Genomic DNA, 48,449 nt, shown 5'->3' on the forward strand with positions numbered 1-48,449 from the left:
GCTCCCCCGCCCCCGCCCCCCCCCCCCGCGCGCGCGGCGCCCCCGGGCCCCTCCGGGCGGCCCCGCGGCGCGCCTGCCCCCTCCCGGGGCCGTCAGTGCCCGTTCCAGCCGGGGACGGTCGGCAGGACCTGCTCCGCGACCCGCACCAGGGCCGTGTCGTCCGGCAGTACGTCGTCCTGGCGCCAGAGCGCCACCTCGAACGTGCCCTCGCCGTCGTCCTTGCCGTGCTTGGAGACCAGGAGGCAGCGCGCGGTGCCGCCGGGGCCCGTGCTCGCCTTGCCGCCACCGAGGTTGAAGCCGATGGAGATGGTCGGGCTGGAGTAGAGGACGGCGGGGTGTCCGAGGACGGTCGTCCTGCGGGCGTCGCCCATCAGGTCGCCCACCGTGGACACGGTCATGTGGTCGTACGACGCCGTCAGCTTCACCGAGTACGTCTCCAGGCTCACCGTCGCCTCGGGTTCGGCGATCTTCGTGCCGCCGGCGAGCGTCAGCCACTCCCCGCTGCCGTGGGCGGTCTCGGCCTGCTCCTGCGGAGTCCCCAACAGGGCAGGCAGGTTCGGTCGGTTGAGCGCCTTGCACAGCCGGTCGCCGGAGACGTAGCGGGCCGGCAGACGGTCGTCCGGCTTCGAGCAGGCCGCCGGTTCGCTCACCGCGGTTTGCGGGTGGACGAACTCCTTCTGCGCCCACAGAGCGCCCACCACGACCGCGAACAAGGCCACCGCCGCGATCGCCTGAAGCCCCGGTCTGCCGTCCTTTTCGGGCTCGGCGAAGCCCTCGGTCATGTCCCCCACCCCCGCTGTGCGTCCCCTGTGCGCGCTGGAGCCTAACTGATGTTCACGGGGAAGGCACGCGCCGCACATGCCCCCTGGGTGGCAGGGGATTCCTCCGGGAGTGTTTGATGGCGGGAGCACGTTGCGGGCCGGAGGAAGCAGGGGGACGGGGTGACCGACGGACGGGTCGTCGAGGCGAGCGGGAGCGCGCTGGTGGTGCGTCGCAGGCCACGGGAACGGACCCGCGCCGCGGTGCTCGTGCTGCACGGCGGGCAGGAGCACGGACACCGCCCGGCGCACGCCTGGCAGCCGGCCGCACTGCGCATGCGGCCGTTCCTCAGCGCCGCCGCCTCCGTCTCCTCGCCCCGCGACGTGCTGATCGGCCAGGTGCGCTACCGCTACCAGGGCTGGAACGACGCCGCCGACCCGCTCCAGGACACCCTGCGCGCCCTCGACGAGCTGCGGGGCCTGGCCGGTGACGCGTCCGTGGTGCTGGTCGGCCACTCCATGGGCGGCCGGGCGGCACTGCGCGCGGCGGCCGACCCCTCGGTGCGCGGGGTGCTCGCACTGGCCCCCTGGTGCCCGCCCGGCGACCCCGTGGACGACCTCGCCGGGACGCGGATCCTCGTCCTGCACGGGGACCGTGACCGGACCACCGCTCCCGCCGACTCGGCCGCGTACGTGCGGCGGGCCCGTGGCGCCGGTGCACAGGCGGGGATGGTGCTGCTCAGGGGCGGGGAGCACGCGATGCTCCGCCGCAGCCGCGACTGGCACCGCGCCTCCGCCGCCGCCATCAGGCGGTTGCTGCGCCCCGAACGCACCCTCGAAGGATGGACGGCCGAGGCCTGCGCGTCGGACGAGCCGCTTCTGCGCTGATCCGCGCCCTGGTAGGGTGCCTCGCCCCCATGGGCCATCCACCCGCACGGGACATCCACCCAGAGGACTGCCGATGCCGATCGCACGATCGTTCCGGATTGTCACGTACCTGACAGTCACGTTCCTGGTTCTCACCCTGTTCGGCACCGCCCCGGCCACCGCCGGTCCGCAGTCCGCGCCGTCCGCCGCGCAGGCACCGGCCGCGTCGGCCACCGGCACCTGGCAGCCCCCGCTGTCGACCCGGGGCCGCTACATCGTCGACGCCGACGGCAACCGCTTCCGGCTCAAGTCCGCCAACTGGGACGGCGCACAGGGCTCGTGGACCGGCAGCGGCAGCATCGACGATCCCGCCAACCACCACGCAGGCCAGGACTCCTACGGCATCCCCCTCGGCCTGGACCGCGCACCCCTGTCCCAGCTCGTCGCGGACTTCCAGGCACTCGGGATCAACAGCATCCGGCTGCCGTTCTCGAACGAGATGATCCACACCACGACCGCGGTGCCGGACGCCGCGGTCACCGCCAACCCGCAACTGCGCGGCAGCACCCCGCTGGAGGTCTACGACGCCGTCGTGACCGCCCTCACCGGCGCGGGCCTCGCCGTCATCCTCAACAACCACACGAACACCTCCCGTTGGTGCTGCGGAGTCGACGGCAACGAGCGCTGGAACAGCGGCCAGTCGACCCAGCAGTGGGCCGACGACTGGCTCTTCATGGCCCGCCGCTACGCCGCGAACCCCCGTGTCGTGGGCGCCGACCTCTACAACGAGGTACGCCGGGACGTGCTGGACGACCCCAACTGGGGCCTGGGCGACGCCCACGACTGGTACGCGGCGGCCCAGCTCGCCGGCGACCGCATCCTCACCGAGGCGAACCCGAACCTCCTCATCGTCATCGAGGGCATCAACTGGACCGGCCTGCCGGTCGACGGGTTCCCGCACGGCCGCCCGATGCTCACCCCCGTCCGCACCCTCTCCAACACCCTCGTCGACGCCCACAAGCTGGTCTACTCGGCCCACTTCTACGGCTACACAGGACCGCACCACAGCGGCGCCACCGGCATCGGCGAGACCAGTGACCCCCGCTACCAGGACCTGTCCCGCGACGACCTCTACCAGGCCCTCGCCGACGAGGCGTTCTTCGTCACCACCGAGGGCAAGCACTACACCGCACCGGTGTGGATCAGCGAGTTCGGCATAGGCGCGAACGAGACGGGCACGGCCGCCCGTACCTGGTTCGGCAACATCACCGACTACTTCGCCGACCACGACGCCGACTTCGCCTACTGGCCGCTGGTCGGCTGGGCGGGCCACGACGACTGGGCGCTGCTGAGCTACGACACCGCCGGGCACCGCTCCGGCATCCTGGACGGAGGCGACTGGCGGGCCACGGCGTGGAACCACCTGATGAACTCCGCGGGCCGCACCGGGTACGTGGCACCGGGGACGACCTGGCGCATGCTGTCCACGGACCACGGCGACCAGGTCGAGTCCCTGCGCGTGCGGACGAACGGCGACTGGGACTCGGGCGCCTACAAGGCGGTCTGCCCGGACGGGCTGCGGCTGATCGGTCTCGCCCATTCCGGGGGACGCGGTCTGTGCACCGACGCGACCGCCGGTGACCTGCGTGCCACGGGCAGCTCCCAGACGGTGGTCACGGACGAACGGTACGTCCCCGCGGGCGGTGACTGGGCGTCCGGGTACACCAAGTTCCAGTGCCCGGCGGGTCAGTTCGCCATCGGCTACAGCCGTCGCGGCGAGCGGGTGTCGGCGGTGCTGTGCGCACCCGCGAACGCCGCGTCGAGCGCGAGCGGCCGGACGGTGTGGTTCGACCGGTCCGACAACCGGCCCGCCGACGGGGCGGGCGACGACTTCGCGTACGGCGCCTACAAGGGCCAGTGCGCCGCCGGCGAGTACGTCGCGGGCGTCGCCTTCACCACCCGCGTGGGCAGCGCGCAGGGGCCCGCCGCCATGCTGTGTGTCCCGCTGCCCTCCTGAGCGGATCCGGTCACCGGGCCGCCGCTCCGGTCACCACTTCGGACAGGGCCCGGACGCTCACCGCGTCCGGGCTCAGGCGGGTGGCGCCGGGCAGCGGACGGTCGCCGACCACCACGAACCGCACCTTGGGCAGGGGCCGTTGGGTGAGGCGCGCCGCCACGGCCGAGCGGGCCGCGTCGTCCACGCTGACGACGGTGGAACAGCCCAGCCACTTCCACAGGTGCCCGAGATCGGCGCCGAGGGAGCCGGGTGGCCGCGTAGGCGGCGTCACACTCCTGGGCCCAGAACGACACCCCACACACGCCACCGCACCAGCGGGCGCACGCCACCCACCGACTTTCCCCATGCACGACAACCGGACGGAAGCAGCCGATGCGTCAGGGCCTAGCCGTGTTCATGCAGGCTGTGGCAGCAAGTTGTCAGTGCACTGCGAACGGACGAACGAGAGCATGTGGAGGTTCAGAGCGCGCGGGCAAGTCCCCCGCCCGGCGCCGGTGCGGTCAGGTCGTCGTGGTGCGGCGGGGTGCCGGGGATGTCGGCGGTGGCCGTGAGGATGGACTGCTGGAGGCGGCGCAGGCGTGGCGACGGCTCCAGTCCGAGGTCCCGGACGAGGAGGGTGCGCAGCTGCTGGTAGACGAGGAGGGCCTCGCCGCGCCGGCCGGAGCGGTGGAGGGCGAGCATGAACTGGGCGTGCAGGTTCTCGTGGGAGGGGTAGCGGCTGGTCAGGACGGTGAGTTCGGCGAGCAGTTCGCGGTGCCGGCCGAGCCGGAGGTCGGCCTCGATGCGCTGGTCCAGGGCGCACAGCCGGCTCTCCTCCAGACGTCGCGCCTCCACGGCCAGGTGGGTCCCGGTGGATACGTCGGCGAAGGGCGGACCGGTCCACAGGTCCAGCGCCCGGCGCAGGGTGCCCGAGGCGCCGGCGAGGTTCCCGTCGTCCATGGCGCGACAGCCCTGTGCGCACAGCCGCTCGAACTCCCGGACGTCGCTGTCTCCGCCTCCGGTGGCGAGCAGGTAGCCGCCCGGCAGGGTCGTCAGCACGTCCTTCGCGGACCGGGCGGCCATGCCCTCGGGATCCGCACCCCGGCGCAGCGCCGCCGCGATGAGTTCCCTGAGCTGGAGCACATAGGTCTGCAGGGTGGTGCGGGCGCTGCGCGGCGGAGTGCCCGCCCAGAGTTCCTCGATCAGGGTCGGGACGGGCACCACCTGGTCGGCGCGGAGCGCCAGCAGAGCCAGCAGCCGGCGGGGCTTCGGCGCGGTCGGGACGACGGAGACCCCGCTCTCGCGCACGTCCAGTGCTCCCAGCAGCCCGATGTCCACACGCGTCTCCCTGGCCTTCTCGTCTGACACTTCGCCAGTAGAAAACAGCATGGACGGTCTGTCAACAGACTCCCGGCCGGGCCGCTTCCGGCGAACCGCCCACGAACCGTCGGGACTTCACCACACCCCCACCGGTCGGTGAAATAGCAGCGTAGTGCCGCTATTTCGACGACCGGCGGAGCTGTTCGCGGGTGGGCCGATCACTCGAACCGGGCACGGAATCAGACGGAATCTCGACCCCACGGAGAGCGAGAAAAAGACCCTCCGGTCGGTTAATTGACGCCTACGGGTCAGGTCAGGCGCCCCGCCCACCGCTGCCCGCGGGGAGGGCGAGCAGCACGATGCCGAGTGCCAGGACCGCCAGTCCGCACCAGGAGACGGCCGGCAGGCGCTCGCCCAGGACCGTGACTCCCAGCACCGCGGCGACGGCCGGCTCGGCCAGCGTCATGGTCGTCGCGACCTGAGGGGTGGTGTGGCCGAGGCCGTGTCCGAACAGGCGGTAGCAGAGGAAGGTGGTGATCACCCCCAGGTACAGGACGACGCCCGCTCCCCGCTCCGTCAGCAGCCCGCCGCCCCCGCCCCGGAGCACCACCGGCAGCACGAGGAGCGCCGCTCCCCCGAACATCACCCCCATCACGGCGCCGGAGGCATGTCCGCGGGCGATGAGCTGACCGCCGACCAGCGCGTACACCGCGTACGACAGGCCGGCGAGGCCCGCCAGCAGGACGCCGAGGGCGTCCACCGGGGCGCCGTCACCGGCGAGTTCCGGGCCGAGGACCAGCACCGTGCAGCCGAGGACGGCCGCCGCGGTCGCGGCGGCCCAGCGGGCCGAGGGCCGGGACCGGCGGGTGAGCCAGGCGAGGAGTCCGGCCAGGACGGGGGCGCCGCCGAGCGCGATCACCGTGGCCGCGGCCACGCCGGTACGCGCCACGGCGGGATAGAAGGTGAGCGGGTAACCGGCCACCGCGAGGGTGCCCAGGACGAGCAGCCGGCGTTCACCGCCGTCGCAGACCCTGAGCAGGGAGCGGCCGGCGGGAGCCGTCAGGAACAGGAGCAGGCCGCCGAGGGCCAGACCGGCGGCGCCGACGGCCGCGGCCGGGACTCCGGCGGGGGCGAGGGAACTGGCGGTCCCGGTGGTGCCCCACAGCACGGCGGCCGTGAGGATCGGGAGCGGCCCGGCGAACGGGCCGGTACGGCGGGGACGCGGGCGCGCGGCGGCGTCGCCCTGCGCACACGAGGAGCGGGAAGAGCGGGATGAGGTGTCGTGGGGCACAGTCGTGAACTTCCGTCGTCGAATACCGTCTGCGGACTGGTTTCGATACGGGCGCACGACACCGGCTCCGGGCCGCCTCGAAGGCAGGGCCGGGAACTCGGGTTCGATCCGTCGGTGTGTGCGCCCGTCAGGCGCAGAGCGGCGGGAGAACGACGTGCCAGTAGGTGTTCACGGGGCGATCGTACAGGGGCGGCCGACGCGCCGATCGTTCCTGTCGCTCTGGTGATCAACGACATCCGCCCGTCGCGCACCGATGATCCGACTAGTACCACTTGTCGTATGGTTCGACCAAGTTTTGGCCAACGTGCGCCGATATCGTTTCCCGGCGCCTGCCCGTGGGAGAGACTCACCCGCGGAGGGGGGACGAGCACGTCCGATTCACGCCGGACGTGCCATCCCGCAGTGTCGCGCCGCCCAGGGGAGGGCGGCGAGCAGACCAGCGGAGGGAATGCATGACGCAGTCGCTTCCGGGGCAGCGCCCTGCCCAGGAGCAGACGGCCACCGGACACGGGCGGCCACCCGTCGTCGTGATCGGCGCCGGACCGTACGGGCTGTCGGTGGCGGCCCACTTGCGGGCGACGGGGGCGCCGGTGCGCGTCTTCGGTGACGTGATGGGCAGTTGGCGGCACGCCATGGCCACCGGGATGTACCTGAAATCGACGCCGGACGCGACCGACCTGTCGGCGCCGGAGCCCGGCGGCCGGCTGGCGGACTTCCGGCGCGCGCAGAGCGAGCCGGAACTGACCGAGCTGACACCGATCCCGTGCGACGTCTTCGTACGGTACGGGCAGTGGTTCCAGAAGCGGTACGTCGGCGAGGTCGAGCCGGCCCGGGTGACGGGGGTCGAGCGGCCGGCGGACGGCCCCGGCTTCGTCGTCGGGCTGGACGACGGGAAGGAGATGGCGGCCTCGGCCGTCGTGGTGGCGACCGGACTGAACGGTCTCGCCCATGTCCCGGACGAGTTGCGGCAGCTGGCGCCCGAGGGGCCGGGTCCGCGGGCCCGTGTGTCGCACACCAGCCACCACACGGATCTGTCCGTGTACGCGGGACGGCGGGTGGCCGTCATCGGCGGTGGTCAGTCCGCGCTGGAGAGCGCCGCGCTGCTGCACGAGGCGGGCGCCGAGACGCAGGTCCTGGTGCGCGAGCGGACGGTGCTGTGGGGCATGACGCCCGAGCTGACCCGGCCCTGGACGCAGCGGGTGGCCAAACCGGCCTCGCCGCTCGGCACGGGCTGGATCCTGGCCGGCGTCTGCGCGTCACCCGGTGGTGTGCGGTGGCTGCCGGCGGCGGCCCGGCTGCTGCTGTTCCGGCGGGCGCTCGGCCCGTCGGGCGGCTGGTGGCTGCGGGACCGGGTGGAGGGTGTCGTACCGGTGCGCACCTCGCGCCGGGTCACGGGCGCCGTGCTCCACGGGCCGGAGGTGCGCCTGGACGTCGCGGGGCCCGGGGGTGAGCGGGAGTCCGTCACGGTCGACCATGTGCTGGCGGCCACCGGTTACCGGCTGGACCTGGACGCCCTGCCGTTCCTGTCGCCCTCGGTACGGCGCGCGGTGGCGTGCGTGCCGGGTTCGAAGGCGCCCGCGTTGCGCGGGACGTTCGAGTCCTCGGTGCCCGGCCTGTACTTCACCGGTTCGCTCGCGGCCCCGATGTTCGGGCCGATGATGCGGTTCGTGGCGGGCACGGAGTTCGCCGCCGTCCGCATCGCCCGGCACGTCGCGGGCGCCTGAGGAACGCGCCGGCGGTTTCGGACGGGCCCGTCAGCCGATCCTGGCGAGCGGGCCCGCCGTACCGGAGCCGGGCACAAGAAAAAACGGCACGGTCGGTTTGTCAGCCCGAACTCCGGCCGGTCGGCGCGCTGTCGGCCCGGGGCCGGGAGCCTGGAAGCGTGGCGCTCGCGAACTGGTCGCCGTGCGCCGCGAGTTGGGGCAGCACCAGGGACCAGAACTGCTCGACGTACCGGGGTGGGATCCGGTCCCGGTCCGCCGCACCGAGCACCTCGAAGCCGAGCGTCGCGGCGGCTATCACCGCGGCCACCCGCTCGGGCGACACCCCGTCGGCCAGCTCTCCCGCGTGCTGCGCCCGCAGGAGCTCCTCGCACACCCAGGCACGCCACCAGCATCCGAAGCCCATGCCGTTCTTGCGGGAGGGATCGACGCTCAGCCTGAATCCGGCGCGGACGACGACGTCGGCGGCGACCGCGGCCAGGACCTCCCGGGTGACCAGGACCAGCAGGTGCAGCGCGGAGGCGGCCGACGGGCGCCGGTCGGCGACCAGTTGCTCGACGGCCCGCCGGGCCGCGCTCTCCACCTCGGTCGCGAGGGCTTCCTTGCTGGGAAAGTGGAAGTGCAGCGCTCCGGCGCTCACCCCGGCCCGCCGGCTGATCGTGGGCAGCGAGGAGAGTGCGTACCCGTCGGCGGCGAAGATCTCGGCGGCGGCGAGCACGAGTGCCTGCCGGGTCCGGGCCGCCCGTAGCTGCTTGACCATCGCGTCCCCCTGTCGTTCCGGGGGAATGCGGAATTGGACGGTCCGATTCCCCCTGGGCCTGCAGCATTGCGATTCGAAAACGTTGAAAACAGCATGATCGGTAGGTTTGTCGGCACCCGCGTGACGCACGGGACTCGGCCGGACGCCTGTGACGGTACTCCGCCCGCCGCCGTACGCGTCGGTCGAGGACAGAACAAACCAGGCGGGTGGTTTGGTCCGAGGCTGGTCAGGCCTCGGTGGGTACGGGTGATTCCTGGCGGTGGCGCTCGACTTCCTCGACGACCCGGGCGCCCCGGTCGGGAGCGGTGTCCAGCCGGATCAGGGCCGCGGGAGTGGCTATGGCCGGCAGTACGTGGTTGTAGAGGACGGAGATCCGGTCGTTCAGATCGGTCCAGTCGGAGACCACCTCGGACATGAACTGGGTCCCGATCCAGGCCCCGAGGAAGCACTCGGCGGTCTCGCGCGGATCGACGTGCGGCAGCACCTCACCGCGCGCCTTGGCCTCCACGAGCTTGTCCGTCACCAGCTCGGTCCAGGCGGGCCAGGCGCTGCCGAACAGGGAGCGCCCCTGGAGGTCGACGGAGAGCCGTATGCCGGCGAGGAGGATGACCTCCTTGGGGATCCGGTGGGCGAGGGTCATGCCGATGTCCACCCACTCCTGGAGCTTCAGCTCGCGCGGCACCCAGTAGTCGTCGCTGATCTGGGCGTTGATCACGCCGCGCGCGAGAGCTTCCTTCGAGTCGAAGTGGAAGTACAGGGCGCCCTTGGTCACTCCGGCCCGCTCGAGGATCTCGGAGATCGTGGCGGCCGTGTATCCGCGCTCCGCGAAGACCGCGGCGGCGGCCTCGACAACCGCGCGCCGGGTCCGAATCGCACGCTCCTGACGCGCCATGGGGACCCCTCCTCGGTCAAAACAAAACCGGACGTGACGTACCTTACCCCAAACGGGGGTCGGTATTTCGGCCGCGCAGAACCGATTCCCGGCCGGTCCCGCTTCGACTCCGCCCCCGTTGCGCCCCGGTCGCGCGCCGGTCGCGCGCCGGAGCCCGGGTGTCGGCGCGGGACCTTCAGGGCAGTTCACCAGGCGATGCGTCCGCCGTCCACGCCAAGTGTGCACCCGTGACCAAGCTCGCCCCGTCACCGCCCCGCCGGACGCCGGCCCGCCGTGGCCTACGCCGGGCCGGCGTCCTGCCACACGGTGCCGAGCCCGGCCTCGCGATCGAGGGTGCGCAGGCGTTCCTCGTCGATCTCGGCGAGGCCGCCGACCAGGTGCCGGACGCCGAGTTCACGCATCAGCCCGGGCTGGAAGCCGTGTTCGAAGGTGCTGGGACGGCCGACGAAGGGCACGCCCAGCTGCTTCGCGTGGCCGGCGAAGCGGGCGACGTCGTCGATGAAGAGGGCCTGGTGGTAGTCGAGGCCGAAGCGGTCCCGGACGATCTCCCGGATGCCGGGCCGGATGTCGTCGGTGCAGATGTAGTGCGGCACGGTGAACAGGTGCTCCCAGGCGCCGAGATGACGGCGGAAGTGGGACTCGTCGAGGCCGCCGTAGCAGATGACGTCCAGCCCCAGGCCGCGCAGCCGGTGCAGGAGTTCCTCGGCGCCGTCGAGGGTGCGGACGGGGTGGTCGCGCAGGTAGTGCTCGCGCTCGGCGAAGTAGTCGGCGATGGCCTCCTGCTCGCTCACCGCGGCGCCGGTCTCCTCCAGCAGCACCTTCGCGGCCACGAGCCGCGACTGCGAGAAGAGCCGCTGCTCCAGCTCCCGGGTGTACGCGCCGCCGTACTTGAGGACGAGCCGGTACAGGACGGGGCTGAAACTGTCGTCGAGCAGGACGCCGTCGATGTTGACGGCGGCGAGGCGCAGGGTGCGCAGTGGTTCCATCGGGTCTCCCTCTCGCAGGCCGTTCGACCATCATGCAGGGGCTGCCGGGGCGGGGCGGGTTCCGGGTGCCGCGACGAGTGCCGCGGTGGACGGGTCAACTCCCCGGATCGTGGCCAAAAGAAACCGTGGGTCAGGTTTCCGTGAAGGCTGTACTAACCCCGGCTCCATCGACAACAAGCCGTCGACATCTGCCAGTTAGTCCGTTTATCGCCGTGCCTTCAGCGTGGTTGAGCGCAAAAATACTTGGCCAAACCACCACTGAGCGGAGTCATGCATGGATCGAGTCGAACCACGCTTGGTGAATCCTTTACCTAGTGGCCGACCCGAGAAAACCGGTAGGTCCGTATCTTATAGGCGTCGAACAGAGCTTCCATCCAACGAAGAGCTTTCCGGCGGGGGGTCGTCGATGAGTCTGTCCGCGAGCGGGATCGGAATCGGTCTGCCCGTATTGCCCCGGCTGACCACCACGGTCCCCAAGGAGTACGTCCACCGCGCGTCCCTCGCCGAGGTGTTCCTCACCGGGTGTACCGCCCAGGACGACGGGCAGCGGTTCTCCCTCACCGGGCAGTGGCCCCGCGCCCACACGTTCTTCAACAGCGCCGACGGTTCGAGCCATGACCCGCTCCAGGCCGCCGAGACCTTTCGGCAGGCCGGCATGTTCGTGACGCACGCGGAACACGGCGTGCCGCTCGGCCACCACTTCGTGCTGTGGTCGCTCAGCTGCCACACCGACCTGGAGCGGCTGCGCATCGCCTCCCGCCCCACCGACTTCCAACTCGACGTGGCCTGCCCGGACTCCGCGCCGGGCGGCCGGACGTCCGCGCGCCGGATGGGCATCGGGTTCACCCTGCGCCGGGACGGCGTGCCCGTGGCCCACGGGGAGGGGCGGTACTCCATCGTCACGCCGCCCGTCTACGCCCGGCTGCGCGCCGGCCAGGGGAAGAAGAAGGCGGTTCCGGTCGGCCCGGCCGTCGCGGCGGAGCCGATGCGACCCGCGGCCGTGGGCCGTACCTCCCCCGCCGACGTGGTGCTGACGGCCACGGACGCGCCGGACCGCTGGCTGCTCACCCCGGACCTGGACCACCCGATCCTGTTCGACCACGGTGGCGACCACCTGCCGGGCATGGTCCTGATGGAGGGCGCCCGGCAGGCCGCCTGCGCGATGCTGGCGCCCCGCGCCCTGATCCCGGCGAGCACGTCCACGTCGTTCAACCGCTACGTCGAACTCGACAGCCCCTGCTGGGTCGACGTCACGGGGATGACCGCCAGGGGCGACGGCACCGCGACCGTCGACGTCGTCGGCGTGCAGGACGGCGAGGTCGTCTTCACCTCCACGGTGAGCGGGCCGGTCGTCCAGGCCTGACACGGGCACCGCCGTGACACACGTCCGCCGCCCGGCACCCTCGCGGGTGCCGGGCGGCGGACGTCCCTCGGGTCAGCGACGGTGGCTGAAGGCGTGCCGGTCGTTCACGGCCGGGCGGGCGAAGCCGGGGCGGTCCTCCGCGGGGTGGTGGGCGAAGGCGTGGCGGCCCTCCGCGGGGCGGTGGGGGAACGCGTGCCGCTCGTCCGCGTCACGGCGGTGGTGCAGGCTCCAGGAGGCCGAGTCGACGTAGCGCCCGTGGTCGTTGCGCAGGGTGGCGGTGTCGGCGTCGCGGTTCCACACCGAGGAGCGGCGGTCCTGGTACAGGTCGGTGCGGGTGTCCCGGCCCTCGCCGGTGTGGACGCGGACCGTGGCCCCGCCGTCCAGCCGGTAGTGGCGGAAGGTGTAGGTGTTGCCCGAGGCGTCCGACAGCGACCAGCCGCTGAGGTTCACGTCCCGGCGCGAGGTGTTGGTGACGTCCACCCACTCCCGGTTCAGGGCGCGGCCGGAGAAGACCGCGCGGCCCTGCAGGTCGTGCTGCACGGCGCTGATGACGACCGCGTCGCGGTGCGGCATCCCGGGGCGGGCGGCGGTCGCCGCGGCCGGCAGGGCCGTGACGCCCACCAGGGCAGCCGCCACGGCGGCGGCGGAGCCGAGACGGCGCGCGGTCGCGGAAACGGAAACGGACACGTGGTCCCCCTTCACGGGGTCGAGCACACCCCTGCCGCGTGCGGCACGAAGCCGCAGGCCGCACGGGGTGCGTGGGGCGAGATGGCGACCGGACGGCCGCGCAGCCACACCCTGCGCCCCGGCCGGGCGCGGACCCCGCGGCACACGGCGCCCATTACGGATCCTTCGCTTTCCTATGACTCTCGGATGTAACGTCCATTTATTAGTTGAATGGGCGGAATTGACACCTCTTCACCCCCTTCCGCCCCGCAGGCAACGGCCTCGACCGTCCCGAACCCGCGGGCGATCAGCGCCCGGCTCACCCGAAAGTGAGTAACAGTCAGCGGCCGATCGGCCCACGGAGAGGAGCCGATCTTCCGGGCGTCACGAGGAGTTTCCAAACTGGTTAGTAACAAGGGGGGTTCGGGAGAAAGCGGTTGCCGCTACCTTTGGCGTGCCTCATTGGCATGCCCACACCTCTCAGCGCACACCCTCCCCGTAGGAGACACCCCCATGCGCAGACTCGTTGCCTGTCTGGCGGCCGCGGTCGCCGCTCTCGGCGGGCTCACGGCGACGGCCACCCCGGCCGCGGCGGCCGGCTCGGGCACGTTCAGCGTGCTCACGTACAACGTCGCCGGGCTCCCCGAAGGCCTGTCGAGCGCGCCCACCCCGCGCGACACCAGCAGCACGGAGATCGGCAAGCGCATCGCGCCGTACGACATCGTCAACGCCCAGGAGGACTTCAACTACCACGCATACTGGTACGCGACCGACACCCACCCCTACCGCACCGCCACCAGCGGCGGCGCGGGCATCGGCAGCGGCCTCAACACGGTCTCCAACTACGACTGGGACGAGGACGACTTCGAGCGCGTCGGCTGGAACTCCTGCCAGATCGACTCGGGCGACTGCCTCACGCCGAAGGGCTTCACCTTCATGCGCGAGCGGCTCGCCGAGGGCGTCTACGTCGACTTCTACAACCTGCACACCAACGCGGGCACGAACGACGGCGACGAGGCCTCCCGGGCGGACAACCTCAGCCAGCTGACGTCCTTCATCAGCACCCACTCGGCGGGCAACGCCGTCGTGGTGATGGGTGACACCAACACCCGTTACACCCGCTCCGCCGACACGATCGCGGAGTTCGCCTCGAACAACGGGCTCACCGACGCCTGGGTGCAGCTGATCCGCGGCGGCAGCGCGCCGGCCAAGGGCAGCGACGCGCTGGTCTGCGACCAGACCGGGGCGACCGTGCCCAACACCTGCGAGGTCGTGGACAAGGTCCTCTACCGCAGCAGCAAGCTGGTGAACCTGAACGCGACCTCGTACAACAACGAGCACGCCAAGTTCCTGACGAGCGACGGTCTGATGCTCTCCGACCACGACCCGATCACGGTCGGCTTCTCCTGGTCCGAGAACGCGAACTTCCAGCTGAGCGACCAGTTCGGCGGTCCGCACGGCGACTACTACCAGGACATCGACAAGGTGGCCGCCGGCGCCCGCGCCACCACCCTCTCGCTGCGCTCCGGCTCCCGCGTCGACCAGGTCGGCATCACCCTCGCCGACGGCACGACGCTCACCCACGGCGGCACCGGCGGCACGGCGTCCTCGCTGACGCTGGGCAGCAGCGAGTACGTCACGAGCGCGTACCTGTGCGAGGGCAAGTACAACAACACCACCCGCATCTTCTACGCGAAGTTCACCACCAACCTGGGCCGCACCCTCGCCGGTGGTGCGACGACCTCGGACTGCGTGACCCGCACCGCCCCGTCGGGCTGGCAGATCGCCGGCTTCCACGGCCGCTCCGGTGACGAGCTGGACAAGGTCGGCTTCATCTACACCAAGCGCTGACCGCGCCCGGCCGGCGGACCGTCCCCGACGTCCGCCGGCCGACCGGTGCGGCCGGTGCGAGCGGCACATCGGCGATGATGGCCGCATGGCCGCCATGGACCTCCGCATCGACGCCACCGACCTGCCGGGCCGCTCCTGCCCGGCACCCGCAGACAGCGGTTTCACCGAGTACGCCGGCATCCATGTCGCCGTACAGCGCCGCAACCGCCCCGCCGAGCTGCTCGGCCCGCAGCCCGGCGACGCCCTCTCCGCGACCTGGACCCTGCCGTGCACCACGGCGGTCACCGCCACCGGCGTCGACATCACGGGCCCCTGTGTCCAGGGCGGTCCCGGCGGCCGGTTCGTCTACCTGTCCTGGGGGACCGTGGACCCCGGGGGCGCCTTCACGATGTTCCGCCGGGCCAAGCTGATGCTCGGCGCCGTCCCCGGCGCGGTGGCCGAGGCTGCGGTGCGGGACGGGCTGCTGGTCGGACGGCTCGGGCTGACCGACGGCCGGGGCATGCCGCTGTGCGCACGGGTCGTACCACCGGCCGTCGTCTGGAGTGCCGGGAGCGGTCCCCAGCCGGATGCCTCGCGGTAGGCGGCGAGTGCGGTCTCGGTGTCCGTCAGAGGGAAGCGGGCACCGAGGTGGCCTTCGGTACCTCCATGGTCGCCCCGGCTCGGGCCGGGGCCGCGGACGGCAGACCACAGGTCGCGGACCCTGGCGGCGGAGGACTCAGGCGTGGCCGTAGCTGCGCAGCTTGCGGTAGAGCGTCGCGCGGCCGATGCCCAGGGCGGCGGCCGTCCGGGCCTTGTTGCCGCCGTGGCGGCGCAGGGCCACCAGGATCGCCGTGCGTTCCGCGTCCTCCATGGGGGTCAGCGGGCGGCCGGCGGGTCCCTCGCGCACGGGGTCGGGCAGTTCGGTGCGCCGGACCGGCCCCACCGTCCGCCGACGGCGCGCCAACGACCGTACGACGTGGGCGAGTTCGGTGACGTTCCCGGGCCACGGGTACCGCTCGAGGGCGCGCCGGGCGTCGAGTGTCCAGGTGAGCGGGGGCTGCCCGGGCTCCGGCGCCGGGGCCACCGCGGCGAGCAACTCCTTTATGTCCTCCGGGCGTTCGCGGAGGGCGGGCAGGACGACCGAGCGGGCGGCCAGGGTGTCCAGGAGCCGCTGCAGGCAGGGGCCGGGGGGTGCTCCCGGGGTGTAGGTGACCAACAGGGGTGCGGTGGGCCGGGCTTCGAGCAGCGCGACGATCGCGGCCACGTCATGCTGTGCCAGGCGTTCGGCGTGGCGCAGCACGAGGCTGCCGCGGGGGTCGGCGGGCAGTGTCTCGTGCAGGTCGCCTTCGGCGGCGTCGACGACGAGCGGCTCGGTTCCGCCGAGCAACTCGCGGGCCAGGGTGGTCTTTCCGGTACCGCGTTCACCGACGAGCAGCAACGGGGCATGGGCGGTGGCCAGTTCGGCGGCACGTTCGGCGGCGTGGCGCCACGGAACCGAGTGCCCGGCCAGTGCGGTGGGCGGGCGCCCCGCGGGGGTGACCGGGGCGCCGCCGGGCGCCGGTTCCAGTACGGCGACGGCGCCGACGGTCTCGCCGTGGTGTCGGACGATCTCGACCGTGGCGCCGCCCGGAAGCCGGGGAGCGGGCGCGTCCTCGCGCAGCGCCTCGTGCACCGCGCGTTCCAGGTCCTCGACGTCCCGCGCCGACAGCAGCCTGGCCGCCGCCTCGCTCACCAGCCTGCTGTGCCCGGCGAAGGCCGCCACCGGCCGGTCCTGGCCCGCGCACGCCGTGAGGTAGGCGTCCAGCAGGGCCCGCTCCGGCGGACGGGTGTAGGCCCGCAGCTCCGCCTCCACCACCGCGGCCGTCGCCTCGGCCAGGGCCGCCTGCGGATGCGGTGCGCAGCCGCCGCACAGGGCCGAGGCGACGGTGACCGTGCCGACCGGCCTGCTGTCGCCGGGGGTCCGCAGCGGCACGCTCACCGCGGAGACCTCCTGCCACATGTCGAGGATGTGCTCGGGTCCGTGCACCTCGGCGCGGTGGCCGGTGCGCAGGGCCAGGGCCGCGCTGTTGGGGCCGACGCTCTGCTCGGAGAGGTCGGGGCGGAGGGTGTCGCGCGGGGCGTGCCCGGCGGACCACAGCACGCGGAGCCGGGCATCGGTGAGGAGGAGGGTGGCGCGCTCGTGGCCGAGCACCGGAGCGAGCCGCTCCAGCACCGGCCGGGCCGCCTGGAGAAGTGCGGGGTCGGGCGCCTGCGGGGTGGCACGGCCCGCGAAGTCGGCCGTGGAACCGGTCGCGGCGTCCGCAGCGGTGTCGGCACCGGTGTCGGGTCGTACGCCGTAGAAACGGGCGCGTCGCCAGGCAGCCGCCACTTCGTCCGGTACGTCCGCCGGCGGCGGGTGCCCGGCGAGGAAGCGGGCGCGGGCCCGGCGCAGTTGGCCGAGCGAGGTGCGGGGCGGGGACTGCAGGCCGGCCGTGGGGGGATGCTCTGCGGTGGTCATGGCGCCCCTCACCGTACCGGGAACAGTTGAAGGAGCAACGACCGGCGGGTCCCGCCGGGTTCCGCCGTGCACCGGGTGTCTCGGATTGAGACACCCGCGGACGTCCGCTCCGCTTCATGATCTTGAACGGTCGGTTTCCGTCCCTTCCCCCCGGAGTTCCCCGTGCACACCGATGTCGTGACCGACGTCCTGATCGTCGGCAGCGGCCCCGCCGGCGCCTCGGCCGCCCTGGCCCTGAGCACCTACGGCGTACCGAACATGGTCGTCACCCGCTACGCGTCGCTCGCCGACACACCGCGCGCCCACATCACCAACCAGCGCACCATGGAGGTCCTGCGCGACCTCGGGGTCGAGCAGGAGGCCCTGGCTCGGGCCACCCCGCAACACCTGATGGGGAACACCACCTTCTGCACCAGCCTGGCCGGCGAGGAGCTGGGGCGGGTGCGGTCCTGGGGGAACGAGCCCCTCGTGCAGGCGGCGCACGAGCTGGCGAGCCCGACGGTGATGTGTGACATTCCACAGCACCTCATGGAGCCGGTCCTGGTCGACGCAGCCGTCGCCCGCGGCACCGTCCTCCGCTACAGCACCGTCTACAGGTCGTTCACGCAGGACGCGGACGGGGTGACCGTCACCGTCGAGGACCGGGTACGCGGCGACGCGTACACGATCCGCGCCAAGTACCTCATCGGCGCTGACGGCGGCCGTTCGAAGGTGGCCGAGGACGCGGGGCTGCCGATGGGCGGCCAGATGGGCGTGGCCGGCAGCATCAACATCGTCTTCGACGCCGACCTGAGCAGGTACACCGCGCACCGCCCGTCCACCCTGTACTGGGTGCTGGCCCCGGGCGCGACCGTCGGCGGCATCGGCGCGGGCCTGGTGCGCTGCGTCCGGCCGTGGACGGAGTGGCTGATCGTGTGGGGGTACGACGTCACGGCGGGCGCCCCCGACCTGACCACCGAGTACGCGGAGTCCGTCGTCCGCCAGTTGATCGGCGACGACGAGATACCGGTGACCATCAGGTCGTCCTCGGCGTGGACGGTGAACGAGATGCACGCCGAGACCTACTCGAACGGCCGGGTCTTCTGCGCCGGTGACGCCGTGCACCGGCACCCGCCGTCCAACGGGCTCGGCTCGAACACCTCCATCCAGGACTCGTACAACCTGGCCTGGAAGCTGAAGCTGGTCCTCGACGGCACCGCGGACCCGGGCCTCCTCGACACCTACACCGCCGAACGCGCGCCCGTGGGGCGGCAGATCGTCACCCGCGCCAACAAGTCGATCGGCGAGACCGCGCCGATCTTCGAGGCGCTCGACGGTCTCACCCCGCAGACTCCCGAGCAGCTCTGGGCCAACATCGCCGCGCGCAAGGAGTCCACCGAGGCGGCCGGGAAGCAGCGGGCCCGGCTGCGGGACGCGATCGCCCACAAGGTGTACGAGTTCAACGCGCACGGCGTCGACCTCAACCAGCGCTACACCTCGGACGCGATCGTCCCCGACGGCACCCCCGACCCCGGCTTCGCCCGCGACCCCGAGCTGCACCACCAGCCCAGCTCCCGGCCGGGCGCCAAACTCCCGCACGCCTGGCTCACGTCGGGCACCCGCACCCTGTCCACCCTGGACACCGTCGGCGGGGGCCGGTTCACCCTGCTCACCGGTATCGGCGGCGAGGGCTGGGTCCGGGCGGCGGCGGCCCAGGATCTCGACATCGCCACGGTGGTCGTCGGCCCCGGCCAGGAGTACGAGGACCCGTACGGCGACTGGGCGCGGCTGAGCGAGGTGTCCGACTCGGGCGTCCTGCTGGTGCGGCCGGACGGATACGTGGCCTTCCGGCACCCGGCCGCCGCCGCGAACGCCGAGGAGCTGCTGGGCGAGGCGCTGCGGCGGATCCTGGGCCGCGCCCGATGACTCCCTCTCCCCCCCTCTCCCCTATCTCTCCCATGTACGCGACACGAAAGGTGAACAGCATGGCCCTCGGGCTGCTCAGGCGCCGTTGGTCCAGGAACACCCCGGCCCGTTCGGCGGGGCTCACCCTGCCCCTGCCGCCCGGTGCGGGCGGGGTCGCCCGGACCGTCCTGGACCCCGTGGACCAGCCGCTCGGCGGCGCCGACGTCACGGTCACCGCGCTGGACACCCACCAGGTGACGGCCCGGGGCACGACCGATCCCTTCGGCTTCTTCATGGCCGCCCTGCCGCCGGGGCGCTACAGCGTGCTGATCGTCGCCGAGGGGCTGGACCCGCACCGGGAGACCGTCGACGTCGTCGCCGACAGCTGCCCGGCGCCCGCCCTCATCCGGCTGCTGCCGGCCCGGCAGCTGCCGCTGCCGCCGACCGGGGGCTGGGTCTTCGATCCGCCGCACACCGCGATCCGGTTCATCGCCAAGCATGTCGGCATGGCCCATGTGCACGGCCGGTTCGAGCGTTTCGACGGTTCGGTCAGCGTCGCCCCGGACATGAGCCAGACGACGGTCCGGGTGCGCATCGACGCGTCGAGCATCAACACCGGGAACACGACCCGGGACAACCATCTGCGCTCCGCGGACTTCCTGGACGTCGAGCGGTATCCGTACATCGACTTCGCCGGCACGCGCTTCGCCTACCGGGGCGGCAGCAAGTGGACCCTCCTCGGCACCCTGACGATGCACGGCGTCAGCCGTTCGGTCTCGCTCGACACCACCTACCTGGGCACGGTCAACGGCGGCTACGGCGAGGAACTGCGCTGCGCCGCGCTCGCCACGGCCGAGCTGCACCGGGAGGACTACACCCTCAACTGGCGGTCCATGCTGGCCCGTGGCATCGCGGTGGTGGGTCCGACGGTGCAGCTGGAACTCGACGTACAGACGATGTACCGCTCGCCGGACACGCCGACGCCCCCGGAGTGACCGGGGCGGATCCGCAGGACCGGCGGGCAAGCGCTGCCTGTTCAGTCGGCCGAACAGCTGACGGGCACAGACCGGCCACTGCGTGGTCCGTGCGTTGACCATCGATGGTTTTGATTGAGCTTTGTACCATTTCGGAGAAACCGCTTCACTCAAACACCGCTCGATTCCGGTCGCAGGGTGTTAAAACTTGGCCACAGAACGTCGGGCTGCGCTCAGCCCTGCACGCCATCCCTGTTGTGAAGTGGGACGATCTTGTCCAAGTCCAGACCCCTGACCGGCAATTGGCGCGTCGCAAGACGCCTCCAGGCCATTCTTCTCATCCCCGTGCTCGTCGCGCTCGCCCTCGGCGGCATCCGGGTGAAGAACTCGGTCGACACGTTGCAGGACGCCAACGACGCCGTCCGCGTGGCCGAGTTGGTGCAGGCGGCGAACGCCTACGCCAGTGACGCGATCAACGAGCGCGACGTGTCGGTCATCCCGCTCCTGGAGGGCAAACGGAACGCGCCCGCCGTGCTGGCGGCCCGCAAGGTCACCGACGCCGACGCGCAGGCGTTCGACGCGGCGGTGGCCCGGGCGCCGAAGACGGCGGGCCTCCTCCGGCGGATCGAGCTGGTGCGGGCGGGCGAGAAGCAGCTGGCGACGGTGCGGGCCGACGCGTTCACGGCCAAGTCGACGGGGGTGCAGACGGAGGAGAGCTACCACGCCGTGCAGCACCCGCTGATGGAGCTCTCGAACGAACTGGGCTTCGGCAGCAACAACCAGGCGAGCTTCGGGCGCACCCTGTACGCCATCTCCCTGACCCAGGCGGCCGAGTCCCTGGTGCGGGCCATCGGCACGCACCTGCTGGTGGAGGACCGCGACACGCTCGGCGAGGGCGAACTGCAGACCCAGCTCGGCTCGTTCAGCTCCTACGCCTACCTGGAACAGGTGGGCCTTCAGGAGTACGCGGGCGCCGGTACCGCCGGGGACATGACCCGGTTGCGGACGGCACTGGCGGACGCGCAGAAGAAAGGGGCGGAGCAGACCGCCAAGGCCGCCGAGGAGGCCAAGGCGGCCGGGCAGCCGTTCGTGACACCGCCGGCCCTGACGAAGATGATCAGCGAGATCGCGGCCGGGACCCCGACCGGGCAGCTGGCCGCCCAGGGCATCACGCCCGAGTCGTTCTTCGCCGCCTCCGCGCTCGCCTTCGACGCCTACCGCGGAATCGAGGTCCAGCTCACCGACACCGCCCTCGCCAACGCACGGAGCATCGCCGCCGACGCCAGACGCGACGCGATCACCAACGGCTCGGCCGCGCTCGGCGCCGTGCTGGCGGCCGTGCTGCTCGCCGCGTGGGTGGCCCGCTCGATGAGCCGGGGCATGCGCAGGCTCAGCATCTCGGCGATGGAGATCGCCGAACAGCGGCTTCCCGCGGTGATCACCCAGTTGTCGCAGGCCGTGCCCGGTCAGGTGGACACCCGGGTCGCGCCGATCCCGATCACCACCACCGACGAGATAGGCGAGGTCGCCCGGGCCTTCGACCATGTGCACCGAGAGGCGGTCCGGCTGGCCGCCGAGCAGGCCCTGCTGCGCGGCAACGTCAACACGATCTTCACCAACCTGTCCCGCCGCAACCAGTCGCTGATCGAGCGCCAGCTCGCCCTGATCACCGACCTGGAGGAGCGCGAGGCCGACCCCGAACAGCTGGCGAACCTGTTCAAGCTGGACCACCTGGCCACCCGGGTGCGCCGCAACGGCGAGAACCTGCTGGTGCTGGGCGGCGAACGGCCCACCCAGCAGTGGGACCACCCGCTTCCCCTGGTCGACGTCGTCCGGGCGGCGGCCTCCGAGGTGGAGCAGTACGAGCGGATCGAGCTGGCGGGCATCCCGGAGGCCGAGATCCACGGCCGCGCCGTCACCGACCTGGTGCATCTGCTCGCCGAGCTGCTGGAGAACGCCACCTCGTTCTCCTCGCCGCGCTCGACGGTCCGGGTCACGGCGACCCGGCTGCCGGACACCCGGATCATGGTGGAGATCCACGACCAGGGCATCGGCCTCGTGCCCGAGGACTTCGCGCTGATCAACCACAAGCTGGCGAACCCGCCGACCGCGGACGCCGACGTCTACCAGTACATGGGCCTGTTCGTGGTGGGCAGGCTGGCAGACCGGCACGGCATCCGGGTCCAGCTGCGGCCGTCCTCCGGGCAGTCCGGCACGACCTCGCTGGTCATGCTCCCGGGCACCGTCACCTGGAGCAGCGGCGCCGGGTCCGACGAGGACACGCTGGCGCTCGCGACCGTCAAGGCGCGCGCCACGCCCGACCTGGCGGCCCTGCTCGCGGACGGGCCTGCCGATCCGTTCCGCGCGACCGATCCGTTCGGCGCGCACGAGGCGTGGGACGACGGCATCCCGGCACCCCGCTCCGCGACGCCGTCCGGCACCCCCGCCGCCACCGCTCCCGCTCGCTCCGTGGCCGGAACCCCCGGCACCACCGTCGGCCCCGCTTCCGCCGGCCGCCGGCCCGCCGCCCCGGAGACCGCCGCGCCGGAGCCCGCCGGACCGGAGACCGCCGGACGCTCCGAGCCGTCCACCCGGAGCCGTCGCGCGTCGAAGCGCGGCCGTCGCCCCGCCCAGGACGGCTGAGCCCCCGGCGCCGGGGTCAGGGCGGCGGTGCAGGGCGCAGGGCCCGCACCACCGCCCAGACGACGGAGACGAACGGCACGGCCACGACGGCGCCGATCACCCCCGCGACGATGCTGCCGGCGATGACCGACACGGCGACGACGAGGGGGTGCAGCCGCACCGCCCAGCTCATCACCAGCGGATGCAGCACATGCCCCTCCAGCTGGCCGATGACGACGATGAGCACGAGGACCGCGGCGGCGGTGAGCGGGCCGCGCCCGGCCAGCGCCACCACCGTGGCCACGCTCAGCGCGACCGGTGAGCCGACCAGCGGGACGAACGCGGCGAAGAACTCCAGCAGGGTGAGCGGCAGCGCGAGCGGCACCCGGAGCACGACCAGGGCGACACCGACGAGGACGGCGTTGGCGGCGGCCACGATGATGATGCCGCGGGTGTATCCGGCGAACGTCCGCCAGGCCGCGCGCCCCGCCCGGTCCCAGGCGTCGCGGGCGCCGGCCGGCAGCAGTTCGCTGCTCGTCCAGGCCCACAGCCGTTCACCGGAGTGGATGAAGAAGACCGAGGTGAAGAGTGCGAGCGCGCCTCCGGTGACCAGTTCGACGAGGGTGCCGAAGCCGCTGAGCGCCCGGCTCACCAGGTTGGAGCGGTGGGACTGGACGTAGTCGACGATCTGCTGCTGGAGACGGGCGAGGGCGCCCGGGCCGAGCCGGAAGGGCGGGCGCTGCAGCCAGACCTCGATGCGGTGGATGCCGCCGCGGAACTCGTCGGCCAGGGTCGCCGACTCCTGCGCGACCGCGTTGCCCACCAGGGCCAGCAGACCGAAGAACAGGCAGATGCTGCCGACCAGGCTCACCGCCACGGACAGCGGCCTGGGCAGCCACCGGGCCAGCAGGTCGGCGAGCGGGCGCAGCACCGAGGTGACGACGAGGGCCAGGAACACGGCGACGGCGATCAGCTGGAAGCGGCCGAGGACGACGAAGACGCCGTAGACGACGATGCCGACCACGATGAGCCGCCAGGCGTAGGCGGCGGCGATCCGCAGGGCGGGGACGACGACCGCGCCGGCCGGGGCCGGGTCGCGCGGGTCACGGGCCCGTCCCGGGATGCGGACGGTGCGTGCGGTCCGGCTCTCCGGACGGGCGCCGTGGGCCCGGCGCGCGCGGCCCCGTCCGGCCGCCGGCCCGCCCGCACCCGCCACCGCGCCTCCCGTTGCCGGCCTCCGTCACCTCTCCTGCACGTTAGGTGCATTTCGGGCGGCGGGCGGGCTGCGGTGGGCCAAGGGGGTCAGCGGAGCCGGAGAAGTCGGAGGAGTCAGTGCGCGGCGGTCTCCGAGACGGCGGTGCGGACGGCTCGTTCCACCAGGTTCACGCCGTCCGGCATGGACGCGTTGCCGTTGGAGAGGACCGCGACGAGGTAGTGGTGCCCGCCGGCCGTGATCCGTCCGATGCTGTTGATGTCCCACAGGCCGGTGGTGGTGCGCATGAGCCAGCCGTTCTTCAGCGCCCACCCAGCGTCGGCGGCGGCCGAGACACCCCAGGACTGGTCGGCGGCGATCTCCGTCATCAGGGTGCCGATGCGGTTCCGGGAGGCCGCGTCGAGGGGCGTGGTCCCGGTGCCGAAGACCGCGCGCAGCAGTCGTATCTGATCGGCCGCGGTGGTCCGGGTGAGCCCCCACAGGCCGCCGGGGCCGCCCTGGGTCGAGGTGAGTCCGAGCCGCTTGTTGGCCGAGGCCAGGCCGGGGGCCTCGCCGATGGCCCGCCACAGGGCGGTGGCCGCGGTGTTGTCGCTGTCGCGGATCATCACCTGCGCCTCGGCGCTCTCCCGGGCGGTGAGGGCGCGCCGGTGGTCCCGCGCGTGCAGCAGCATGGCGGCGAGGATGTCGACCTTGACGATGCTCGCCGTGTCGTACGGCGTGTCGTCGCCGTAGACGACGGGCTCCTGGCGCGTGCCGTCCAGGTCGAGGACGGCGGCGGTCACCCGGGCCGAGCCCTGCGCCTCGACGGCGGTGCGGAAGGTGGCAGAGCCGGAGCCGGCGTCGGCCGCCATGGCCGCCGGCGCGGCTCCGGCGAGCAGGGTCACCACCGTGGCCACGACGGACAGGGTTCGGTTGAGCATGGCGGGAGCCTTCGCAGATCGAGGGGACACAGACCTGCGAACGTAGACAAAATGTCCGTCCTGCGACATGACGGCCGCCACGACGGGACCGGTTCGGGGCCGAATGTGAGCAGGGCAACAGGGCTGGTGGTGAGCAGGACGACAGTGCCGCACGCGAGGTGTGCCTTCCGTTGTACGGAACGTGAATTCCGCATGCCTCATCGGGCTGCGTCCGGGGGAAGAATGAGGTCAGAGCGACGGACCGGCCCCTGGGAGGTGCCATGAGCACATCGGCGGAACCGCGGGTGAGCGGTCTGGAGGTCCGGTCCATCGACTACGTGCCGCTGGACGAGCGGCACGGCAAGCTGTGGCACCTGGGTCCGCTGTGGTTCATGTCCAACGCGCAGATCGCCACCCTGGCCGTGGGGCTGATCAGCATCACGGAGGGCGGCAACCTGATCTGGTCGCTGCTGGCGATCGTCGCGGGCACGCTGATCGGCACGTTCTTCATGGCGTTCCACTCGGCCCAGGGGCCGCAGCTGGGACTGCCGCAGATGATCCAGTCCCGCCCGCAGTTCGGCTATGTCGGGGCGCTGCTGGTGTGGCTGTTCGCGTACGTGCAGTACGCGGGCTTCAACGTGTTCAACACCGTGCTGGCCGGCCAGGCCCTGGACACCACGATCCACGGCGGCGTGAAGCTCTGGGTGATCGTCGTCACGGTGGTCGGGCTGGTCGTGGCGCTGGTGGGGTACGACATCATCCACAAGGCCGAGCGGTTCCTGACCTACACGTTCCTGGTGGTCTTCGGGATCTTCACCGTCGGGATCCTGGTCACCCTGCACTACCCGGCGGGCTCGTTCGACCTCGGCGCCTTCAGGACCACGCCGTTCCTGGCGCAGTTCGGCGTGGTCGCCGGCTACCAGATCAGCTGGGCCATCTACGTCTCGGACTACTCGCGCTACCTGCCGCCGGACGTCACCGTCCGCAAGACGTTCTACTGGACCTACTTCGGCTCGGCGCTCGGCGGCATCTGGCTGATGGTGCTCGGCACGCTGCTGGCCGCCTGGGCGGGCGCCGGTTTCGACACGATCCCGTCGATCAACGCCGCCGGCGACAAGGTCTTCGACGGCTTCGGCGCGATCGTGCTGCTGTTCTCCGCGCTGGGCCTGATCTCCGTGACCGCGCTGAACATGTACGGCGGTTCCCTGACGCTGATCAGCGCCATCGACTCGTTCAGACGTGTGCGGCCGACCCTGGGCGTCCGCCTGGTCACGCTCGTGGTGACCGCCGCGCTCTCACTGGTCGGCGCGCTGGCGGCGACGTCCAACTTCCTGACGAACTTCAACAACTTCCTGTTGCTGGTGCTCTACCTGTTCATCCCGTGGACGTCCGTGAACCTGATGGACTACTACGTGGTGCGCCGGGGCCACTACGCGATCGCCGAGATCTTCAAGCCGAACGGCATCTACGGCCGCTGGGGCTGGCAGGGGATCATCTCGTACCTGGTCGGCTTCGCCGTCATGATCCCGTTCTTCTCGGTCGGCACCCTCTATGTCGGGCCCGCCGCCGAGGCCCTCGACGGCGCCGACATCTCCCTGTTCATCGGGCTGCCGGTGTCGGCGCTGCTGTACTGGCTGCTGACCCGCTCGATCGATGTCGAGGCGGAGACCCGCATCGCCGAGGCGGAGGCCGCGGCCCTGGAGCAGGCCTCGCACGAGCACCGCGAGCCGTAGGGGCCGGCTGCCCGCCGGACTCGGTCCCGAGTCCGGGGCGGGCCGCTGCTCGGCCCGCTCGACATCCGTGCTCCGGTCAGTACGCGGAGTTGACGTTGTCGATGGAGCCGTACCGGTGGGCGGCGTAGTTGGCCGCGGCGGTGATGTTGGCGACCGGGTCGGTGACGCTGCCGGAGGTGCCGGCGACGTGGTACGCGTTGAAGGTGGGGTCGATGACCTGGAGCAGACCCTTGGAGGGGGTGCCCTTCTGCGCGTTGACGTCCCAGTTGTTCTGGGCGCTCGGGTTGCCGCCGGACTCGCGCATGATGTTGCGCTTCAGGCCGTCGTAGCTGCCCGGGATGCCCTTGGACTTCATGATCTGCAGGGACTGCTTGATCCAGCCGTCCAGGTTGTTGCCGTAGCCGGCCTTGTGGGAGGCGGTGCGGCTGCTGTCGCCGGAGGAGGCCGTGACCGCGGTCGAGGTGTGCGCCTGCGTCATCTCGGCGGCCTGTGCGTTCGCCGGCATCAGGGTGAGGGCGGCGGCAGCGGCACCCGTGGTGACGAGGCCGGTGAGGCCGAGGGTGCGCAGGCGGGCGATGCGGGTGCGGTTGATCGTGGTCATGTGAAAGCAACTCTCCGGTGGGGGACGGCGTCGGCGCCGGCCGCGGTGCGCGGCGGCGGTGGGCGGAGCCCGTACTACCGGCGGGAGGGGGCGGGTCCGGCGGGTGTCCGCTCGGCCCGTCGCCCGTCTCCCGGCGACGACAGCAATGGTTAGCGGGAGCCGCGGCGGGCCGCAATGATGTGACGTACTACCCGACTTAGGAACCAATGACCGAATTGCCCGCTTATATATGCCTTACAGGCAGTTCAGGGCGTTCCATTCCTACGAAGCTGCATAGGATGTGATCTGGCTCCTATGGGGGGTGTCACGCGTTCGGGGCCCTTTCGTGGGGTCCGCGGCACCCCGTCGACGGCCTCCACAGGTCACGTACAGGCCGTCGCGAGAGCATCCGCCCATGTCTGACACCCCCACACCGGCCCCGGGCGAGATCCGGGTGCTGATCGTCGACGACGAGCCGGAGCTGACCGAACTGCTCTCGGTCGCCGTCAGCGCGGCGGGCTGGCAGCCGCTCGTGGCGCGCGACGGGTACGGCGCACTGCGCGCCGCCCGTGCCCGCGGACCGCACGCCGTCGTGCTGGACGGCATGCTGCCGGACCTGGACGGCATCCAGGTGCTGCGCCGGCTGCGGTACGAGAACGCCAGGCTGCCCGTGCTGATGCTGACCGCCCGGGACGCCGTGGAACACCGGCTGGACGGGCTCGCCACCGGCGCCGACGACTACGTGACCAAGCCCTTCTCCCTGGAGGAGGTGATGCTCCGGCTGCGCGCGCTGCTGCGCCGCTCCGGGGCCGGCGGGTCCGCCGCGGCGGAGGAGGGGGTACGGGTCCTCGGCGACCTGGTGCTGGCCGAGCGGACCCGCGAAGTACGCCGGGGCGGCATGCCGGTCACGCTCACCGCGAAGGAGTTCGACCTCCTGCTGTTCCTGATGGACCACCCCCGCCAGGTGCTCAGCAAGACGCGGATCCTCGACCACGTGTGGAACAGCTCGTTCGACGGCGGCGGGAACCTGGTGGAGGTGTACGTCTCCGGTCTGCGCGCGAAGATCGACAAGGAGCGCCGGCCGATGATCCACACCGTGCGCGGCTCCGGGTACGTCATCAGAGCGGCGGACGACGAGGGATGACGGCTCTCGGGCGGGCCCTCACCCGGCTGCGCGGGCGCTCGCTGCGGGTGCGGATGGTCCTCGTCCACTCCCTCACCCTGGCCGCCGTGTGCACGGCGATGGCCGTGGCCACCGTGCTGGTCCAGCGCTACTACCTGATCCGGGACCTGGACCAGCGGGTCACCGACGCCGCCGAGCACAGCCAGGGCGGCCGGGAGCACGCGCCGCCCGGCGCGAGCCTCGGCTTCCTCAACGAGCGCGGCCAGCACACCGGCACCCTGGCCGCGCTCATGACCGGCGAGAAGATCGCCACGGCCGAGGTGGTGACCGACCAGGGCCCGCGCTCCCTGACCGCGGCCCAGCGCGCCGCCCTGGGCGGCATCCCGGCGGACGGCACCCTGCACACCCGGACGGTTCCGGGCCTCGGCACCTACCGGCTGACCGCCGTCACCGAGAGCGGCACCGCCATGCTGGCCGGGCTGCCCGTGGACGGCGTCCAGCACATGATCGACTCCCTGGTCGTGATCGAGGCCTGCATCGCCGGGGTCGGGCTGGTCCTCGCGGGTTCCGTGTCGGCCGTGGCGGTCCGGCGGCAGCTACGGCCGCTGCGGCGGGTCGCCGCCACCGCCGTCGAGGTCTCGCACGTACCGCTCGACCGGGGCGAGGTGAGCGGGCTCACCCGGGTGCCGGCGGCGGACACCGATCCGGGCACCGAGGCCGGTCAGGTCGGCGTCGCGCTGAACCGGCTGATCGACCACGTGGAGTGGTCCCTGTCCGAACGGCAGCGGGCCGAGGAACACATGCGGCGCTTCCTCGCCGACGCCGGCCACGAGCTGCGCACCCCGCTCGCCTCGATCGCCGGGTACGCCGAGTTGATGCTGATGGGCGTGGACTCCCGGAAGATCGAGCCGGAGCTGGCCTGGCGCCGGGTCTCCGACCAGTCGGCACGGATGACGGGCCTGGTCGAGGACCTGCTGCTGCTCGCCCGGCTGGAGGAGGGCAGGCCGCTGGAGGCCGTGGAGGTGAACCTGGCGACCCTGGTCGGGGACGCGGTGTGGGACGCCCGGGCCGCGGGGGCGGGCCACCACTGGCAGCTGGTGCTGTGCCTGGACGCACCCGCCACGGTGACCGGCGACCCGTCCCGGCTGCACCAGGTGGTCGCCAACCTGCTGGCCAACGCCCGGACGCACACCCCCGCCGGGACGCGGATCACCGTCACGGTGGAGACGGCGGACGGGCACTGCGCGATCCGCGTGCACGACGACGGCCCGGGCATCCCCGGCGACCTCCTGCCGACCGTCTTCGACCGCTTCACCCGGGGCGACGCCTCCCGCTCCCGCACCCCGGGCGCCGCGGGCGGGGCCGGGCTGGGACTGGCCATCGCCGCCGCGATCACCCAGGCGCACCATGGCCGGATCGAGGTGGAGAGCGCCCCCGGCGACACCCGGTTCACCGTCACCCTGCCGCTCACCGCGGCGCGGAGCCGGGACTCGGGCACCGCCTGACCCGCCGGTCCTCACCGCACCGCCGGCAGCCCCTCGCCCGCGGGCTTCCAGCGCAGATGGACGCTCTCCCCCGCCTGCCCGGCCCGCAGCAGCGACAGGCGGGGACGTACGGCGTCGGTGCGCGCGGTCGGCGGCCTGCGGCGGCCGGCCCGGAACGGGGCGGGCCACTCGGCGGCGGCCCCCGCGTACTCCTGCTCGGCCGCCGCGTGCAGGGTCCAGTGCGGGTCGTACAGATGGGTACGGCCCAGGGCGCACAGGTCGGCGCGGCCGGCCAGAAGGATGGAGTTGACGTCGTCGTAGGAGGCGATGGCGCCGACGGCGATGACCGCCGCGCCGGTGGCGGCGGCGACCTCGTGCCGGATGCGGTCGGCGAAGGGGGTCTGGTAGGAGCGGCCGTAGGCGGGCCTCTCGTCCTTGGTGACCTGGCCGGTGGAGACGTCGACGCCGGCCGCGCCGTGGGCGACGAAGGCGCGGGCGATCTCGACGGCGTCGTGCTCGGTGTTGCCGTCCGGCATCCAGTCGGTGGCGGAGATCCGCACGATCATGGGGCGGTCGGCGGGCCAGGCGGCGCGGACCGCGTCGAAGACCTCCAGCGGGAAGCGGAGCCGGTTCTCCAGCGGACCGCCGTACGCGTCGGTGCGGTGGTTGGCGATCGGCGAGAGGAACGAGGAGAGCAGGTAGCCGTGGGCGCAGTGGAGTTCGAGGAGGTCGAAGCCGGCGTCCGCGCCGCGCCGGGCCGCCGAGACGAACTCGGCCCTGATCCGGTCCAGGTCGGTGCGGGTGAGTTCGCGCGGCGCGGGTGAGCCGGGGCCGTAGGGCAGCGGGGAGGGGCCGACGGTCTCCCAGTTGCCGTCCGGGAGCGGTTCGTCCATGCCCTCCCACATCAGGCGGGTCGAGCCCTTGCGGCCGGAGTGGCCGAGCTGGAGGCCGATGCGGGCGGTGCTGTTGGCGTGCACGAAGTCCACGACGCGGGTCCAGGAGTCGCGTTGCGCGTCGTTCCACAGGCCGGTGCAGCCGGGGGTGATCCGGCCCTCGGGCGAGACGCAGACCATCTCGGTCATCACCAGGCCCGCCCCGCCCATGGCCTTCGAGCCGAGGTGGACGAGGTGGAAGTCCCCGGGGACCCCGTCGACGGCGGAGTACATGTCCATCGGGGAGACGATCACCCGGTTCTTCAGCTCAAGACCGCCGATGCGGAACGGCTGGAACATGGCGGGGGCCCGGCCGCTCAGCCCCTGTGCCGCGGCGAAGGCGGTGTCGACGCGTTCGGCGAACTCGGCGTCGCGGGTGCGCAGGTTGTCGTAGGTGATGCGGCGGGAGCGGGTGAGGAGGTTGAAGCAGAACTGGGTGGGCTCCTGGCGGGCGTACATGCCGATGTTCTCGAACCACTCCAGTGAGGCCTGCGCGGCCCGCTGGGTGGACTCCACCACCGGCCGCCGCTCGCTCTCGTAGGCGGTCAACGCGCTCTCGGCGTCCGGGTGTTCGTGCAGGCAGGCGGCGAGGGCGAGGGCGTCCTCCATGGCCAGTTTGGTGCCGGAGCCGATGGAGAAGTGGGCGGTGTGGGCGGCGTCGCCGATCAGGACCAGGTTCCCGTGGTGCCACCGCTCGTTGCGCACGGTCGTGAAGTTCAGCCACTTGGAGTTGTTCGCGAACACCCGGTGTCCGTCGAGTTCGGCGGCGAACAGCTCACGGATCCGCGCCACGGCCTGCTCGTCGGAGGCGCCCGGCGCGAACACCGTGTCCTCGGTGGCGTCGAAGCCCGCCCGGCGCCAGACGTCCTCGTGCATCTCCACGATGAACGTCGAGCCGGCGTCCGAGTACGGGTAGCCGTGCACCTGCACCACCCCCCACTCCGTCTCCTTGACGAAGAACTGGAAGGCCTCGAAGACCCGGTCCGTGCCCAGCCACATGTACTTGCTGTGGCGCCGGTCGAGCGAGGGGCCGAAGGCGTCCGCGTGGGCCGTGCGCACGGCGGAGTTGACACCGTCCGCGCCGACCACGAGGTCGTGGGCGGCGCGCAGTCCGGCCGCCTCGGGCGCGGGGGTGCAGAAGTGCAGGGTGACGCCCAGGTCGCGGCAGCGCCGCTGGAGCAGGCGCAGGAGGTCCTTGCGGCTCATGGCGGCGAAGCCCTGGCCGCCGACGGTGTGGCTCTCGCCCCGGTAGTGGATGTCGATGTCCGTCCAGCGGGCGAAGCGGCGGGCCATGGCCTCGGCGAAGACGGTGTCGGCGTTCTCGATGCCGCCGAGCGTCTCGTCGGAGAAGACCACGCCGAAGCCGAACGTGTCGTCGGGGGCGTTGCGTTCCCACACGGTGATCTCGTGGGCGGGGTCCAGCTGCTTCATCAGGGCCGCGAGGTAGAGCCCGCCCGGGCCACCGCCGATGATCGCGATTTTCACCGGAGTTCCTCTCACTGCTCGGCGACCGGGTCGGCGACCGGCTCGGCGAGGGCCTCGGCGGCCTGTTCCTGTTCGATGATCCTGCGCAGCGCGAACCGCTGGAGCTTTCCGCTGGTGTTGCGCGGCAGGGAGTCGCGAAAGCGCACGTCCCGTGGGTACTTGTAGGGCGCCAGGACCTGTTTGACGTGGTCCTGGATCTCCTTGGCCTTCTCCGCGTCCCCGGTGACGCCCTCGCGCAGTACGACGAAGGCGCAGACGACCGAGCCGCGCTCCGGGTCGGGCCGGGCCACGACCGCCGACTCGACGACGTCCGGGTGGGTGTCGACGGCGGCCTCCACCTCGGGACCGCCGATGTTGTACCCGGAGGAGACGATCATGTTGTCGCTGCGGGCGTGGTAGTGGAAGTAGCCGTCCTCGTCCCGGTGGAAGATGTCGCCCGTGACGTTCCAGCCGCCCACGACGTAGTCCTGCTGCCGTTTGTCGTCGAGATAGCGGCAGCCCACCGGGCCGATGACGCCGAGCCGCCCCGGCTCCCCCGGGCCGAGCTCCTCGCCGCCCGGGCCGAGGATCGTGGCCCGGTAACCGGGCACCGGACGGCCGGTGGCACCGGGCCTGATGTCGTCTCCGGCGGCCGAGATGAAGATGTGGAGCAGCTCGGTCGCGCCGATGCCGTCGATCACCTTCAGGCCGATGCGGTCGCGCAGTTCCGTCCAGACGGTGAGCGGTATGTGCTCGCCGGCCGACACCCCGGTCCGCAGACTGCCCAGCCGGCGTTCCATGCGGGCGCGGACGATCGCCTTGTAGGCGGTGGGCGCGGTGGCGAGGACGGTGACGCCGTGGTCCTCGACGAGACCGGCGAGCTGGGGCGGGGTCGCCGTCTCCGCGAGAAGGGCGCAGGCGCCGGCCCGCAGCGGGAAGACGACGAGCATGCCGAGGCCGAAGGTGAAGGCGAACGGCGCGGTGCAGGCGACCAGGTCGTCCGGGCGCAGCCGCAGGACGTGCCGGCCGAAGGTGTTGTCGATGGACAGGATGTCCCGGTGGAAGTGCATGGTGATCTTCGGGACGCCCGTGCTGCCCGAGGTCGGGCCGAGCAGTGCCACGTCGTCGGCGGCGGTGTCGACGTTGGTGAACTCGCCGGACTTCGCGGCGCAGCGGGCCACCAGGTCGCCGTCGCCGGTCCCGCCGTACGCGACCACCGTCAGGCCGGGCAGTGCGGTGCGGACCTCGTCGGTGAAGCGGTGGTCCACGAGGGCGAGCGCCGGGCGGGTGTGTTCGGCGATCGGGACGATCTCGCGGGCACGGAGCGCGGCCATCGTGGTGACCACCACCCCGCCGGCCTTCAGGACCCCGAGCCAGCAGGCCACCGTCCAGGGGGTGTTGGGCGCGCGCAGCAGCACGCGCTGCCCCGGCACCAGGTCCAGGTCCGCGGTCAGCACCTGGGCCACCTGGTTGGCGCGGGTGAGCAGTTCGCCGTACGTCCACAGTTCCCCGGCCGGGGTGCGCAGGGCGGGGCGGGCGGGGCCGTACCGTTCGACGGCCGCGTCGATGAGCTCGCCGGCCGCGTTGAGGCGTTCCGGGTAGGCCAGTTCGGGGGTGGTGAACTCGAGGGTGGGCCACTGTCCGGCGGGCGGGAGGTGGTCCCGGGCGAAGGTGTCCAGGTGCGAGGTGGGTGAGAGCGGAAGAGCCAACGCGGGGTTCCTTCCGGGAGCCCGCCGGTGGTGTGCGGCGGGCGGCTCAGGCGGGACGGATCATGCCCTCCTGGACCACGGTGGCCAGGTGGCGGTGGTCGCGGGTGAAGAAGCGACCGCTGCCCAGTCCGCGACCCGCGTCGGCGGCCACCGCTTCCTGGGCGTAGAGCAGCCAGTCGCCGACCGGTGCGGGACGGTGGAACCACATGGCGTGGTCGAGGCTGGCGGTGACCAGGCCGGGGTCGGCCCAGGCCAGGCCGAGGACGCGCAGGACGGGTTCGAGGACGGTGTAGTCGCAGACGTAGGCGAGGGCGGCGAGGTCGCGCTGGGCGTCGGTGAGGCCCTCGACGGGACGGAGCGCGTCGAACGGCCTTACCCAGACGGCCTGGTGGGGCAGGCGCTCGCCGTCGACGGTGAGGTAGACGGGGCCGGGCACGTGCCGCATGTCGAAGCCGCGGCCCGCGCTCCAGTAGGCCTTGGACCCGGTGGTCATGGTGCCGCCGGTGCGCTCGGCGAGGTAGGCGGCCGAGGCGGGCAGGGTCTCGGGGCCGGGCACGTCACCGGCGAACTCGGTGTGGAAGGACGAACCCGGCTCCCCCGCCGCGAAGTTGGCGAGGCAGACGTACAGGACCTTGCCGTTCTGGTAGCCGCGCACCTGGCGGGTGCTGTAGCCGCGGCCGTCGCGCAGCACCTCGACCTCGTAGCGGACCTCCGCGCCGATGTCGGCCGGGCGCAGGAAGTAGCTGTGCGTGGAGTGCAGCGTCTTGCCGTCGGTCACCGAGCGCATCGCCGCGGCGGCGGCCTGGGCGACGAGGTCGCCGCCGTAGGCCTTGGGCCAGGGGCACGGCTGGGTGGTGGCGGTGAAGGCGAGGTCGAAGTGCTCGGGCGGGGCGGGCTTGAGGGTGAGGGCGGCGGTGACGATCGCGGAGGTCGGGGCGGTCCCGTCGGACGAGTCGGCGGGGACGGTGGTGCCGGTCGGACCGGCGGGGCCGGCGGATCCGGTCGGAGCGGCGGTCACCGGTTCAGCCAGTCGCGCAGGTCGGCGTCGGCCACGTCGGGGAGGTTCACCACGATGTTCCCCGGGGTCCGGGTGGTCATCCACACCAGGGGCCTGGACCGGGACAGGTTGCACTCGACGTGCGGCATGAAGGGCGGGACGAAGACCCAGTCGCCCTCTTCCATGTCGAGGTAGTCCTCGAACTTCTCGCCGAAGTAGATCCGCGCCCGGCCGGACAGGACGTAGCCGCCGGTCTCGGCCTCGCCGTGGTGGTGGGAGACCGAGCGGTAGCCCGGCTCGTTGCTGACCTTGCCGTACCACAGGCGGCGCGCCGGGGTCTGCCCGGCGCTGACGCCCGACACGCGGACGGCGCCGCCCGAGTCGGCGGTGTTGACGTCCTCCCGGCCGGCCCGGGTCACGACCGGGGCGACGATGCCGCTGGCCGGCCGGTACATCGCGTTGTCGCCCTCAAGCCGGTACTTGCCGAGGTCAGGCTCCATGGAATCGACTCCGTTTCCGTGGGCTCGCGGGGGTCCGGATCCGGACCGCGCGCTCTATCTCGTATTTTTCACGGCCGTCATTTATTGTCAATACGACCGGCCGTGCGGCCGGCGCCAAACCCGACCGAACCGGAGGCCTGATGACTCCCGTCGCCGTGAACCCGCCCGACCTGCCCGCGCCGAGCGGCTACTCGCACGGAACGCTCGCCGGGAACACGCTGTACCTGGGCGGTCAGACCGCGTTGGACGCCGACATGAAGATCGTTCCGGGCGGGATCGTCGAGCAGTTCCGGCAGGCGTTCGGCAACGTGCTGACCACGCTGCGGGCGGCCGGGGGCGAGCCCGCGGACCTGGTGAGCGTGACGATCTACCTCACCGACATCCCCGGCTACCAGGCCCACGGCAAGGAGATCGGCAAGGTGTGGCGGGAGCTGGCGGGGCCGGTGTACCCGGCGATGGCCGGCATCGGCTGCACCGCGCTCTGGCAGCCGGAGGCGCTGATCGAGATCCTCGGCGTGGCGGTGATCCCGGAGGAACGGCTGGTCAGGCCGTAGGCCCGGGACGGGTGCCGGATGCAGGGTGCCGGATGCAGGGTGCCGGGGACCGGGTGCAAGGTGCCGGGCCCGGGTGTCCTAACCCGTGTGTATGACCGCCAGGGCGTGCGCGCGGGCGGGCTCCCGGAGGGTCCTGTCCAGCTCCTCGAAGAGCGCGCCTGCGGTGTCGCCGCTCCAGCCCGGCGGCAGCAGGGACAGCGGCAGTCCGGGGTCGCGGTACGGGAGCCGGCGCCATTCGGTGAGCATCGGCAGATAGATCCCGAACGCCTCCCGGGCCGGGACCGCACCCGCCGCCGCGCGCTCGCGCACCGGCCGGTACCGCTCCAGGAAGTCCGCGTAGAGCGCGGCGAGCTCGTCGAGGTCCCACCACTCGCGGACCTTCGCCGACAGGTCACCGAAGGCGAAGTGGTCGCCGGTGAAGATGTCGACGTACGGCGTCAGCCCGAGGCGCTGGAGGGTGCGGCGGGTCTCGTCGGCCAGGATGCCGGGCGCCACCCACACGCCCGGGGCGGCGGTGCCGAAGCCGAGGCGGGTGAGGGCCGTGCGCAGGGCGTGCCGCTTGTCGCGCTCGGACTCGGGCACGGAGAACACCACGACGAGCCAGCCGTCGCCGGCCCCTGCCCGGTTCCGTTCGAAGATGCGCACGTCTCCGTCCTCCAGCACCTCCAGCGTGTCCTCGGAGACGGCGTACCCGGCGGCGCCCTCGTGGCGCTCCCCGCGCAGTACCCCGCGCCGCTTCAGCCGGGAGACCGCAGAACGCACGGCCTGCCCCTCCACGCCGAGGTCGGCCATCAGGCGTATCACGGAGGCGACGGAGAGCCAGTTGTGCTCGCGGCGCGCGTACAGCGCGAAGAGGGTGATGATCAGCGGGCCCAGCCGGCTGTCCCGGCCGCCCGCGCCGACGGCGGCCGACGGCTCGGCGTGCGCGGTCATGCCCATCCACCTCCGGCCGACGTCACCCTGCTGATCGCGCAGCAGCCTATCGCGCGTCCGGGAGCCGCACCGGCGGCGCGGACCGGCGCCCGGGGCCCGGCGCGCGCACGTCGTGCTGCGGGGCGCCCGCCGACGGCACATGGTGGTGGTACGGCACGGGCGGCGGCGTCCGACCGGGCATCGAATCCGCCGGCGCCGTCGTTGTCCCTGACACCATTGCGTACCTCTGGTACCTGTAGTGCTTCAGATACCTCTGATGCCCTCGTCGTCTCTGTTGGGGAGTCCGTCATGACCACACCCCGGGACCTGTTCCTCGTCACCGTGTACGACGCCGCCGCGCGGCCCGTCGAGCAGGGTGACCTCTCGCTGGCGCTCGCGGGAGCCGAGCTGGTCGACCTCATCGACGCCGGGGCGGTCACGCTCGACGACGAGCTCGTCGTGCCCGCTCCGGCGGGCGGGACGGACGACCGGCTGCTCGACGAGGCGGTGGCGGCGCTGCGGCGTGAGACGCCGTACGAGTCGGTCGAGGACTGGCTGTGGCGGCGGGGGCGCGGCCTGGGCGGCGTCTATCTGGAGGCGCTGGAGGCGGACGGGACCGTCGCCCAGCAGCGGCGGCGCTGGCTGTCGCTGCCGACCGGTCGGACGGAGGCCGCGGACTCGCCCGAGCGGGCACGGGCGCACGAGCGCTGGGCGTCGGGCGAGCCGGTGCTCGCCGCCCTCGCCGCCGCGGTCGGGATCCGGGACGAGGCGGCGAAGGACCTCGCGAGTGCGGTCTCCGACGCGATCGTGACGGTGGTGGCCGCGGTGGACGACGCCGTGACGGAACTGGCCGCCGTACGCCAGCGGAGGGAGATCGAGGACGCGGCGTTCGACAACGTCTGGCGCGGCCTGTGACGGTGGGCGCCGTGCGGCGCCGCCCGGCTCACGCGTGACCGGCGCCGCCCGCCGCCCCACCCGGGCGGCCCACCGCCGCTCCGGCACCGTCCGGCGGCTCGCCGTGTCGCCTTCGCCCGCGGCCGTCCGGCCGCCCGCGGGATGCCCTCACTTGAGGCCGCTGAGCATGACGCCCCTGATGTAGTACTTCTGGAGCAGCAGGAAGAGGACGAGCACCGGGAGGACGCTCAGGACCAGTCCGGCCATGACGATGGGCAGGGTGCGGGTCGGGTCGACGTAGTCCTGGAGGAGTTGGATGCCGACGGGCAGGGTCATCACGTCCGGGTCGGCGGTGGAGACGAGCAGGGCCCAGATGTACTCGTTCCAGGCGTCGACGAAGGTGAGCAGGCCGAGGGTGACCAGGACCGGCTTGGTCTGCGGGACGACGATCCGCCACCACACGGCGAACTCGCCGGCGCCGTCGATGCGCGCGGCCTCCAGGACCTCGTCCGGGATGGAGACCATGAACTGGCGGGTCAGGAAGATCCCGAAGCTGCTGACGAGGAACGGCATGGCGAGCGCCACGATGCTGACGGTCAGTCCCGCGCCGCCGCGCCCGAGCAGGTCGTTGCCGCCGGCCAGCGGCCAGTGCACCAGGATCAGGAAGTGCGGGACGAAGAAGAGGAACGGCGGGAACATCATCGTCGACAGCACGAGCCGGAAGACGAAGTCCCGTCCGGGGAAGCGGAGTTTGGCGAGCGCGTAGCCCGCGAGCGACGACGTGAGCAGCACCGAGCCGGTGATCGTGGCGGTGGCGACGACGCTGTTGCGGAAGAGCACCGGCAGGTCGAGCTGGTGGATCGCCGCCCGGTAGTTGGACAGGTCGAACGCCTTCGGCAGGAACCGGTACGGCAGTGTGCCCGCCTCGTCGGGTCCCTTGAAGGACGTCATCAGCATGTCGGCGAACGGCACCACCGTGAGCACCGCGCCGGTGACCACCAGCAGATACGACAGCCACGGGAAACGGCGGCGGATCACGCGTCCTCCCCCTTGCGCCGGAAGAGCCACAACTGCACGAGCGTGACCGCGAGGACCACCGCGAACAGCACGAAGGCGGCGGCGCTCGCGGTGCCCCAGTCGCCGTAGGAGAAGGCCTGCCGGTACATCTCCAGGGCGGCCACGTCGGTGGCGTCCCCGGGTCCGCCCTTGGTCATCACGATGATCAGGGCGAAGGACTGGAGGCCGGTGAGGAACTGGGTGACGCACACGAACAGCAGGGACGGCCGCAGCAGGGGCACGGTGATCCGCCAGAAGACGGTCGCGGGCCCGGCGCCGTCGAGGGCGGCGGCCTCGTAGTACGACTCGGGGATGGACTTCAGCCCGGCGGTCAGGACCAGGATCGCCGAGCCGACGGAGGCCCAGGCCTGGACGACCACCACGGCGGGCAGTGCGGTGTCCGGGTCCTGGAGGAAGGCCACCGAGCCGAGGCCGACGGCGTTGAGGACGCCGTTGACGAGGCCGCCCGGCTGGTACATGTACTTCCAGACGTTGCCGACGGCGACGACGGTGGTGACGATCGGCAGGAAGTACAGGGTGCGCCACAGCCCCTGGAACCGCAGTTTGTCGATGCAGGTGGCGACGAGCACCGAGCCGGCGAGCGCGAGGGCGACGGTGCCCAGGGCGAAGAGCAGCGTGTTGGTGAGGACCGGCACCAGGAACGTGGAGCCGTCGGCGAAGAGGCCGGCGAAGTTGTCCAGGCCGACGGGGTCGATGTCGCCGAGGTCGAACCCGGCCCAGCGGGACGTCGACAGGAGCACCGCGAAGCCGAGGGGCAGGGCGAGGAAGACGGAGTAGAACAGCAGGGTCGGCGCCAGGAAGAGGTAGGCGACGGCGGCCTGGCGGCGCCGGTGCCGGGCGCGGACACGGACTCCGAGGGCGGTGGACCCGTCGCGCGCCGCCCGTTTCGTGGGCTGCGGTGCCAGGGTGGCGTTCACCATGAGCGCGCCACCTCCTGGTCGACCTGGCGGCGGGTGGCGCGCAGGGCCTCGTCGACCGTCTGCTGACCGGTCCACAGGGCCTCGATGTTCTTGCGCAGCAGCGACTTGGCCTGCTGGGCGCCGGGCACGTTCGGTTCGGGTACGGCGTAGGCCAGCGCGTCCAGGAACGCGTGCAGGTTCGGGTCGCCGCCGGTGCCGAGGAGCCTGCGCATGTCGTCGGCTCGGCCGGTCAGGGAGCCGACCGATGCCTGCAGGGCGCTCATCCGGGTGGTGCCTTGCACTTTCTCGGTGTTGAGCCAGTGCAGGAACTCCCAGGCCTCGTGAGGGTGTTCGCTGGCGGTGTTGACGCCGAGCATGAAGCCGGTGGAGAGCGTGGCGCGTCTGCCGCCGGACTCGGGGAGGGGCACGGGGGCGACGCCGACGTCGCGGTAGGCGGGGCCCATCAGTGCCTTCAGGTTCGCCGTCCACCAGCCGGCGCTGATCACCATGGCAACCTGTCCGGAGGCGAACGCCTGGTAGACGTTGACGCCGGGGGCGCTGGCGCCCCTGTCGACGAGGCGGCGCTCCAGGTCGAACACGGCGCGGCCGGTCGGCGAGTCGATGGCGGTGCGTCTGCCGTCGGCGGAGACGAACCGCCCGCCGGCGGCGTTGAGCAGGGCGAGGGTCTGGCCGACGGTCGTGGAGTCGTCGAAGGTCGACAGGCCGAATCCCTGGACCAGCGTGTTGCCGTACCGGTCCCGCCGGGCGGTCCGGTAGGCGGCCTCCTCCAGCTCCGGCCAGGTGCGCGGCGGGCCGTCGACGCCGGCCGCGCGCAGCAGCCGCCGGTTGTAGTAGAGGGCGTACGTCTGCATCTCGGTGGGGTAGCCGTAGACCCTGCCCTCGACCGAGGCGGAGCCGACCGCGGCGGTGCCGTAACCGCGGCTGATCTCCGCGGCGTGCTCGGGCGGTGCGGGCCGCAGCACCCCGGCGCGGACGAGCTGGCCGTTCCACAGGCAGTACGGGTGCAGGATGTCCGTGCCCTGTCCCGCGGCCTGCCGGACCATGACGGTGGTCAGCAGGTCGGTGAACTCGACGGCCTTCGTCCGTACCTTGACCCGGTCGTGCAGGGCGTTCCACTCGTCCACCGGCTCCTGGAGGGCCTTCTTGAGCTCCCCGCTCGCGTAGTGGGAGAGCAGGGTGAGGACGACCGGGTCGCCGGGCCGCCCGGTCCCCCGGTGCGGGGCGGCGCAGCCGGAGGCGAGGAGCGCGGCGGGCAGGCCGAGCGCGAAGTGACGACGGCTCAGTGACGGTGTCACCGGGCGGCCTCCCTGCGCATCACCCTGAAGACCCGGGTCGTGGTGAAGCCGCTCTTGCGGTAGAGGTGGCCCGCCGGGGACTGGGCGCCGGTCCACAGGAACCAGGCGGAGTGCGCGCGCAGCGCCCGCATCCGCTCCAGGACCAGGTGGAGCAGGACTTCGCCGAGTCCGGTGCCGCGCAGCTCCTCCAGCACGCCGATCGGCCCGAACCGTTCGTCCACCGAGTCGAACGCCCCGTGCATGGCCCAGCCGACCGTCCGGCCCCCGGGGTCGCGGGCCACGACGATCCGGTCGAGCGGGGTGCCCGCGGTCAGGCAGGCCCGGATCGTGCAGGCCCAGTCCGGCCCGAAGTGGTCACCGGCGAGGGCCAGCAGGTCCACCAGGTCGTCGTCGGCCGGGGTGGCGAACCGGTAGCCGCGCGCGGTCAGTTCGGCGATGCGCAGCGCGATCTCGTCCGGGAGGCGGTAGCCGACCAGGACGCGGTCCATCGCCGCCGCCTCGTACAGGGTGCGGAAACCCAGGGAGTCCAGCAGCCCCGCCGCCTCCGGATAGGCCTCGGCGTCCAGGCCGGGGAAGACGTAGTTCGGGGTGTACGAGGAGAAGTCCACCCGCGTCCGGCCGTGGCCGTCCAGCCAGTCGAGGGCCTCGGTGAGCAGCCGGCGGCCGAGACCGCGCCCGCGGGCGTCCGGGGCGACGAAGAAGAACGGGATCCAGCCCTGCTCCGGCTCCAGGTCGGTGCCGGCCATGGGGGTCAGCCGGCGCACCGCGTAGGCGGCGCCGACGACCCGGTCGCCGTCGACGGCGACCCGCAGCCCCGCCGGGTCGAAGTTGGGGTCGAGCAGTACCAGGGAACGGAACCGGTCGGCGGTGATCGGGTCGGCCGGCGCGCTCCGGCGCCACGCCGCCACCACCCGCGGTCCGTCCCCGGCGCGGAAGCCGCGGATCCCGGCCTGGGTCGGCGTCGGGAGAGTCGTGAGATCCGTCATCGACGGGGTGTCCTTCCGGGCGGGGCGGCAGGCTGTCGCGGAGGGAACAGCCGGTCTCAGGGGTAGAGCAGGACGTCGTCGCCGGCCCAGCGGGCGGGCGGGGCCGGCGGGTCGCACAGCGGCAGCGGGTCGTCGCCCCCGTCGACGGCGCGCCGCAGCCGGTCGGATCCCCACAGCAGGTCGACGAAGTGCCGGTGCCCGGTCCCCTCGGCGCCCTCGTCCGTGGTGTGCCAGGCGAAGTCGTCCGGGTACAGCCGCCGGAGCACGGCGAGCATCGCGACGGCGGTGCGGACGGGGGCGAACGCCGCGCGGTCGGTGATGTGCAGCTGGACCCCGCGCAGCTGCCGTCCGGCGTGCTTGTGGAAGGCCGGCACGAACCGCAGGTCGCGGAAGTGCACGCCGGGCAGGCCGATTTCGGCGAGCGCGGGCGCGAACCGGGCGTCGACGTAGGGGGCGCCGACGATCTCGAAGGGCTGGGTGGTGCCCCGGCCCTCCGAGAGGTTCGTGCCCTCGAAGAGGCTGGTGCCGGGGTACACGGCGGCGGTGGCGGGCGTCGGGATGTTCGGCGAGGGGGCGATCCAGGGCAGGCCGGTGCCGGTGGCGTCCAGGGCGCGCCGCCAGCCGAGGGCCTCGATCACCGTCAGGTCGGCCGGGCGGCCCGCCGCCCGGGGTACGGCCGAGGCGTTGAGAAACCGGGCGAGTTCGCCGCAGGTGAGGCCGTGCCGGACGGGGACCGGGGCGCGCCCGACGAAGCTCGCCCATCCCGGGTCGAGCAGCGGGCCCTCGCTGAGGAGTCCGCCGAGCGGATTGGGCCGGTCGGCGACCACGAACCGGATGCCGGTGCGGGCCGCCGAGACCATCAGGTCGAACATGGTCCACACGTAGGTGTAGCAGCGGGTCCCGATGTCCTGGAGGTCGTGGACCAGGGCGTCGACGCCGCTGTCGATCAGCAGCTTGTCGAGCCGTTCGCCGTCGCGGCGGTAGGTGTCGTGGACCGGCAGGCCGGTGCCGGGGTCGGTCCGGGCCGTCTCGCTCTCGCCGGCCTGGCCGGTCCCGTGCAGTCCGTGTTCGGGACCGAACAGGGCGACCAGGGGCGCGCCGGCCGCGAGCAGGGCGGGGGCGGCCGGGCGCAGGTCCGGCAGGACACCGGTGTGGTTGGTGACCAGCCCGAAGCGGCCGGGTCCGGCGAGTGCGGGCGCCGCGTGCAGTCGTGCGATCCCGGTCGTCACCGTGCCGCGGTCGTCCGTGCTCATCCCTTGCCCCGTCCGCCGGTGAGATCTCCCTCAAGCAATGGTCAGGAATGTACTCTTTTATCCCGTAATTCCGGCAGGGAATCGCGGGGAACCGGATTGCCCCGATGGTGTGACGACGCCGGTCCCGCCGACTCCCGTGCGCGTCGCGGACGTTGGTACGGGCATGGGCCTCAGCGACACCCCTTCCTTCGCCCAACTGTCCGACGCCTACTGGCTGGACAGTCCCCACCTGGGCGAGGACGTCCCCGCCCCGGCTCCCCCGGTCCCGCCGCCGCCCTTCGCCTGGCGGACGGCGATGGTCGGGCTCTCGGCACTCACGGTCGCGGTCGCCCTGGTCGTGGCGTTCGTGTGAGCCTCCGTCCGGCCGGACCGGGCGTCACGACACGCCGACGCGCGTCCCCCGGACGTGGGACGTCTCCGTGTCGCTCGGGCATCCGGATGCGGTGACGGTGTGTGCTGGCACCGCGGATCCCGGTGTGCCCGGGGTCCCGTCGGTCACCGCTTTCACCGTTCACGAAGGACTTCACGATGCGCCTCCTCCGCCCGCTCGCCGTCACTCTCGGCGGGCTCGCCCTCACCGTCATCACCATGGGACCGGCGGCAGCCGCCGACGGGACGTTCGTCTGGGTGGGGCCGAAGGGCAAGGCGTACGCCATCCAGAACCCGCCGGACCGCAAGTGCCTGGAAATGGCACAGGAGGCGCGCGGGCCGCAGAACGCCACGAAGAAGGCGCTCGTCGTCTACAGCAAGGCGAAGTGCAAGGGCACCGCCCGCCGCGTCGCCCCCGGGCACTCGGCGCCCAGCACCGCCCGTTTCGCCAGCGTCGTGTTCAACCCCCGCTAGGCCGTCGGCGGTCCAGATGCCCGGTGGCGCCGGTCCCGACGCGGTGACCGGCGCCACTGTTCTGTCCCGGGCCGGTCAGACTCCTCCGGCCACCGCGATGCCCAGCCCGCACAGCACCACGCCGGTGACGATGTTCAGCCCGCGCCGTACCTCGGGCCGGGACACCAGGGCCCGGCCGCGGCCGACGGCCCAGGTGAAGAGCACGTACCAGGAGACGTTGACGAGGGCCCACAGGACGCCCAGGGCGATGCTGCTCAGGAGGACGGGACCGTCCGTCGTGACGAACTGGGGAAGCACCGAGACCGCGAAGACACCGGCCTTCGGATTGCCCAGCGCCGTGCCCAGTCCGGCGCCGTACGCACCCCGCAGTCCGGTGGGACCAGCCGTCGCGGCGCCCGGGGCGTCGGGGGCATCGGGGGCGGTGTGCTTCACCGCCGCCCTGAGAGTGTTGAACCCCAGCAGGAGCAGCACCGCCCCGCCCGCGAGCCGGACCAGCAGATAGGCGTGCGGGTTGGCGAGGAGCACCGCCGAGAGGCCCACCGCGGCGGCGGTCGACCAGACGAGCAGTCCGGTGGCGTTGCCCGCGATGGTGGCCCGGGCCGGGCGCGGGCCCAGTTCCAGGACCTGGCGGACCATGAGGGCCTGGCCGGCGCCGGGGAGCATGGCCAGCAGCCAGGTGGTGATCACGAACAGGGGCAGATGGGTGGGCACGGTGTCGCCGCCTTCTTCCTGGTGCGGGGCGGATGATCCGTCACCAGGCTGGCGCGGGGCGTGCGTGAAGAGAAGTAATGTCTCTGGGGGTCAGCTTTAAGATGTCTGAATGCTGATGCCCTCGGATCCTGGTCAGCTGCGCCTGCTCGCCCTGATCGGCCGGCATGGCTCGCTCACCGGCGCCGCCCATGCCCTCGGTGTGACCCCGGCCGCGGTGACCCAGCAGGTCGCCCGGGCCGAACGGGACTGGAACGCGCCGCTGGTGCTGCGCGGGCCGCGCGGCGCTTCGCTCACGGCGGCCGGGGCGCTGCTCGCAGAGCACGGGCGGGTCGTCGACGAGCAGACGGAACTGGCCGGGGAGCGGCTCGCCGCGCTCCTCGGCCGCCTGTCGCTGCGCCTGCGGGTGGGCACTTTCCTGGCCGCGGGGCTGCACCTGCTCCCACCCGCCCTGACCGCGCTGCGCCACCGGTATCCGGAGGCCGACGTGTCGGTGGAGGACCTGCTGTCGAACCGTGGGGTCGAAAAGGTCGAGGCGGGAGAGTTCGACGTCGGGGTGATCGCCTCCTGGGCCACTCCCCCGCAGCCGCCCCCGCACATCACCGTGCGCACGCTGCTGCGGGACCCCATGGTGGTCGTCCTGCCCGACGACCACCCGCTGGTCGCCCACTCCCCCGACGGCACTCCTCTGCGCCTGGAGCAGCTCCGGGACGAGTCGTGGGTCACCATCCTGGCCGGGCACGCCGCCCACGAACAGCTCCACCGCGCGGCGGGCGACGCCGGGTTCACGCCCAGGATCCGCTTCCAGACGGCGTCGTACGACCTCGCCCAGGCGCTGGTCGGCACCGGCATCGGCGTGGCCCTCGTCTCCCGGATGGCCCTCACCCCCGTGCCGGGCACCACACACCGGCCCCTCGCCGACCCCGCGCTCCACCGGGACGTGCACACCGTGACCCGCTCCGACACCACCCTCACCCCGCTGGCGGACGTCTTCCGGGCCCTGCTCCTCGACGTGGCCGCCGACCTGCGGGGCACCTGGACGTCACAGGGGTGACCTGGCGACCGCCACCGCATACGCGCCGAAAAGCAGCGAGACCGCCGCGAGCGCGCCGACGAGGAGGACGGCCTGGGCCGGCCGGACGCGCCGGGTCCTGACCAGGGCACGGGCCATCGGGATCAGGAGCGGGAAGGCCGGCAGCAGGAAGCGGGGCTTGGAGGAGAAGGAGCCCGAGCCGCCCACGACCAGCAGGACCAGGAGGCCCGCGAAGACCACCAGGGCGAGCGGGGCCCGGTCCAGGCAGAGCAGGCAGAACAGCAGCAGCCCCGCAGCGACGATCACCAGGTCCGCCGCGTAGACGAAGCCGCCGCCGTGCAGCAGCAGGCCCTTGAGGAAGCGCAGGGAGCCCGCGCCGAAGTCGAAGCGGGAGCTCCAGGCGCGCTGCACCTCGAAGTAGCCGTGCAGGAGGTTGCCGGTGCGCCGGCCGACCCACAGGACGTAGGCGAGCCAGCCGAGCGGGGCGAGCAGGCACCCGGCCCACAGGGCGAGGGGAACGCGGCCCCGCCGCCGTACCGCTTCGTACGCCCCGGCGGCCAGGACGGCGGCGGCGACCGCGAAGCCGCTGGGGCGGGAGAGACCGGCGAGCGCGGCCAGGCAGCCGGCCCACAGCCAGCGGTCCCTGAGGAGCCAGTACAGGGACCATGCGGCGAGGGCCGAGAAGAGGGACTCGGTGTAGGCGATGGTGAGTTCGACGGACTGGGGCAGTACGGCCCACAGGACGACGAGCGCGGTGGCGACGGCCCGCCCGTACAGGTGGTCGCCGATCCGGTACACGCCCCACGCGGCGACGACCGCGGCGGTCCAGGCGACGGCCAGCGCGGCCTCCCCGGGGGTGAGGGGCAGGACCGTCGTCACGGCGCGGATGAGCCCCGGGTACAGCGGGAAGAACGCCCAGTCGGTCTGCACGGCTCCCTTGCGGGTGATCTCGATGAGGTCGCCGTAGCCGTGGGCTGCGATGTGCAGGTACCAGCGGGCGTCCCAGGCGTGGGCCAGGTCCCTGACCAGGGGGCGCCGCAGCGCGTGGTTCGCCGCGGCGACGGCGGCGACTCCGGCGAGCCGCACGGCCGCGAACAGGAGCAGGGCGGGCAGCGGGCCGGTGAGGGTGCGGCCGACGGGTGCGGGACGGGCGGGACCGGTCTGCGCGGCGGACCCGGACCGCGGGACGGAGGACGTGCTCACGCTCCGACCTTCGGCAGCGGCCCGCGGCGCCGCAACACGGCACGGAGGTTTCTTACGGTCTTCCGCCCGGGTTCAGAACTTCGCGACCCGCGTCACACCCGGACCCCCTTGATCGATCATTCACCGGTCGGTTTAGCATATGAGCGCTACCCAGCTCGATCGAGAGATTCAGGTCTGTGACTGTCAACGACGACTCGTTCACCAACTGGAAGAACCGCGAGGAGATCGCGGAGTCGATGATCCCGCTCATCGGGAAGCTGCACCGGGAGCGGGACGTGACGGTCCTCCTCCACAGCCGCTCCCTGGTGAACAAGTCGGTGGTCAGCATCCTCAAGACCCACCGCTTCGCCCGCCAGATCGACGGTGCCGAGCTGTCGGTCACCGAGACGATGCCGTTCCTGCGGGCGCTCACCGCGCTCGACCTCGGCCCCTCCCAGATCGACATCGGCATGCTCGCCGCGACCCACAAGGCCGACGAGCGCGGCCTGAGCGTCGAGGCGTTCACCGCGGAGGCGGTCGCCGGGGCCACCGGCGCCAACAAGATCGAGCAGCGCGAGCCGCGGGACGTCGTCCTGTACGGCTTCGGCCGCATCGGCCGCCTGGTCGCCCGGCTGCTCATCGAGAAGGCCGGCTCGGGCAACGGCCTCAGGCTGCGGGCCATCGTGGTGCGCGGCACGGGCGGCGAGGACATCGTCAAGCGCGCCTCGCTGCTGCGCCGCGACTCCATCCACGGCCAGTTCCAGGGCACCATCACCGTGGACGAGGAGAACAGCACGATCCTCGCCAACGGCAACGAGATCAAGGTGATCTACGCCGACGACCCGAGCGCCGTGGACTACACCGAGTACGGCATCCGGGACGCCATCCTCATCGACAACACGGGCAAGTGGCGCGACCGCGAGGGTCTGTCGAACCACCTGCGCCCGGGCATCGAGAAGGTCGTGCTGACCGCGCCGGGCAAGGGCGACGTCCCGAACATCGTGCACGGCGTCAACCACGACACCGTCAAGCCGGACGAGCAGATCCTGTCCTGCGCCTCCTGCACGACCAACGCGATCGTGCCGCCGCTGAAGGCCATGGCCGACGAGTACGGGGTGCTGCGCGGGCACGTGGAGACCGTGCACTCGTTCACCAACGACCAGAACCTCCTGGACAACTACCACAAGTCCGAGCGCCGCGGCCGGTCCGCGCCGCTCAACATGGTGATCACCGAGACGGGTGCCGCCTCCGCCGTCGCCAAGGCGCTGCCCGACCTGAAGGCCCGGATCACCGGCAGCTCGATCCGGGTCCCGGTCCCGGACGTGTCGATCGCCATCCTCAACCTCCAGCTGGCCCGCGAGGCCTCCCGCGAGGAGGTGCTCGACTACCTCCGCGAGGTGTCGCTGACCTCGCCGCTGAAGCGCCAGATCGACTTCATCACCGCCCCGGACGCGGTCTCCAGCGACTTCATCGGCTCGCGCCACGCGTCGATCGTCGACGCCGGCGCGCTGAAGGTGGAGGGCGACAACGCGATCCTCTACCTCTGGTACGACAACGAGTTCGGCTACTCCTGCCAGGTGGTCCGGGTCGTCCAGCACGTCTCGGGCGTGGAGTACCCGACGTTCCCGTCCCCGGCGGTCTGACGCGCTACCCCTCCGGCGGCCCGGCTCCCTCTCCTGCTGCCGGCCTGCTGTGACGAACCGGAACTCTGTAGGCCGAATGAGTCCGCCG

The 48,449-nt window shown here is 72.4% G+C and carries 42 protein-coding genes; 18 read left to right on the forward strand and 24 right to left on the reverse strand.

Annotation, left to right across the window (positions count from 1 at the left end; translation table 11 throughout):
* Nucleotides 1-92 precede the first annotated feature (92 nt).
* Nucleotides 93-782, reverse strand: a complete 690-nt coding sequence (locus tag AB0D74_RS47660) for a DUF6215 domain-containing protein (protein WP_362601910.1) — start codon at nucleotides 780-782, stop codon at nucleotides 93-95.
* Between the two features lie 159 nt (nucleotides 783-941).
* On the opposite strand from AB0D74_RS47660, the gene AB0D74_RS47665 reads away from it, so the two are divergent.
* Nucleotides 942-1,646, forward strand: a complete 705-nt coding sequence (locus tag AB0D74_RS47665; RefSeq protein WP_362601913.1) for an alpha/beta fold hydrolase — start codon at nucleotides 942-944, stop codon at nucleotides 1,644-1,646.
* A gap of 73 nt (nucleotides 1,647-1,719) precedes the next feature.
* Complete coding sequence (locus AB0D74_RS47670; protein ID WP_362601916.1) at nucleotides 1,720-3,642, forward strand: cellulase family glycosylhydrolase; 1,923 nt, start codon at nucleotides 1,720-1,722, stop codon at nucleotides 3,640-3,642.
* 10 nt (nucleotides 3,643-3,652) lie between these two features.
* Here the strand turns inward: AB0D74_RS47670 and AB0D74_RS47675 are convergent, their stop codons facing one another.
* The 3 genes from AB0D74_RS47675 to AB0D74_RS47685 form a co-directional block, all read right to left on the reverse strand.
* Complete coding sequence (locus tag AB0D74_RS47675; RefSeq protein ID WP_362601919.1) at nucleotides 3,653-3,913, reverse strand: hypothetical protein; 261 nt, start codon at nucleotides 3,911-3,913, stop codon at nucleotides 3,653-3,655.
* Between the two features lie 188 nt (nucleotides 3,914-4,101).
* A complete protein-coding gene (locus AB0D74_RS47680) occupies nucleotides 4,102-4,959 on the reverse strand; it encodes an AfsR/SARP family transcriptional regulator (protein WP_362602025.1) in 858 nt (285 codons plus the stop codon).
* 295 nt (nucleotides 4,960-5,254) lie between these two features.
* Nucleotides 5,255-6,232, reverse strand: a complete 978-nt coding sequence (locus AB0D74_RS47685) for an EamA family transporter (RefSeq protein WP_362601922.1) — start codon at nucleotides 6,230-6,232, stop codon at nucleotides 5,255-5,257.
* A 452-nt stretch (nucleotides 6,233-6,684) separates the two neighbouring features.
* Here AB0D74_RS47685 and AB0D74_RS47690 point away from each other — a divergent pair, with 452 nt between their 5' ends.
* A complete protein-coding gene (locus tag AB0D74_RS47690; protein ID WP_362601925.1) occupies nucleotides 6,685-7,956 on the forward strand; it encodes an FAD-dependent oxidoreductase in 1,272 nt (423 codons plus the stop codon).
* A gap of 100 nt (nucleotides 7,957-8,056) precedes the next feature.
* Here AB0D74_RS47690 and AB0D74_RS47695 read toward each other — a convergent pair whose 3' ends face one another.
* The 3 genes from AB0D74_RS47695 to AB0D74_RS47705 all read right to left on the reverse strand — a co-directional run bounded on the left by AB0D74_RS47695 (nucleotide 8,057) and on the right by AB0D74_RS47705 (nucleotide 10,591).
* A complete protein-coding gene (locus tag AB0D74_RS47695) occupies nucleotides 8,057-8,713 on the reverse strand; it encodes a ScbR family autoregulator-binding transcription factor (RefSeq protein ID WP_362601928.1) in 657 nt (218 codons plus the stop codon).
* A gap of 226 nt (nucleotides 8,714-8,939) precedes the next feature.
* The gene (locus tag AB0D74_RS47700; protein ID WP_362601931.1) at nucleotides 8,940-9,605 is read right to left on the reverse strand and encodes a ScbR family autoregulator-binding transcription factor; all 666 of its coding nucleotides are present in this window, start codon (nucleotides 9,603-9,605) and stop codon (nucleotides 8,940-8,942) included.
* A 278-nt stretch (nucleotides 9,606-9,883) separates the two neighbouring features.
* Nucleotides 9,884-10,591 (reverse strand): HAD family phosphatase, encoded by a 708-nt coding sequence (locus AB0D74_RS47705; protein WP_362601934.1) that lies wholly within the window; start codon nucleotides 10,589-10,591, stop codon nucleotides 9,884-9,886.
* 406 nt (nucleotides 10,592-10,997) lie between these two features.
* Here AB0D74_RS47705 and AB0D74_RS47710 point away from each other — a divergent pair, with 406 nt between their 5' ends.
* A complete protein-coding gene (locus AB0D74_RS47710) occupies nucleotides 10,998-11,954 on the forward strand; it encodes a ScbA/BarX family gamma-butyrolactone biosynthesis protein (RefSeq protein ID WP_362601937.1) in 957 nt (318 codons plus the stop codon).
* 72 nt (nucleotides 11,955-12,026) lie between these two features.
* Here the strand turns inward: AB0D74_RS47710 and AB0D74_RS47715 are convergent, their stop codons facing one another.
* A complete protein-coding gene (locus AB0D74_RS47715; RefSeq protein ID WP_362601940.1) occupies nucleotides 12,027-12,641 on the reverse strand; it encodes a lamin tail domain-containing protein in 615 nt (204 codons plus the stop codon).
* A 492-nt stretch (nucleotides 12,642-13,133) separates the two neighbouring features.
* Here AB0D74_RS47715 and AB0D74_RS47720 point away from each other — a divergent pair, with 492 nt between their 5' ends.
* Both AB0D74_RS47720 and AB0D74_RS47725 read left to right on the forward strand, forming a co-directional pair.
* A complete protein-coding gene (locus AB0D74_RS47720) occupies nucleotides 13,134-14,471 on the forward strand; it encodes a jacalin-like lectin (RefSeq protein WP_362601943.1) in 1,338 nt (445 codons plus the stop codon).
* A 94-nt stretch (nucleotides 14,472-14,565) separates the two neighbouring features.
* Entirely contained in the window at nucleotides 14,566-15,051 is a 486-nt protein-coding gene (locus AB0D74_RS47725; RefSeq protein ID WP_362602028.1) for a DUF5990 family protein, read from the forward strand.
* Between the two features lie 135 nt (nucleotides 15,052-15,186).
* Here AB0D74_RS47725 and AB0D74_RS47730 read toward each other — a convergent pair whose 3' ends face one another.
* Entirely contained in the window at nucleotides 15,187-16,947 is a 1,761-nt protein-coding gene (locus AB0D74_RS47730; protein ID WP_362601946.1) for a helix-turn-helix domain-containing protein, read from the reverse strand.
* Nucleotides 16,948-17,109: 162 nt separating this feature from the next.
* Here AB0D74_RS47730 and AB0D74_RS47735 point away from each other — a divergent pair, with 162 nt between their 5' ends.
* The 3 genes from AB0D74_RS47735 to AB0D74_RS47745 all read left to right on the forward strand — a co-directional run bounded on the left by AB0D74_RS47735 (nucleotide 17,110) and on the right by AB0D74_RS47745 (nucleotide 22,448).
* On the forward strand, nucleotides 17,110-18,852 hold the full coding sequence (locus AB0D74_RS47735) for an FAD-dependent monooxygenase (RefSeq protein ID WP_362601948.1): 1,743 nt from the start codon (nucleotides 17,110-17,112) through the stop codon (nucleotides 18,850-18,852).
* A 59-nt stretch (nucleotides 18,853-18,911) separates the two neighbouring features.
* The gene (locus tag AB0D74_RS47740; protein ID WP_362602031.1) at nucleotides 18,912-19,826 is read left to right on the forward strand and encodes a YceI family protein; all 915 of its coding nucleotides are present in this window, start codon (nucleotides 18,912-18,914) and stop codon (nucleotides 19,824-19,826) included.
* Between the two features lie 324 nt (nucleotides 19,827-20,150).
* Nucleotides 20,151-22,448 carry a nitrate- and nitrite sensing domain-containing protein gene (locus AB0D74_RS47745; protein ID WP_362601951.1) on the forward strand — a complete coding sequence of 766 codons (2,298 nt, stop codon included), beginning with the start codon at nucleotides 20,151-20,153 and terminating at the stop codon, nucleotides 22,446-22,448.
* A 16-nt stretch (nucleotides 22,449-22,464) separates the two neighbouring features.
* Here AB0D74_RS47745 and AB0D74_RS47750 read toward each other — a convergent pair whose 3' ends face one another.
* Nucleotides 22,465-23,643 (reverse strand): AI-2E family transporter, encoded by a 1,179-nt coding sequence (locus AB0D74_RS47750; RefSeq protein ID WP_362601954.1) that lies wholly within the window; start codon nucleotides 23,641-23,643, stop codon nucleotides 22,465-22,467.
* A gap of 113 nt (nucleotides 23,644-23,756) precedes the next feature.
* On the reverse strand, nucleotides 23,757-24,560 hold the full coding sequence (locus AB0D74_RS47755) for a serine hydrolase (RefSeq protein WP_362601957.1): 804 nt from the start codon (nucleotides 24,558-24,560) through the stop codon (nucleotides 23,757-23,759).
* 260 nt (nucleotides 24,561-24,820) lie between these two features.
* Between AB0D74_RS47755 and AB0D74_RS47760 the strand changes: the two genes are divergently transcribed.
* Nucleotides 24,821-26,272, forward strand: a complete 1,452-nt coding sequence (locus AB0D74_RS47760; RefSeq protein ID WP_362601960.1) for a cytosine permease — start codon at nucleotides 24,821-24,823, stop codon at nucleotides 26,270-26,272.
* A 76-nt stretch (nucleotides 26,273-26,348) separates the two neighbouring features.
* Here AB0D74_RS47760 and AB0D74_RS47765 read toward each other — a convergent pair whose 3' ends face one another.
* Nucleotides 26,349-26,873, reverse strand: a complete 525-nt coding sequence (locus AB0D74_RS47765) for a transglycosylase SLT domain-containing protein (RefSeq protein WP_362601963.1) — start codon at nucleotides 26,871-26,873, stop codon at nucleotides 26,349-26,351.
* A 394-nt stretch (nucleotides 26,874-27,267) separates the two neighbouring features.
* Here AB0D74_RS47765 and AB0D74_RS47770 point away from each other — a divergent pair, with 394 nt between their 5' ends.
* Complete coding sequence (locus AB0D74_RS47770; RefSeq protein ID WP_362601967.1) at nucleotides 27,268-27,996, forward strand: response regulator transcription factor; 729 nt, start codon at nucleotides 27,268-27,270, stop codon at nucleotides 27,994-27,996.
* The gene (locus AB0D74_RS47775) at nucleotides 27,993-29,480 is read left to right on the forward strand and encodes an ATP-binding protein (RefSeq protein ID WP_362601970.1); all 1,488 of its coding nucleotides are present in this window, start codon (nucleotides 27,993-27,995) and stop codon (nucleotides 29,478-29,480) included. Before AB0D74_RS47770 ends, AB0D74_RS47775 begins: the two co-directional genes overlap by 4 nt.
* A gap of 11 nt (nucleotides 29,481-29,491) precedes the next feature.
* Here the strand turns inward: AB0D74_RS47775 and AB0D74_RS47780 are convergent, their stop codons facing one another.
* From AB0D74_RS47780 to AB0D74_RS47795, 4 genes are all read right to left on the reverse strand, one after another.
* Nucleotides 29,492-31,876, reverse strand: a complete 2,385-nt coding sequence (locus tag AB0D74_RS47780; protein WP_362601973.1) for a bifunctional salicylyl-CoA 5-hydroxylase/oxidoreductase — start codon at nucleotides 31,874-31,876, stop codon at nucleotides 29,492-29,494.
* Nucleotides 31,877-31,887: 11 nt separating this feature from the next.
* The gene (locus AB0D74_RS47785) at nucleotides 31,888-33,564 is read right to left on the reverse strand and encodes an AMP-binding protein (RefSeq protein WP_362601976.1); all 1,677 of its coding nucleotides are present in this window, start codon (nucleotides 33,562-33,564) and stop codon (nucleotides 31,888-31,890) included.
* A gap of 46 nt (nucleotides 33,565-33,610) precedes the next feature.
* Entirely contained in the window at nucleotides 33,611-34,486 is an 876-nt protein-coding gene (locus AB0D74_RS47790) for an acyl-CoA thioesterase domain-containing protein (protein ID WP_362602034.1), read from the reverse strand.
* Between the two features lie 92 nt (nucleotides 34,487-34,578).
* Nucleotides 34,579-35,061, reverse strand: a complete 483-nt coding sequence (locus AB0D74_RS47795; protein ID WP_362601979.1) for a cupin domain-containing protein — start codon at nucleotides 35,059-35,061, stop codon at nucleotides 34,579-34,581.
* A 140-nt stretch (nucleotides 35,062-35,201) separates the two neighbouring features.
* Between AB0D74_RS47795 and AB0D74_RS47800 the strand changes: the two genes are divergently transcribed.
* Nucleotides 35,202-35,615 carry a RidA family protein gene (locus AB0D74_RS47800; RefSeq protein WP_362601982.1) on the forward strand — a complete coding sequence of 138 codons (414 nt, stop codon included), beginning with the start codon at nucleotides 35,202-35,204 and terminating at the stop codon, nucleotides 35,613-35,615.
* A gap of 78 nt (nucleotides 35,616-35,693) precedes the next feature.
* Here AB0D74_RS47800 and AB0D74_RS47805 read toward each other — a convergent pair whose 3' ends face one another.
* Complete coding sequence (locus AB0D74_RS47805) at nucleotides 35,694-36,548, reverse strand: PaaX family transcriptional regulator C-terminal domain-containing protein (protein ID WP_362601985.1); 855 nt, start codon at nucleotides 36,546-36,548, stop codon at nucleotides 35,694-35,696.
* A 288-nt stretch (nucleotides 36,549-36,836) separates the two neighbouring features.
* On the opposite strand from AB0D74_RS47805, the gene AB0D74_RS47810 reads away from it, so the two are divergent.
* On the forward strand, nucleotides 36,837-37,442 hold the full coding sequence (locus tag AB0D74_RS47810; protein ID WP_362601988.1) for a GPP34 family phosphoprotein: 606 nt from the start codon (nucleotides 36,837-36,839) through the stop codon (nucleotides 37,440-37,442).
* A gap of 147 nt (nucleotides 37,443-37,589) precedes the next feature.
* Here AB0D74_RS47810 and AB0D74_RS47815 read toward each other — a convergent pair whose 3' ends face one another.
* The 5 genes from AB0D74_RS47815 to AB0D74_RS47835 are packed head-to-tail and all read right to left on the reverse strand — an operon-like array spanning nucleotide 37,590 to nucleotide 42,952.
* Entirely contained in the window at nucleotides 37,590-38,459 is an 870-nt protein-coding gene (locus AB0D74_RS47815; RefSeq protein WP_362601991.1) for a carbohydrate ABC transporter permease, read from the reverse strand.
* Nucleotides 38,456-39,418: a sugar ABC transporter permease gene (locus AB0D74_RS47820; protein ID WP_362601994.1), complete on the reverse strand. Its 963-nt coding sequence runs from the start codon at nucleotides 39,416-39,418 to the stop codon at nucleotides 38,456-38,458. The genes AB0D74_RS47815 and AB0D74_RS47820 overlap by 4 nt, the downstream gene beginning before the upstream one ends.
* Complete coding sequence (locus AB0D74_RS47825; protein WP_362601997.1) at nucleotides 39,412-40,713, reverse strand: ABC transporter substrate-binding protein; 1,302 nt, start codon at nucleotides 40,711-40,713, stop codon at nucleotides 39,412-39,414. Before AB0D74_RS47825 ends, AB0D74_RS47820 begins: the two co-directional genes overlap by 7 nt.
* Nucleotides 40,710-41,699, reverse strand: coding sequence for a GNAT family N-acetyltransferase (locus AB0D74_RS47830; protein ID WP_362602000.1), 990 nt, complete (start codon nucleotides 41,697-41,699; stop codon nucleotides 40,710-40,712). The genes AB0D74_RS47825 and AB0D74_RS47830 overlap by 4 nt, the downstream gene beginning before the upstream one ends.
* A 56-nt stretch (nucleotides 41,700-41,755) precedes the next feature.
* Nucleotides 41,756-42,952 carry a DUF1343 domain-containing protein gene (locus AB0D74_RS47835; RefSeq protein WP_362602003.1) on the reverse strand — a complete coding sequence of 399 codons (1,197 nt, stop codon included), beginning with the start codon at nucleotides 42,950-42,952 and terminating at the stop codon, nucleotides 41,756-41,758.
* A gap of 163 nt (nucleotides 42,953-43,115) precedes the next feature.
* Here AB0D74_RS47835 and AB0D74_RS47840 point away from each other — a divergent pair, with 163 nt between their 5' ends.
* On the forward strand, nucleotides 43,116-43,304 hold the full coding sequence (locus AB0D74_RS47840; protein WP_362602007.1) for a hypothetical protein: 189 nt from the start codon (nucleotides 43,116-43,118) through the stop codon (nucleotides 43,302-43,304).
* A gap of 176 nt (nucleotides 43,305-43,480) precedes the next feature.
* On the forward strand, nucleotides 43,481-43,795 hold the full coding sequence (locus AB0D74_RS47845; RefSeq protein WP_362602010.1) for a hypothetical protein: 315 nt from the start codon (nucleotides 43,481-43,483) through the stop codon (nucleotides 43,793-43,795).
* Between the two features lie 75 nt (nucleotides 43,796-43,870).
* On the opposite strand, the gene AB0D74_RS47850 is transcribed toward AB0D74_RS47845, so the two are convergent.
* A complete protein-coding gene (locus AB0D74_RS47850) occupies nucleotides 43,871-44,506 on the reverse strand; it encodes a LysE family translocator (RefSeq protein ID WP_362602013.1) in 636 nt (211 codons plus the stop codon).
* Between the two features lie 109 nt (nucleotides 44,507-44,615).
* Between AB0D74_RS47850 and AB0D74_RS47855 the strand changes: the two genes are divergently transcribed.
* Nucleotides 44,616-45,557: a LysR family transcriptional regulator gene (locus AB0D74_RS47855; RefSeq protein ID WP_362602016.1), complete on the forward strand. Its 942-nt coding sequence runs from the start codon at nucleotides 44,616-44,618 to the stop codon at nucleotides 45,555-45,557.
* Here the strand turns inward: AB0D74_RS47855 and AB0D74_RS47860 are convergent.
* Nucleotides 45,546-46,739, reverse strand: coding sequence for a hypothetical protein (locus tag AB0D74_RS47860; protein ID WP_362602019.1), 1,194 nt, complete (start codon nucleotides 46,737-46,739; stop codon nucleotides 45,546-45,548). The genes AB0D74_RS47855 and AB0D74_RS47860 overlap by 12 nt on opposite strands.
* Before the next feature lie 176 nt (nucleotides 46,740-46,915).
* On the opposite strand from AB0D74_RS47860, the gene AB0D74_RS47865 reads away from it, so the two are divergent.
* Nucleotides 46,916-48,361: a glyceraldehyde-3-phosphate dehydrogenase gene (locus tag AB0D74_RS47865; protein WP_362602022.1), complete on the forward strand. Its 1,446-nt coding sequence runs from the start codon at nucleotides 46,916-46,918 to the stop codon at nucleotides 48,359-48,361.
* Nucleotides 48,362-48,449: the final 88 nt, after the last annotated feature.

Source organism: Streptomyces sp. NPDC048278 (genome assembly GCF_040652195.1).
Taxonomy (GTDB): Bacteria; Actinomycetota; Actinomycetes; order Streptomycetales; family Streptomycetaceae; genus Streptomyces.

Excerpts from the sequence above, each read along its gene's own strand:
- AB0D74_RS47660 (WP_362601910.1), bottom strand. The coding sequence starts at position 782 with ATGACCGAGGGCTTCGCCGAGCCCGAAAAGGACGGCAGACCGGGGCTT.
- AB0D74_RS47670 (WP_362601916.1), top strand. The coding sequence starts at position 1,720 with ATGCCGATCGCACGATCGTTCCGGATTGTCACGTACCTGACAGTCACG.
- AB0D74_RS47690 (WP_362601925.1), top strand. The coding sequence starts at position 6,685 with ATGACGCAGTCGCTTCCGGGGCAGCGCCCTGCCCAGGAGCAGACGGCC.
- AB0D74_RS47695 (WP_362601928.1), bottom strand. The coding sequence starts at position 8,713 with ATGGTCAAGCAGCTACGGGCGGCCCGGACCCGGCAGGCACTCGTGCTC.
- AB0D74_RS47700 (WP_362601931.1), bottom strand. The coding sequence starts at position 9,605 with ATGGCGCGTCAGGAGCGTGCGATTCGGACCCGGCGCGCGGTTGTCGAG.
- AB0D74_RS47705 (WP_362601934.1), bottom strand. The coding sequence starts at position 10,591 with ATGGAACCACTGCGCACCCTGCGCCTCGCCGCCGTCAACATCGACGGC.
- AB0D74_RS47710 (WP_362601937.1), top strand. The coding sequence starts at position 10,998 with ATGAGTCTGTCCGCGAGCGGGATCGGAATCGGTCTGCCCGTATTGCCC.
- AB0D74_RS47720 (WP_362601943.1), top strand. The coding sequence starts at position 13,134 with ATGCGCAGACTCGTTGCCTGTCTGGCGGCCGCGGTCGCCGCTCTCGGC.
- AB0D74_RS47725 (WP_362602028.1), top strand. The coding sequence starts at position 14,566 with ATGGACCTCCGCATCGACGCCACCGACCTGCCGGGCCGCTCCTGCCCG.
- AB0D74_RS47730 (WP_362601946.1), bottom strand. The coding sequence starts at position 16,947 with ATGACCACCGCAGAGCATCCCCCCACGGCCGGCCTGCAGTCCCCGCCC.
- AB0D74_RS47740 (WP_362602031.1), top strand. The coding sequence starts at position 18,912 with ATGGCCCTCGGGCTGCTCAGGCGCCGTTGGTCCAGGAACACCCCGGCC.
- AB0D74_RS47755 (WP_362601957.1), bottom strand. The coding sequence starts at position 24,560 with ATGCTCAACCGAACCCTGTCCGTCGTGGCCACGGTGGTGACCCTGCTC.
- AB0D74_RS47760 (WP_362601960.1), top strand. The coding sequence starts at position 24,821 with ATGAGCACATCGGCGGAACCGCGGGTGAGCGGTCTGGAGGTCCGGTCC.
- AB0D74_RS47765 (WP_362601963.1), bottom strand. The coding sequence starts at position 26,873 with ATGACCACGATCAACCGCACCCGCATCGCCCGCCTGCGCACCCTCGGC.
- AB0D74_RS47770 (WP_362601967.1), top strand. The coding sequence starts at position 27,268 with ATGTCTGACACCCCCACACCGGCCCCGGGCGAGATCCGGGTGCTGATC.
- AB0D74_RS47775 (WP_362601970.1), top strand. The coding sequence starts at position 27,993 with ATGACGGCTCTCGGGCGGGCCCTCACCCGGCTGCGCGGGCGCTCGCTG.
- AB0D74_RS47795 (WP_362601979.1), bottom strand. The coding sequence starts at position 35,061 with ATGGAGCCTGACCTCGGCAAGTACCGGCTTGAGGGCGACAACGCGATG.
- AB0D74_RS47800 (WP_362601982.1), top strand. The coding sequence starts at position 35,202 with ATGACTCCCGTCGCCGTGAACCCGCCCGACCTGCCCGCGCCGAGCGGC.
- AB0D74_RS47805 (WP_362601985.1), bottom strand. The coding sequence starts at position 36,548 with ATGACCGCGCACGCCGAGCCGTCGGCCGCCGTCGGCGCGGGCGGCCGG.
- AB0D74_RS47810 (WP_362601988.1), top strand. The coding sequence starts at position 36,837 with ATGACCACACCCCGGGACCTGTTCCTCGTCACCGTGTACGACGCCGCC.
- AB0D74_RS47820 (WP_362601994.1), bottom strand. The coding sequence starts at position 39,418 with ATGGTGAACGCCACCCTGGCACCGCAGCCCACGAAACGGGCGGCGCGC.
- AB0D74_RS47830 (WP_362602000.1), bottom strand. The coding sequence starts at position 41,699 with ATGACGGATCTCACGACTCTCCCGACGCCGACCCAGGCCGGGATCCGC.
- AB0D74_RS47835 (WP_362602003.1), bottom strand. The coding sequence starts at position 42,952 with ATGAGCACGGACGACCGCGGCACGGTGACGACCGGGATCGCACGACTG.
- AB0D74_RS47840 (WP_362602007.1), top strand. The coding sequence starts at position 43,116 with ATGGGCCTCAGCGACACCCCTTCCTTCGCCCAACTGTCCGACGCCTAC.
- AB0D74_RS47845 (WP_362602010.1), top strand. The coding sequence starts at position 43,481 with ATGCGCCTCCTCCGCCCGCTCGCCGTCACTCTCGGCGGGCTCGCCCTC.
- AB0D74_RS47855 (WP_362602016.1), top strand. The coding sequence starts at position 44,616 with ATGCTGATGCCCTCGGATCCTGGTCAGCTGCGCCTGCTCGCCCTGATC.